Raw genomic sequence first — 57,579 nt, 5'->3', positions numbered from 1 at the left:
CCCCGACCCCCGCCGCGACGACCCCGGCCGCCGTCCCCACCCAGCGCACCGCCGGCTTCGGCGTTACCGCCCCCGCCCCCGCCGACGCCCGCGAGAGCGCCACCGTCGGCGCGCTGTTCACCGGCTCCGTCACGGCCGGCAACCACTTCTGCACCGCCAGCGTGCTGCACAGCGGCGGCGGCAACCTGCTGCTCACCGCCGCCCACTGCCTGACCAGCACCGACGGCGTCACCTTCGCCCCCGGCTACCGCGACGGCAACGCCCCGTACGGCACCTGGCAGGTCACGGCGATCCACACCACCACCGGCTGGTCCCAGAAGGCCGATGTGGACGAGGACTTCGCCATCCTGGAGACGGCGCCCAACAACGGCCGCAGGGTCGAGGACGTCGTCGGCGGCAACAAGCTCGGCACCGACGAGCCCTTCGGCGCCACCGTCCGCCTCTACGGCTACCCGGCGGGCTCCGAGACGCCCAGCCTCTGCACCAACACCACCGACCAGCAGAGCGCCTACCAGCGCTCCGTCCAGTGCTCGTCCTACCCGGCCGGCACCAGCGGCGGCCCGTGGATCAACACCGCCACCGGCGACGTCGTCGGCGCGATCGGCGGCTACCAGCAGGGCGGCGACACCGACGACACCTCGTACAGCGCCTACTTCGACCACACCATCGCGGCCCTCTACGCCCAGGTCGAGGGCGGCTGAGGCCCGGCGGGGGACACGGAAAAGGCCCAGATCCGTGGACCAACTCCACTGACCTGAGCCTCTGTTGCACCTACTGCGAAGTGCCCCCGGTAGGATTCGAACCTACGCACCCGCCTCCGGAGGGCGGTGCTCTATCCCCTGAGCTACGGGGGCCTGACGGCCTGCCGGTCGCTCGCGCTTCCGACGTGGAGAACACTACCAGGCCCGGACTGTGCTCCGTGCACGGGTTTCCCGGCCCGGCCGGTGCGGGCCCCGGGGGCGGAAGTGCCCAAAGGCCGGACGCGCCGGGGGGCCCGCCGATACCCTCGGTGAGGTGTCGGGAGTGTCCGGGCGGGTCCTCGTGGTGGACGACAGCGAGGTGATCCGCCAGCTGATCAGGGTCAACCTGGAGCTCGAAGGCTTCGAGGTCGTGACCGCAGCCGATGGCGCCGAGTGCCTGGAGGTCATCCGCCGGGTCAAGCCGGACGTGGTGACCCTGGACGTGGTGATGCCCCGGCTGGACGGCCTGCGGACGGCGGCCCGGCTGCGCGCGACCCCGGACACGAGCGACCTGCCGATCGCGATCGTCAGCGCCTGCACCCCGGCGGACCTGGACCTGGGGGAGACGGTCGGCGTCGACGGCTACCTCGGCAAGCCCTTCGACCCGGCCGACCTCGTCGCCCTCGTCCGGAGGCTGATGAGGCTCAAGGGGCAGGACGAACAGCACGAACGGTTTCGCCCTGAGCGAACAGAGCGCACCGATCGCGGCTGACGCCCCCACTGCGACGGCGCGGCACCGGTCTCACCGCCGGTCTCACAGGACAAACCGAGTGGCGGACGGCACCCCTGTCTCGCCTACGCTTGGCGTCGTGACCCCCGCAGACCTTTCCCAGGCAATCCAGGCCGCAGTGAGCTCCGCCGTCGAGGCGGGCGAGCTGGCCGTCGCCGTGCCCGAGCACGTGACGGTCGAACGGCCCAAGAACCGGGACCACGGCGACTACGCGACGAACGTGGCCCTCCAGCTCGCGAAGGCGGCCGGCAAGCCGCCGCGCGTCATCGCCGAGGGACTGGCCGAGCGTCTGCGAGGGATCACCGGCGTCGCCAAGGTCGACATCGCCGGTCCGGGCTTCCTGAACATCACCCTGGACACCGCCACCGCCGGCGCGCTCGCACGCACCGTCGTGGAGGCCGGCGCGGAGTACGGCCGCAACGACGCGCTCGAGGGCCTGAAGATCAACCTGGAGTTCGTCTCCGCCAACCCGACGGGCCCGATCCACATCGGCGGTGTCCGCTGGGCCGCGGTCGGCGACTCGCTGGCCCGCGTGCTGCGCGCCTCCGGCGCCGAGGTCACCACCGAGTACTACCTCAACGACGCCGGCGTGCAGATCTCCAAGTTCGCCGCCTCCCTCCAGGCCGCCGCGAACGGTCGCAAGGCCCCCGAGGACGGCTACGTCGGCGAGTACATCGTCGACATCGCCAAGGCGATCACCGACGCCGTCCCCGGCGTGCTCGACCTGCCCGAGGACGAGCAGCTCCAGGTGTTCCGCACCCAGGGCCTGGCGCTGATGGTCGCCGAGATCAAGCGCTCGATGGAGGAGTTCGGCACCCACTTCGACGTCTGGTTCTCCGAGAAGTCGCTGCACGACTCCGGCGCCGTCGAGAAGGCGATGGACCGGCTGCGCGAGCAGGGCCACGTCTTCGAGCAGGACGGCGCGGTCTTCCTGCGCACCACCGACTTCGGCGACGACAAGGACCGCGTCCTGGTCAAGGCGGACGGCGACACGACCTACTTCGCCGCCGACGCCGCGTACTACCTGTCCAAGCGGGACCGCGGCGCCGAGGTCGCGGTCTACATGCTGGGCGCCGACCACCACGGCTACGTCAACCGCCTCAGGGCGATCGTGGCCTGCGCGGGCGACGACATGGACCGCAACATCGAGGTCCGCATCGGCCAGTTCGTGAAGATGCTCCGCGACGGCGAAGAGGTCCGCATGTCGAAGCGGGCCGGCAACATCATCACCATCGACGACGTCGTCGACTGGATCGGTGTGGACGCCGCCCGCTACACCCTCGCGCGCTCCTCCACGGACTCGACGATCACGCTGGACATCAACGTCCTGACGAGCCAGACCAACGAGAACCCGGTCTACTACGTCCAGTACGCGCACACCCGCATGTGCGGCGTGGCCCGCAAGGCCGCGGAGCTGGGCGTGGACAAGGGCTCGGCCGAGGATTTCAAACCCGAACTGCTCGCCACCGAGTGGGAGTCCGACGTGCTCGGCCACCTCGCCGAGTTCCCGCGCGTGCTGGCCACGGCCGGCGAGCTGCGCGAGCCGCACCGGGTCGCGCGGTACCTGGAGGACCTCGCGGGCAAGTACCACCGCCTGTACGAGAACTGCATGTTCCTGCCCAAGGGCGACGAGGAGCTCACGGACACGCACCGGGCCCGCCTCTGGCTGGTCGAGGCGACGCGCACCGTGCTCGCCAACGGTCTGACGCTCCTGGGCGTGTCGGCGCCCGAGCGGATGTAGGCACCACCCCCCAAGCGCGCATCGGGGGCGGCTGACCGGTCAACGGGGACCGGCGGCCGCCCCTCGCCATGAAGTCTCGAAGGAATCGGGAAGATGAGTCGCTCCGCACACCCCGCAGGTCCCCGCCACGGCGACGTCCTGCCCGAGGGCCACTACCAGGCCCCGCCGGCCGACCTGAACGCCCTGGACCCGAAGGTCTGGTCGCGCACCGTCGCCCGCGACGCCGAGGGCGTGGTCACCGTCGGCGGGATGGACGTCAAGCGCATCGCGGCCGAGTTCGGCACCCCGGCCTACGTGATGGACGAGGAGGACTTCCGCAGCCGGGCCCGTGCGTGGCGCGACGCCTTCGGCACCGAAGCGGACGTCTACTACGCCGGAAAGGCGTTCCTCTCCAAGGCGGTCGTGCGCTGGCTGCACGAGGAGGGCCTGAACGTCGACGTGTGCAGCACCGGTGAGCTGGCGGTGGCGCTGGCCGCCGGGATGCCGCCGGAGCGGATCGCGCTGCACGGCAACAACAAGACCGTGGACGAGCTGGAGCACGCGGTGAAGACCGGCGTCGGCCACATCGTGGTCGACTCCTACCAGGAGATCGAGCGCCTGGCCGCGATCGCCGCCCGGCAGGGCGTGCGCCAGCAGGTGCTGATCCGGATCACCGTCGGCGTGGAGGCGCACACCCACGAGTTCATCGCCACGGCGCACGAGGACCAGAAGTTCGGGCTCTCCCTGAGCGGCGGTGCCGCCGCCGAGGCCGTGCGCCGGGTGCTCGGCCACGACAGCCTCGAACTGCGCGGCATCCACTCGCACATCGGCTCGCAGATCTTCGACATGGCGGGCTTCGAGGTGGCCGCCCGCCGCGTGGTCGGCCTGCTGGCCGGGATCCGCGACGAGCACGGCGTCGAGCTGCCCGAGATCGACCTCGGCGGGGGCCTGGGCATCGCCTACACCAGCGAGGACGACCCGCGCGAGCCCGCCGAGATCGCCGTCGCCCTGACGGAGATCGTGCGCCGCGAGTGCGCCGCAGCGGACCTGCGCGCCCCCCGGCTGAGCGTGGAGCCGGGCCGCGCGATCGTCGGCCCGACGGCGTTCACGCTGTACGAGGTCGGCACCGTCAAGCCGCTCGAGGGCCTGCGCACCTACGTCAGCGTGGACGGCGGCATGTCCGACAACATCCGCACGGCGCTGTACGACGCGGAGTACTCGGTGGCCCTGGTGTCGCGCACCAGCGACGCGGACCCGATGCTGGTCCGGGTGGTCGGCAAGCACTGCGAGTCCGGCGACATCGTGGTCAAGGACGCCTTCCTGCCCTCCGACCTGGCCCCGGGCGACCTGATCGCGGTCCCCGCCACCGGCGCCTACTGCCGCTCGATGTCGAGCAACTACAACCACGCCCTCAGGCCCCCCGTGCTCGCCGTCAAGGACGGCGCGGCCCGGGTGATCGTCCGGCGCGAGACGGAGGAGGATCTCCTGCGCCTCGATATCGGATGACGAAATTCTCGTCTCAGATCATGGAACGGCCGTAGATCCGTGCGGAGAGTCCCCGAGACTGGTACGGACCGAAGGGTCCGGCGGCCCCTGAAAACCGCCGGAATTACCGAAGCACGATGAATGCAGAGCGGAGTCGGATGATGCGTACGCGCCCGCTGAAGGTGGCGTTGCTGGGTTGTGGTGTGGTGGGCTCCGAGGTGGCGCGCATCATGACGACGACGGCCGACGACCTCACCGCTCGCATCGGTGCCCCGGTCGAACTCGCCGGAATCGCGGTACGCCGGGCCGGGCGGACCCGCCCCGGCGTACCCGAGCACCTCATCACCACCGACGCCGAGGCCCTGATCAACCGGGGCGACATCGACGTGGTGGTCGAGGTGGTCGGCGGGATCGAGCCCTCCAAGTCCCTGATCCTGTCCGCCTTCAAGCAGGGCGCCTCGGTGGTCAGCGCCAACAAGGCGCTGCTCGCCCAGGACGGCACCGAGCTGCACGCGGCCGCCGCCGCGGCCGGGGTCGACCTGTACTACGAGGCCGCGGTGGCCGGCGCGATCCCGCTGCTGCGCCCGCTGCGCGAGTCCCTCGCGGGGGACAAGGTCAACCGGGTGCTGGGCATCGTCAACGGCACCACCAACTTCATCCTCGACAAGATGGACACCAGCGGCGCCGGCTACTCGGAGGCGCTGGAGGAGGCCACCGCGCTCGGCTACGCCGAGGCCGACCCGACCGCCGACGTCGAGGGCTTCGACGCCGCCGCCAAGGCCGCGATCCTGGCCGGCATCGCCTTCCACACCAAGGTGACCGCCGCGGACGTCTACCGCGAGGGCATCACCGAGGTGACCGCCGCCGACATCGCCTCCGCCAAGGAGATGGGCTGCGTCGTCAAACTGCTCGCCATCTGCGAGCGGGCGGCGGACAACGAGTCCGTCACCGCGCGCGTCCACCCGGCGATGATCCCGCTCTCGCACCCGCTGGCCTCCGTCCGCGAGGCGTACAACGCGGTGTTCGTCGAGGCCGAGGCCGCCGGCCGGCTGATGTTCTACGGCCCCGGCGCGGGCGGCTCCCCGACCGCCTCCGCGGTGCTCGGCGACCTCGTCGCCGTCTGCCGCAACAAGCTGGCGGGCGCCCCCGGCCCCGGTGACTCGGTGTACACCCGGCTGCCCGCCAAGCCCATGGGCGAGGTCGTCACCCGCTACCACGTCAGCCTGGACGTGGACGACCGGGCGGGCGTGCTCGCCCAGGTCGCGTCCGTCTTCGCCGAGCACGGCGTCTCCATCGACACCGTGCGCCAGCAGGGCCGTGACGGGGACGCCTCGCTCGTCGTCGTCACCCACCGTGCCACCGACGCCGCGCTGTCGGCGACGGTCGACAAGCTCCGCGCGCTGGACAGCGTGCGGGACGTGGCCAGCATCATGCGGGTCGAAGGGGAATAAGGAACAGCCATGAACGCCGTTGCCGAGAACGTCGTCCGAGGCGCGCACACCCACCAGTGGCGCGGCCTGATCGAGGAGTACCGGGACCGCCTGCCGGTCTCCGCGACCACCCCGGTGGTCACCCTGCTGGAGGGCGGCACGCCGCTCGTCCCCGCCCAGGTGCTGTCCGAGCGCACCGGCTGCGAGGTCTACCTCAAGGTCGAGGGCGCCAACCCGACCGGCTCCTTCAAGGACCGCGGGATGACGATGGCCATCTCCAAGGCCAAGGAGGACGGCGCCCAGGCCGTCATCTGCGCCTCCACCGGCAACACCTCGGCCTCCGCCGCCGCGTACGCGGTGCGCGCCGGGATGGTCTGCGCGGTGCTCGTCCCCCAGGGCAAGATCGCCCTGGGCAAGATGGGCCAGGCGCTGGTGCACGGCGCCCGGATCCTCCAGGTGGACGGGAACTTCGACGACTGCCTGACGCTCGCGCGCGAGTTGTCCGAGAAGTACCCGGTGGCGCTGGTCAACTCGGTGAACCCGGTGCGCATCGAGGGCCAGAAGACGGCGGCCTTCGAGATCGTCGACATGCTCGGCGACGCCCCCGACATCCACGTCCTCCCCGTCGGCAACGCGGGCAACATCACCGCGTACTGGAAGGGCTACCGCGAATACGCCACCGACGGCCTCGCCGCGCGCACCCCGCGCATGTGGGGCTTCCAGGCGTCCGGCTCCGCCCCGATCGTGGACGGCGCCCCGGTGCTGAAGCCGCAGACCATCGCCACCGCGATCCGCATCGGCAACCCGGCCTCCTGGGACTTCGCGCTCGCCGCGCGGGACGAGTCCGGCGGCCTCATCGACAAGGTGACGGACCGTCAGATCCTCAGCGCCTACCGGCTGTTGGCGTCCCAGGAGGGTGTCTTCGTCGAGCCCGCCTCGGCCGCCTCGGTGGCCGGTCTGCTCGCCAAGGCGGAGGCCGGCCTCGTCGACCCCGGCCAGCGGATCGTGTGCACCGTGACCGGCAACGGCCTCAAGGACCCGGACTGGGCGGTGGCCGGCGCGCCGCAGCCGCAGATCGTCCCGGTCGACCCGGAGGCGGCCGCCCGCCGCCTGGGCCTGCTGGACTGACCCGCTGGACCGACCTGCTGGACCGACCGACCCCCGCCCGCCGCACGGGGCCTGACGTCCCGACGGACCGACCCTTTCGAGGGTCGGTCCTTCGGCGTCCCCCGATTGACACTTTGGTGTCAATCCCGGCCTGCTTTCCGGTGCGATTCCCGAGTGATTCCGGGGTGATTGCGAAGCCGTTCCGGGGCGCATTCCGGCCAGAAGCGGCAACACACCAGATCGAAGGCCCGCGGGGTGTACCACTGGGGAACCTCTCTTCGATAGTCTGGCTCCGGCCGTTTGGCACCTGCCCCGGGCTCGGCCTGGTAGGGGCCGTGCCGACGACCGAGACCGCCCGCCCCGGACGGGGCCCGCGGCGCCCTCCCCACCCTCGCACCGACGACGCGATCCGCGCCGCCACGATTTCCCCAGGAGAGTCCACCGCATGGCCGGTCCAGCGTTCCGTGCCGCCGCCGTCCGGGTCAGGGTTCCCGCGACCAGCGCCAATCTCGGTCCGGGCTTCGACGCCTTCGGACTCGCCCTGGGTCTGTACGACGACGTCGTCGTCCGGGTCGCCGACTCCGGCCTCTCCGTCGACATCGCCGGCGAGGGCGCCGAGACGCTGCCGCGCGACGAGCGCCACCTGCTGGTCCGCTCGATGCGCGCCGCCTTCGACCGGCTCGGCGGGCAGCCCCGCGGCCTCGAAGTGGTCTGCGCCAACCGGATACCGCACGGCCGGGGCCTCGGCTCCTCCTCCGCAGCGATCTGCGCCGGGATCGTCGCCGCCCGGGCCGTCACCATCGGCGGCCCCTCCGCGCTCGACGACGACGCGTTGCTGGCCCTCGCCTCCGAGCTGGAGGGCCACCCCGACAACGTCGCGGCCTGTCTGCGCGGCAACTTCACCATCGCGTGGACGGAGGAGGAGACGGCGAAGGCGGTCACGCTGGAGCCCTCCGACCAGGTCGTCCCCGTGGTGTTCGTGCCGTCCGGCGAGGTGCTCACCGAGACCGCCCGCGGCCTGCTGCCCAGGACCGTCCCGCTGGCCGACGCCGCCGTCAACGCCGGCCGCTCCGCGCTGCTCGTCGAGGCCCTGACCAGGCGCCCCGAGCTGCTCCTCGCCGCCACCGAGGACCGGCTGCACCAGGACTACCGCGCCTCCGCGATGCCGGACAGCGCCGGACTCGTCGGCGCGCTGCGCGCCGAGGGCGTCCCGGCCGTCATCTCCGGCGCCGGTCCGACGGTGCTCGCGCTGACCGACGAGGCGAACGCCGACAAGGTGCTCTCCTTCGCCGGACACCACGGCCACGGCGGCGATCCGGCGTTCGCCGCACACCGCTTGGGCGTCGACCGGACCGGGGCCACCGTGCTGCCGATGGACGCCTGAAACAGGCGCTGAACAGGGCGTTGGGGCCCGGCGCAGAGCCGGGCCCTCCGGACACGATTGGCAAGCCTGAGGCCGGGGAATGTCTGAGGGGGTCGGTAGTGTTAACCTCATTGCTGCACCAGGTGCCCTCCGGGGCTCGGTGCGCCGCGTCCCGATCCCAGCACTCCACGGCCGTGGAGTCGCGGCGATGTACGGGGCGACGATTCTCCGGGAGCCCACCGCAGCGCGTACGCAGCCTGCCTGCGCGACACGCGGCCGCATCCCGAAGCCGTGACGGCACCTGACTCCCACCCGCGGCCTCCACCACCCGGAGGCCAGGACGGGCGGAGCGCGGGCCACCGTCACGCGACGGGGGCCCGGGATTCACAGGCAGCGTGGGGGCAACGCCCTCAGGGGAGGTCGACACCGACCGGCCCACGCGCCACTCAGCACCACAGTGCTTCAAGCACCGCACCTCCCAGCTATCCCTCGACGGGCTCCCGCCATTCGAGGGGATCACCGCCTCGGACCGACGCAGTCGAGCGTTGGTCAGGACAGCACAACCGGTCGCCGAGCCAGACAGGCCGACGTCCGCTCCAGGGAAGGACCCTTAGTGAGCGACTCCACCGATCTGATGGGCGCGCGCCCGGACGCCGAGGCGTCGGACGCAGCCGCCGCCCCCGCCGCCCCGGCGCGGCGCCGCCGCAGTGCCGCCGCCGGCCTGGACGGCATGGTTCTGGCCGAGCTGCAGAAGCTCGCCGCGGACCTGGGCATCACCGGTACCGGACGCATGCGCAAGAGCAGCCTGATCGAGACCATCAAGGAGAAGAGCGGCGGGGACCCGCTGCTCGCCGCCGGTGGCGCCGCCCCGGCCGCTGCCAAGCGCACCGCCGCGAAGGCGGAGGGCGAGACCGTCGAGAAGCCGGCCCGCCGCACCAAGGCCGCCGCCGCGGCCGCCGAGGCCCCGGCCACCGCCGAGGCCCAGCAGGCCCAGATCGACATCCCGGTCCAGGCCGCCGCCGAGACCGCCGCGCCCGCCCGTACCGAGCGCCCGCGCCGCCGTGCCACCTCGGCCGCCGGAGCCCCCGTCGCCGAGACCGGGGCCGAGGCCGCCGTCGTCGTCGCCGAGCCCAAGCAGGCCGAGGCCCGCACGGGTGAGACCCGCGCCTTCGAGAGCCGCGAGGACGGCCGGGAGACCCGCCGCGACCGGCGTGAGCGCCGCGACCGCCGCGAGGGCGGCGAGCGCACCGACCGTGCCGACCGCACCGACCGCACCGAGCGCGTCCAGGACGCCGGCGAGGGCCAGGACGCCGACGGCCGCGAGTCGCGCCGCGACCGCCGCAACCGCCGCGACCGTGCCGACCGCACCGAGCGCCAGACCCAGCAGGGCGGCCAGCAGCAGAGCCAGGGCGAGGGCCAGCAGAGCCGCCAGGGCGGCCAGCAGACCCAGCAGCCGCAGACCCAGCAGGGCGGCGGCGCCTTCGACGACGACGAGTTCGGCGACGGCCGTCGCGGCCGCCGTGGCCGCTACCGAGACCGCCGTGGCCGCCGTGGCCGTGACGGCTTCGAGGGCCCCGCTGTCGCCGAGCCGCAGGTCGGCGAGGACGACGTCCTGATTCCCGTCGCGGGCATCCTGGACATCCTCGACAACTACGCGTTCGTGCGCACCTCCGGCTACCTGCCGGGCCAGAACGACGTCTACGTCTCGCTCGCCCAGGTCCGCAAGAACGGCCTGCGCAAGGGCGACGCCATCACCGGCGCCGTGCGCCAGCCCCGCGACGGCGAGCGCCGCGAGAAGTTCAACGCCATGGTGCGGCTGGACTCCGTCAACGGCATGGACCCGGACAGCGGCCGCGGCCGCCCCGAGTTCAACAAGCTCACCCCGCTGTACCCGCAGGACCGGCTGCGCCTGGAGACCGACCCGGGCGTGCTGACCACCCGGATCATCGACCTGGTGTCGCCGATCGGCAAGGGCCAGCGCGGTCTGATCGTCGCGCCGCCGAAGACCGGCAAGACGATGGTGCTGCAGGCGGTCGCCAACGCGATCACCCACAACAACCCCGAGTGCCACCTGATGGTCGTCCTGGTCGACGAGCGTCCGGAAGAGGTCACCGACATGCAGCGGTCGGTCAAGGGCGAGGTCATCTCCTCGACCTTCGACCGCCCGGCCGAGGACCACACCACCGTCGCCGAACTGGCCATCGAGCGCGCCAAGCGCCTGGTGGAGCTGGGCCACGACGTGGTCATCCTGCTGGACTCGATCACCCGCCTGGGCCGCGCCTACAACCTGGCGGCGCCGGCCTCCGGCCGCATCCTGTCCGGTGGTGTCGACTCGACCGCGCTGTACCCGCCGAAGAAGTTCTTCGGCGCCGCGCGCAACATCGAGAACGGCGGCTCGCTGACCATCCTGGCCACCGCGCTGGTCGAGACCGGCTCGCGCATGGACGAGGTGATCTTCGAGGAGTTCAAGGGCACCGGCAACATGGAGCTCAAGCTCGACCGGAAGCTCTCGGACAAGCGCATCTTCCCGGCCGTCGACGTGGACGCCTCCAGCACCCGCAAGGAGGAGATCCTGCTCGGCAGCGAGGAGCTGGCCATCGTCTGGAAGCTGCGCCGGGTGCTGCACGCGCTCGACTCGCAGCAGGCGATCGAGCTGCTGCTGGACAAGATGAAGCAGACCAAGAGCAACGCCGAGTTCCTGATGCAGATCGCCAAGACCACCCCGGGCTCCGGCGACTGACCGTAGCCGTACGGCTGTCGAGCACCGAACCCCGGACCGCGCGAGCGGTCCGGGGTTCGGTGCGTCCGGTCGGGGTCTGTTTCAAGCTCGGGACGACTTGGGGCCATTTCGGCTACTTGTCCGATTTACTCTGGACCGTATGGCCGAGCACAAGAGGGTCCCGAGTCGCCGCCGCAAAGTCCTGCGGGTGGCCGCCTGCGCGTTCGTCGCGCTCGTCGTCCTGGGCGGCGGAGCGGCCGTGTACGCGTACGTGCGGCTCAACGACAACATCAAGAGCGTCGACATCAACCGACAGCTCGGCGACGCCCGTCCGCCGGCCGCCACCGACGGCTCCTTCAACATGCTCGTCCTGGGCTCCGACTCGCGGTCCGGGGACAACGGCAACCTCGCCGGCGGGGCCGTCGGCGAGACCGCCCGCTCGGACACCGCGATGGTGGTCCACATCAGCCAGGACCACTCGCGCGCGCAGGTCGTCTCGATCCCGCGCGACACCCTGGTCGACCGGCCCGCCTGCACCGACGTCTCCGGGAAGACCGTCCCGGCGGTGAAGCGCGCGATGTACAACAGCGCCTTCGAGACCGGCGGCGCGGTCTGCGCCGTCAAGACCACCGAGCAGCTCACCGGGCTGCGGATGGACCACTACGTGCAGATCGACTTCGCCGGCTTCGCCCGGGTCGTCGACGCGATAGGCGGGGCCACCGTGACCACCACGGTGGCCATCCACGACAAGGACAGCGGGCTCGACCTGCCGGCCGGCGAGCACCACCTGGACGGGCAGCAGGCGCTGGCCTTCGTCCGCACCCGGCACGGCGTCGGCGACGGCAGCGACCTCGGCCGGATCGAGCTGCAGAAGCAGATGGTGAAGTCGCTGCTCAAGCAGGCCGGCGGCGCCGGGCTGTTCACCGACCCGCTCAAGGCGTGGGCGCTCGGCGACACCGTCACCAGGAGCATCACCACCGACTCCGCGCTCGGCTCGGTGAACTCCCTGGTGGGGCTGGTGCAGGAGCTCAAGGGGATCGGGCCCGACCAGCTCGACATGGCCACCCTGCCGGTCGTCACGGCCCCCAGCGACCCCAACCGCGTCGTCCCGCAGCAGCCGCAGGCAGGGCAGCTGTGGGCGGCCCTCAGGGCCGACCAGGCGATCCCGCAGGCCGTCGTCTCGGCGCAGCCCGAGAACCCCGCGCAGGCTTCGCCCACCGCCGCCCCGAAGGCTCCCGCCGGCCCCTCGAGGAAGGCCGCTCCGGCCCGCTGAGCGGCGCCCGGAATATCCGGGAACGGGACCCGGTTTGGGAAGATGCGGCCGGTCCTGGCAGACTGGTACGTCGGTCCCGGTTCACGTGCGGCACTCAGCCGCCGACCCGGTACCCTCCCGAAACCTAGGAGAACCCCTTGAAGTCCAACGTTCACCCGGAGTACGTGGTCACCCGCGTGACCTGCACCTGCGGCGCCGAGTTCACCACCCGCTCGACCGAGACCAGTGGCGAGATCCGCGCCGAGGTCTGCTCGCAGTGCCACCCGTTCTACACCGGCAAGCAGAAGATCCTCGACACCGGTGGCCGCGTGGCCCGCTTCGAGGCCCGCTTCGGCAAGCAGCACAGCGCGAAGGGCTAGCGCTCCCTCGGCGCCGGTTCCCGGTGCCCCCGTACTCTCACGGGGGCGCTGGGGACCGGCGCCGTTCGCGTCCCCCCGTACGCGCCGTACACGCCGTACGAGCGGCCCGCGCCGCCCGCGTCCCCTCACCGATCCGATCCCCGGGAAGAAGGCCACCCCATGTTCGAGGCAGTCGAAGAGCTCCTCGTCGAGCACGCCGACCTCGAGACGAGGCTGGCAGACCCGTCCGTCCACGCGGACCAGGCCAACGCCCGCAAGCTGGCCAAGCGCTACGCCGAGCTGACGCCGATCACCCGGGTGTACCGGGCGTGGCGCCAGGCCGGGGAGGACATCGAGGCCGCCCGCGAACTCGCCGCCGAAGACCCGGAGTTCATCGCCGAGGTGAAGGACTCCGAGGCCCGCCGCGAGGAACTCACCGAGGAGCTGCGCCTCCTGCTGGTGCCGCGCGACCCGAGCGACGACAAGGACGTCATCCTGGAGATCAAGGCGGGTGAGGGCGGCGAGGAGTCCGCCCTGTTCGCCGGCGACCTCCTGCGGATGTACCTGCGCTTCGCGGAGCGGATCGGCTGGAAGACCGAGATCATCGACTCCAACGAGTCCGACCTCGGCGGCTACAAGGACGTCTCCGTGGCCGTGAAGACCAAGGGCAGCGCCACCGAGCCCGGCCAGGGCGTCTGGGCCCGGCTGAAGTACGAGGGCGGCGTGCACCGCGTGCAGCGCGTCCCCGCCACCGAGTCCCAGGGCCGCATCCACACCTCCGCGGCGGGCGTGCTCGTCACCCCCGAGGCGGAGGAGGTCGAGGTCGAGATCGTCGCCAACGACCTGCGCATCGACGTCTACCGCTCCTCCGGCCCCGGCGGCCAGTCGGTCAACACCACCGACTCCGCGGTCCGGATCACCCACCTGCCGACCGGTATCGTGGCGTCCTGCCAGAACGAGAAGAGCCAGCTGCAGAACAAGGAGCAGGCGATGCGCATCCTGCGTTCGCGGCTGCTGGCCGCCGCGCAGGAGGAGGCCGAGCGCGAGGCTTCGGACGCGCGCCGCAGCCAGGTCCGCACGGTGGACCGCTCCGAGCGCATCCGGACGTACAACTACCCGGAGAACCGCATCTCGGACCACCGCACGGGGTTCAAGTCGTACAACCTGGACCAGGTCCTGGACGGCGACCTGAACGCGGTGATCCAGTCCTGCGTCGACGCGGACGCGGCGGCCAAGCTGGCCGCGGCGCAACAGAACTGAGACCGGCGCGCCCCGGCCGGCCGAGCGTGGAGCCGGGGCGCAGAAACAAGAGGTCGTACGGATGAACCTGCTGCTCGCCGAGGTGGCCCAGGCCACCCAGCGGTTGGCCGCGGCCGGCGTGCCGTCGCCGCGCTTCGACGCGGAGGAGCTCGCCGCCTACGTCCACCACGTCAAGCGCAGCCAGCTGCACACCGTGCAGGACGGCGACTTCGACGCCCGCTACTGGGAGGCCGTCTCGCGCCGCGAGGCGCGCGAGCCGCTGCAGCACATCACCGGGCGGGCGTTCTTCCGCTACCTCGAACTGCAGGTCGGCCCCGGGGTGTTCGTGCCCCGGCCGGAGACCGAGACCGTCGTCGAGTGGGCCATAGAGGCCGTCCGCGAGATGGACGTCGCCGAGCCGCTGGTCGTCGACCTCTGCTCCGGCTCCGGCGCGATCGCCCTCGCCCTGGCGCAGGAACTGCCGCGCTCCACCGTGCACGCCTTCGAACTCGACGAGGGCGCGCTCGAGTACACCCGGCGCAACATCGAGGCCAGCCCCGACCGCGCCCGGGTCACCCTGCACGCCGGCGACGCCACCAAGGCGTTCCAGGACGACCGCTCCTGGGACGGCCGCTTCGACCTCGTGATCTCCAACCCGCCGTACATCCCGCTCACCGAGTGGGAGTACGTCGCACCGGAGGCCCGGGACCACGACCCGCAGATGTCCCTGTTCTCCGGCGAGGACGGCCTGGACACCATCCGCGGCATCGAGCGCGTGGCCGCCCGGCTGCTGCGCCCGGGCGGCGCGGTGGTGATCGAGCACGCCGACCAGCAGGGCGGGCAGGTGCCGTGGATCTTCAACGAGGAACACGGCTGGACGGACACCGCGGACCACCGCGACCTGAACAACCGGCCCCGCTTCACGACGGCCCGCAGGGTCGGGTCGTGAACAATCCGACGCTGTACGACGGCCCGCAGGGTCGGGTCGTGACCGGCGTCGGCCGCGCTGCCATGAGCCACTTCGGAAGGGAACCGCACCGATGAGCCGCCGCTACGACTGTGCCGACGCCGGGGACCGCACGACCGGCCTGCGTGAGGCCGCCTCGGCCATCCGCCGCGGCGAACTCGTCGTGCTGCCCACCGACACCCTCTACGGGGTCGGCGCGGACGCCTTCTCCCCGGAGGCCGTCGGCGAGCTGCTGGCCGCCAAGGGTCGTGGCCGCAACATGCCCTCGCCCGTGCTCGTCGGCTCGCCGACCACCCTGCACGGCCTGGTCACCGACTTCTCCGAGCAGGCGTGGGAGCTGGTCGACGCCTTCTGGCCCGGCGGGCTCACCCTCGTCGCCAAGCACCAGCCCTCGCTGCGCTGGGACCTCGGCGAGACCCGCGGCACCGTCGCCGTCCGGATGCCGCTGCACCCGGTGGCCATCGAGCTGCTGAACAACACCGGCCCGCTCGCCGTCTCCAGCGCCAACAAGACCGGCGGCCCGTCCCCGGTCACCTGCGACGACGCCCAGCAGCAGCTCGGCGACGCCATCTCGGTCTACCTGGACGGCGGCGCGGCGGACTACGCCACCGCCTCGTCCATCGTCGACGTCACCGGAAAGGTGCCGGTCCTCCTGCGGGCCGGCGCGATCAGCATCGAGCAGCTGAGGGAGGTCGTCCCCGACCTGGAGGCCGGCAGTTGACGGCCGTCGCCTCGCTCCATGCCGGGCCCGGCATAGCGCCGTACCTGAGCGTGGGCCCCAGGCCGCTGGACCACTTCCGCATCCTGTTCGTCTGCACCGGCAACATCTGCCGCTCGCCGATAGCCGAGCGGCTCACCCGGCGTGAGCTGGACACCCGGCTGAGCCCCCGGGTGGCCGGCCGGATCCTGGTGGAGAGTGCCGGCACCTGGGGCCACGAGGGCGCGCCGATGGAGGCGCACGCGGCGACCGTGCTCGACGAGTACGGCGCCGACAGCGGCGGTTTCACGGGCCGTGAGCTGCTGGACGAGCACGTGGTCGAGGCCGACCTCGTGCTCACCGCGACCCTGGACCACCGCGCCCAGGTCATCTCGATGGGCCACGAGGCGGGCCTTCGCACCTTCACCCTGAAGGAGTTCACCCGCCTGGTGCGCACGATCGACCCCGGCACCCTGCCGGACCCGCGCCGGGGTGCCGACGTCACCGAGCGGGCCCGCGCGCTGGTCCGCGCGGCCGCCGCGCTGCGCGGCTGGCTGCTGGCCGCCACCCCGGAGTCGGACGAGCTGGACGACCCGTACGGGGCACCGATCGGCATGTTCCGCAACTGCGGCGAGGAGATATTCCACGCGGTCGACCCGGTGGTCACCGCTCTGACGGGCCTGTCCGCCCACCGGTAGGCCCTGTCCAGCGGGCCGGGCCGGGGGTGCGGTCCTACGCTGGAGGCACCGTCCCCGCACGTGCCCGGGAGCCCCGCCATGACCGTCACCGAAGCCCCGACCGGCCCGACCACGACGACGGGGCGCCCCTGGGCGTCCGAGGCGCTGCACCGGGCGGACCCTCAGATCGCCGACCTGCTGGCGGCGGAGGCCGAGCGCCGGGCGGAGACGGTCCAGCTGCTGGCGGGGGAGAACCTGACCAGCCCGGCCGTCCTGGCGGCGCTGACCGGGCCGCTGATCGACAAGTACGCCGAGGGCTACCCCGGCCGCCGGCACCACACCGGGTGCGCGCTCGCGGACGCCGCCGAGCTGCTGGCGATCGACCGGGCCCGCGAGCTGTTCGCCGCCCCGCACGCCAACGTCCAGCCCCGGTCGGGGACTTCGGCGATGCTGGCGGCGTACGCGGCGCTGCTGAAGCCCGGCGACGGCGTGCTGGCGATGTCGCTGGAGCACGGCGGCCACCTCAGCTGCGGTTCGCGGGCCAACTTCTCCGGCCGCTGGTTCGCCTTCACCGGGTACGGCGTGCGCGAGGAGGACGGCCTGATCGACCTCGACCAGGTGCGCGAACTCGCCCGGCTGCAGCGGCCGAAGGCCATCGTGGCCGGCTCGATCTCCTACCCCCGGCACGTGGACTGGGCGGCCTTCCGGGAGATCGCCGACGAGGTGGACGCCTACCTGATCGCCTCCGTCGCGCAGACCACGGGCCTGGTCGCGGCGGGCCTGGCGCCCTCGCCGGTGCCGTACGCGGACGTGACGGTGGCGGCCACCCACAAGCTGCTGCGCGGCCCCCGCGGCGGTCTGCTGCTGTGCACGGCGGAGCTGGCCGAGCGGATCGACCGGGCGGTGTTCCCGTTCAGCCAGGGCGGCGCGGCGATGAACGAGGTGGCGGGCAAGGCGGTGGCCTTCGCGGAGGCTTCCACGCCCGCCTACCGGGCGTACGCGGCGCGGGCGGTCTCCGGGGCGCAGGCGCTCGCGGAGGGGCTCGCAGAGGCCGGTCTGCGCCCCCTGACGGGCGGGACGGACACCCACCTGGTGACCGCCGACGTCAGCGCGCTGGGCGTCACCGGCGCCGAGGCCGAGCGGCGCTGCGCGGCGGCCGGGCTGCTGCTCGGCAAGTGCGCGCTGCCGTACGACCCGGCGCCGCCCTCCGAAGCCTCCGGCATCCGGCTGGGCACGGGTACGGTGACCAGCCAGGGAATGGGCGAGGGCGAGCTGAGGCGGATCGCCGAGCTGATCGTCGAGGCGCTCTCGCGGCCCGTCACCGAGGGCGTTCGCGAGCGCGTACGGAGCCTGGCGGCGGCCTTCGCCGAGCGGCGCTGAGCCCGAGCTGACCCGGAGCTGGCCCGGCGCTGACCCGGCGCTGACCCGGAACGGGACGGGCGGGAGGCGGAACCGGAGAGCAGGTATTCGGTTCTCCTACCCGGGAGGGCGAACCGCGATGCACGGACCGGGCGTCCGACTCAATAAGGTGTGTGCCGTGGCGACGCACCTCGAACCCCGGGAACGCAGGGGAGTACCTTCGGTACCTCCCCGTTCGACAGTGATGCAGGAGGCCAGTGGTGCGTGAGTATCTGCTGGTGCTGTTCTGCACCGCCGCCGTCACCTACCTGCTGACCGGCCCCGTGCGGAAGTTCGCCATCGCGGCCGGAGCGATGCCGCCGGTGCGCGCCCGTGACGTGCACCGCGAGCCCACCCCGCGTCTGGGCGGCATCGCCATGTTCGGCGGGCTCTGCGCGGGCATCCTGGTCGCCTCGCAGCTGGACAACCTGAGCAAGGTCTTCTCCGGCGGCACCGACATCCGCGCCCTGCTCTCCGGCGCCGGGATCATGTGGCTGCTCGGAGTGCTCGACGACAAGTGGGGCGTGGACGCGCTGGTCAAGCTCGGCGGTCAGATGATCGCCGCGGGCGTGATGGTCTGGCAGGGCGTCACCGTCATCACCATCCCGGTGCCCGGTGTCGGCGCCGTCGCCGTCAGCCCCACCCAGGGCATGGTCATCTCGGTCATCCTGGTCGTCGTCATGGTCAACGCGGTGAACTTCATCGACGGCCTCGACGGCCTGGCCGGCGGCATGGTCTGCATCGCCGCGATGGCCTTCTTCCTGTACAGCTACCGCCTCTGGTACGGCTACACGATCACCGACGCGGCGCCCGCCGTGCTGTTCAGCGTGCTGCTGATCGGCATGTGCCTGGGCTTCCTGGCGCACAACATGCACCCGGCGCGGATCTTCATGGGCGACTCCGGCTCGATGATGCTGGGCCTCATGCTCGCCGTCGCCGCGATCTCCATCACCGGCCGCGTCGACCCCGACCTGATCACCAGCGAGACCGGGTCGCAGACCGCCACCGTGCACGCCCTCGTGCCGATCTACGTCCCGCTGCTGCTGCCGCTGACCGTCATCGCGCTGCCGCTGGCGGACCTGCTGCTCGCCGTCGTGCGCCGCACCTGGGCCGGCCAGTCGCCGTTCGCCGCGGACAAGCGCCACCTGCACCACCGGCTGCTGCAGGTCGGGCACTCGCACAGCCGTGCCGTCCTGATCATGTACTTCTGGGCCGCGCTGATCGCCTTCGGCACCGTCGCCTTCTCGGTGACCAACACCGGGCGCACCGTGGTGCTGACCCTCGCGGGCCTGTGCCTGGTCGGCCTGGTGGTGCTCCTGACCCCGCGCTTCCGGCCGACCGCCCCGAAGGCCGTGCAGTCCTTCGTCCCCCCGCGGTACCGGCGTCAGCAGTCGGGCCCGATGGCCGAACTGTCGGCGAAGGACAAGCAGATTCTCGGTGAAGCGAGCCGGGGCTCCTCGGCGCCGCCGCCGCAGGACAAGGCCGGCGGCCGTCGCTGACGGGTGAGTTGACGTTGCGTCAAACGGGCTCACCCGAACGGCGGATGCGTTGCTCCGTCAGTGTGACAGGTGCCACACATTCATGGTAAAGCTCTCATCAAATAGTTTGTGATACCGTTCACGAGTACCGAGAACACGCCGAAAGACCTGACAGGTGGAGGACTTCCGTCCCTGGTCGGTCTCCTTCGACGGGCCCGCCGCTCCCGCGGGCGGCCCGGCGGCTGATTCTCGGAAGGTCTCACCACCGCCGTTGTGCCCCGTCCCCCGCCACATCGACATGCCGCCGGAGCTGCCGACATGCCGTCCACCGACGCCCGGATTCTCCGAGGCGCCGCGATCCCCACTGCGGTCGCCGGGATCATCGCCATGGCGATCTCCTTCGCCGTCGCCGGTGGGAAGGGTCTGCTCGGCGCCCTCTTCGGTTCGCTGCTCGTGATGGCCTTCTTCAGCTTCGGCCAGTTCGCGCTCGACCGGCTGACCAGGTCGAACCCGCAGATCATGATGGCCGCGGCGCTCCTCGTGTACACCACGCAGATCCTGCTGGTCGGCATCGTGCTCGCCGTGTTCAAGGACACCGACCTCTTCCACCGACAGGCTTTCGCCTTCACCCTGCTGGGCTGCGCGCTGATCTGGACGGGCTTCCAGGTGCGCGGCGCCCTCAAGGCCAAGACTTTCTACGTCGACCCCGACGCCTCGGAAAGCAAGGGCGACAAGCCCTCCGACAAGGGTCGTCAACAGTGACGAGGCCCAACTGTCCCCCCAACGAGGGGGGCGGTGTTTATGCCGCACTGACGGGCTGCTATCGTCCGTCGCAACAACGGAGTACGGGAAGCGGCCAGGTCTGTCCTGACACCGGACGGATCGCCCCCCGGACCCGCGCAGTCTTCGATGATCCCGCGGTGGTGCAGCGCACCGCCGGGTGGGGTCGGCGAGAAACCCATCAAGTTCCAGTGCCGCCTTGTGGCCGCAGGCCACGCCGACACACCGAGGTTGCCGTATCCATGCGTCACGACGAAGGAGTCCGTGGTGAGTTCTGACCTCACGTCCCTCGCCTCAGGCAGTTGCCACTTCGGGGACGCTGGCTGCGGCTTCCCGGCCCCGGGTCTGAACGAGTTCCAGTTCAAGCCGATCTTCACGATCGGCGGCGTCGACTTCAACAAGCCGATGCTGCTGTCGATCATCGTCGCGCTGCTGGTCGTCGTGTTCTTCTGGGCCGCCTTCGCGAAGCCGCGCCTGGTCCCCGGCAAGCTGCAGCTGGTCGGCGAGATCGGCTACGACTTCGTCAAGCGCTCCATCGTGCTGGAGACGATCGGCAAGAAGGGCGAGAAGTACGTCCCGATGCTCGTCTCGATGTTCTTCTTCATCTGGCTGATGAACATCATGTCGATCATCCCCTTCGCGCAGTTCCCCGTGTCGGCGGCGATCGCCTTCCCGGCCGGCCTCGCGGCCGTCGTGTGGATCACCTACATGACGCTGACCTTCAAGAAGCACGGCTTCGTCGGCGGTCTGAAGAACCTCTGCTGGCCGTCGGGCATCCCCGGCTGGGTCATGTTCATCCTGGTGCCGATCGAGTTCTTCTCGAACATCTTCGTGCGCCCCTTCACGCTCGCGGTCCGAGCCTTCGCGAACATGTTCGCCGGCCACCTGCTGATCGTGATGTTCTCCATCGCCTCCTGGTACCTGCTCAGCCCGTCCCTCGGCGCGCTCTACGGCTCGGCCTCGTTCATCGTCGCCGTCGGCCTGACCGCCTTCGAGCTGCTGGTCCAGTTCCTGCAGGCGTACATCTTCGTGATGCTGGCCAGCAGCTACATCGCCGGTGCCCTGGAAGAGGCGCACTGAGCCCCGAGGCCCTGAGCCTCGCATGAACCACCTCCCGGATCGCCCGGTGGCCAATCACCACCGGTTCACCACCCCTGCAAAGGACAACGTCAATGAGCATCCTCGCTGAGGGCACTGTCTACGGTTCCGTCGCCTCCCTGGGCTACGGCCTCGCCGCCATCGGCCCCGGCATCGGTGTCGGTCTGATCTTCGGCAACGGTGTCCAGGCGATGGCCCGTCAGCCCGAGGCTGCCGGTCTCATCCGCTCCAACATGTTCATCGGCTTCGCGCTGACCGAGGCGCTCGCCCTCATCGGCATCGTCATGCCGTTCGTCTTCGGCAACAAGTAATCCTGCCGCAGACCCTTTCGAGGAAGGTCCAGAAATGAGCATCGTGGCTCAGCTCGCGGCTGAGGAGAAGATGAACCCTCTTCTCCCCAACACGCCCGAGATCGTTATCGGCCTGCTCTGCTTCTTCATCGTCTTCGGTCTGCTCGGCAAGAAGCTCCTCCCCAGCATCGAGAAGGTGCTGTCGGAGCGCCGGGACGCCATCGAAGGCGGCATGGAGCGCGCCGAGGCCGCTCAGGCCGAGGCCCAGGCCCTGCTTGAGCAGTACCGCGCCGAGCTCGCCGAGGCGCGCCACGAGGCTGCCCGGATCGTCGAGCAGGCTCGCGAGCAGGGCGCTGCCCAGCTCGCCGAGATGCGCGAGGAGGGCCAGCGTCAGCGCGAGGCCATCGTCGCCGCCGGTCACGCGCAGATCGAGGCCGACAAGAAGCAGGCGACCACCGCCCTGCGCCAGGACGTGGGTTCGCTGGCCACCCAGCTGGCTTCCCGCATCGTGGGTGAGTCCCTCGAGGAGCACACCCGCCAGAGCGGCGTCGTCGACCGTTTCCTGGACGAGCTGGAGGCCAAGGCCACCGTTGCTCAGGGTGCGGCCAAGTGATCGGCGCCAGCCGTGAGGCACTCCTCGCCGGCCGGACGAACCTGGAGAGCCTGACCGACTCCACCTCGGTGGACGCGGCCAAGCTCGCCGAGGAGCTCACCGCCGTGACGGCCGTGCTGGACCGCGAGGTGTCGCTGCGCCGAGTCCTGACCGACCCCTCGCGGTCGGGCCAGGACAAGGCCCAGCTGGCCTCCTCGCTCCTGACCGGTCAGGTCTCCGGCGAGGCCGTGGACCTGGTCTCCGGTCTGGTCCGCTCCCGCTGGTCGGGTTCGCGTGACCTGGTGGACGCGATCGAGGAACTCTCCGCGTACGCCGAGATCATCGCGGCGGACAGGGCCGGCGCCCTGGACGACGTCGAGGACGAGCTCTTCCGGTTCGGCCGGGTGGTGAGCGGCTCGCACGAGCTGCGCGCCGCGCTGACCGAGCCGAAGGCCGGCGCTGCCGCCAAGGCCGCGCTGATCACCAAGCTCCTCGGCGGCCGCGCCAACGCCGGCTCCGTCCGGCTGGTCATCGCCCTCGTCAACGCGCCGCGTGGCCGTAGCCTGGAGCAGGGCCTGGAGTCCTACTCGAAGCTCGCCGCCGCTCGCCGTGACCGCATGGTGGCCCTGGTCACCACCGCGGTGCCGCTGTCGGACACCCAGAAGGAGCGCCTGTCCGGCGCTCTGGGCCGGATGTACGGCCGCCGTGTCCACCTGAACATCGACGTCGACCCCGAGGTCGTCGGCGGCGTCCGGGTGCAGATCGGCGACGAGATCATCGACGGCACCGTGTCGAGCCGCCTCGAAGGCGCTCGTCAGTCGCTCGAAGGCTGAGCACCGAAGCAGCACATCCGACCCTCGGTCGGGAACCGGCTCCAGCGCGGAGCCGGGAAATCGTACGGCCGGTTCGGTAGACCCGGCCGAGAGTCGAATACTTGCGGCCCTCAATGGCGGGCCGAGGATCGCAAACTAGGAGAGCAGGGAAGCCTGATGGCGGAGCTTACGATCCGTCCGGAGGAGATCCGGGACGCGCTGGCCGACTTTGTCCAGTCGTACCAGCCGGACGCCGCTTCTGTGGAAGAGGTCGGCAAGGTCACTGACGCGGCGGACGGCATCGCCCATGTCGAGGGCCTGCCCTCGGTCATGGCGAACGAGCTGCTGAAGTTCGAGGACGGCACGCTCGGCCTCGCGCTGAACCTCGACACCCGCGAGATCGGTGTCGTCGTCCTCGGTGAGTTCGGCGGCATCGAGGAGGGTCAGACCGTGCGCCGCACGGGCGAGGTCCTCTCGGTTCCGGTCGGCGACGGCTTCCTCGGCCGCGTCGTGGACCCGCTGGGCAACCCGATCGACGGTCTGGGCGAGATCGTCGCCGAGACCCGTCGTGCCCTTGAGCTGCAGGCCCCCGGCGTCATGGCCCGCAAGTCGGTCAAGCAGCCGCTGCAGACCGGTATCAAGGCCATCGACGCGATGACCCCGATCGGCCGCGGCCAGCGCCAGCTGATCATCGGCGACCGCCAGACCGGCAAGACCGCGGTGGCCGTCGACACGATCATCAACCAGCGCGACAACTGGCGCTCGGGCGACCCGGAGAAGCAGGTCCGCTGCATCTACGTCGCCGTGGGTCAGAAGGGCTCCACCATCGCGTCCGTCCGCGGCGCCCTGGAGGAGGCCGGCGCGCTGGAGTACACCACGATCGTGGCTGCTCCCGCCTCCGACCCGGCCGGCTTCAAGTACCTCGCCCCGTACACCGGTTCGGCCATCGGCCAGCAGTGGATGTACGCCGGCAAGCACGTCCTGATCATCTTCGACGACCTGTCGAAGCAGGCCGAGGCTTACCGCTCCGTCTCCCTGCTGCTGCGTCGCCCGCCGGGCCGCGAGGCGTACCCGGGTGACGTCTTCTACCTGCACTCCCGTCTGCTGGAGCGCTGCGCCAAGCTGAACGACGCCCTGGGCGGCGGCTCGATGACCGGTCTGCCGATCATCGAGACCAAGGCGAACGACGTCTCGGCGTACATCCCGACCAACGTCATCTCCATCACCGACGGCCAGTGCTTCCTGGAGTCCGACCTGTTCAACGCCGGCATCCGCCCGGCCGTGAACGTCGGTATCTCGGTCTCCCGCGTCGGTGGCTCCGCCCAGATCAAGGCCATGCGCTCCGTCGCCGGCCGCCTGCGTCTGGACCTCGCCCAGTACCGCGAGCTCGAGGCGTTCGCCGCCTTCGGCTCCGACCTGGACGCGGCCTCGAAGGCCCAGCTGGAGCGCGGCGCCCGCATGGTGGAGCTGCTCAAGCAGGGTCAGTACCAGCCCTTCCCGGTCGAGGAGCAGGTCGTCTCGATCTGGGCCGGCACCAACGGCAAGCTGGACGACGTCCCGGTCGCCGAGATCCGCCGCTTCGAGCGCGAGTTCCTGGACCACGTGCGCCTGCAGCACAAGGACCTGCTCGCCGGCATCGTCGAGACCGGTCTGCTCGCGGACGGCACCGTCGACGCCCTGACCAGCGCGATCGAGAGCTTCAAGGCCGGCTACCAGACCGCCGACGGCAAGCTGCTGTCCGAGCAGGTCTGAGTCCGGTAGCGAGGGAAAGGACGTAACGACCCATGGGAGCACAGCTTCGGGTCTACAAGCGCCGGATCCGCTCTGTCACCGCGACGAAGAAGATCACCAAGGCGATGGAGATGATCTCCGCGTCGCGCATCGTCAAGGCGCAGCGCGCGGTGGCCGCCTCCACTCCGTACGCCGATGAGCTCACCCGGGCGGTGACGGCGGTGGCCACCCGGTCCAACGCCAAGCACCCGCTGACGACCGAGAACCCGGACGCCAAGCGCGTCGCCGTCCTCGTGATCACGGCGGACCGCGGTCTGGCGGGCGGCTACTCGTCCAACGCCATCAAGGCATCGCTGACGCTCACCGAGCGTCTGCGCGCCGAGGGCAAGGACGTGGCGACGTACATCATCGGCCGTAAGGGCGTCTCGTACTACGCGTTCCGCAACCTCTCGGTGGCGGGCTCGTGGACGGGCTTCTCGGACAAGCCGACCTACGGCGACGCGAAGACGGTCTCGGCCGAGCTGATCGAAGCCTTCACAGCGGAGACCGGCGGTGTGGACGAACTGCACCTGGTCTCCACCGAGTTCGTGTCGATGCTGACGCAGAACGCGGTCGAGGCCCGGCTGCTGCCGCTCAAGCTGGACGAGGTCCAGCTGAGCGACAACCGGCCGGCCAAGGCGGAGATCTTCCCGCTGTACGACTTCGAGCCGTCGGCCGAGGGCGTCCTCGACGCCCTGCTGCCGCGGTACGTCGAGAGCCGGATCTACAACGCGATGCTGCAGTCGGCCGCCTCCGAGCACGCCGCCCGCCGCCGCGCGATGAAGAGCGCGACGGACAACGCCGGCGAGCTCATCAAGTCGCTCACGCGGCTTGCCAACTCGGCCCGCCAGGCCGAGATCACCCAGGAAATCAGCGAGATCGTCGGCGGTGCCAACGCCCTCGCCGACGCTAGCCGCGGGAGCGAATGAGAATGACCACCACTGTTGAGCCGACCACGGCGACGGGCCGCGTCGCGCGGGTCATCGGCCCGGTCGTCGACGTGGAGTTCCCCGTCGACGCGATTCCGAACATGTTCAACGCCCTGCACGTCGAGGTCGAGAACCCCGACGGCACCGGCAAGAAGATCCTCACCCTCGAGGTCGCCCAGCACCTCGGCGACGGCATGGTCCGCGGCATCTCGATGCAGCCGACCGACGGCCTCGTCCGTGGCGCGCAGGTGACCGACACCGGTGCCGCCATCTCGGTGCCGGTCGGCCAGATCACCAAGGGCAAGGTGTTCAACGCCCTCGGTGACGTGCTGAACGTGGACCAGGCGGAGTTCGACAAGCAGGTCGAGGTCCGCTGGCCGATCCACCGCAAGGCCCCGGCGTTCAAGGACCTCGAGTCCAAGACCGAGATGTTCGAGACGGGCATCAAGGTCATCGACCTCCTCACCCCGTACGTCCAGGGTGGCAAGATCGGTCTGTTCGGTGGTGCCGGTGTCGGCAAGACCGTTCTGATCCAGGAGATGATCTACCGCGTCGCCGAGAACTTCGGTGGTGTGTCGGTGTTCGCCGGTGTCGGCGAGCGCACCCGTGAGGGCAACGACCTCATCGACGAGATGGTCGACTCGGGCGTTCTGGACAAGACCGCGCTGGTCTTCGGCCAGATGGACGAGCCGCCGGGCACCCGTCTGCGGGTCGCGCTGTCCGCGCTGACCATGGCGGAGTACTTCCGTGACGTCGAGAAGCAGGACGTGCTCCTCTTCATCGACAACATCTTCCGGTTCACCCAGGCCGGTTCCGAGGTGTCGACCCTGCTCGGCCGCATGCCCTCCGCGGTGGGCTACCAGCCGAACCTGGCCGACGAGATGGGCCTCCTCCAGGAGCGCATCACCTCGACCCGCGGTCACTCGATCACCTCGATGCAGGCGATCTACGTCCCCGCGGACGACCTGACCGACCCGGCCCCGGCCACCACCTTCGCCCACCTGGACGCGACGACCGTTCTGTCGCGCCCGATCTCGGAGAAGGGCATCTACCCGGCCGTCGACCCGCTGGACTCCACGTCCCGCATCCTCGACCCGCGGTACATCGAGCAGAAGCACTACGACACGGCCATCCGTATCAAGGGCATCCTGCAGAAGTACAAGGACCTCCAGGACATCATCGCGATCCTCGGTATCGACGAGCTGTCCGAGGAGGACAAGGTCACGGTCCACCGTGCCCGTCGCATCGAGCGCTTCCTCTCGCAGAACACCTACGTGGCGAAGCAGTTCACCGGTGTCGAGGGCTCGACCGTCCCGCTGTCGGAGACGATCGAGGCGTTCAACGCCATCGCGGACGGCAAGTACGACGCCGTTCCCGAGCAGGCGTTCTTCATGTGCGGTGGCATCGAGGACCTCGAGAAGAACGCCGCCGAGCTGGCGAAGAAGTAGTCGCGGCCGGTAGCAGCCAGTGACCGTGAGGGGTGGCCCCCGAGCCTGGGGTCCACCCCTCACGTCGCATCGGCTGTGATTCCGGTCAAATCCGTGCCGCCGGTTTCATGCCGGGGGCGCGGGGCCGTTATTCTTACCGAAACTCCCGAGTAATCGGGGGTTGCCTGAGCCTAGGAGCCCACGTTGGCTGAGCTGCACGTCGAGCTGGTCGCAGCCGACCGCAAGGTGTGGTCCGGTGCGGCCACCATCGTCGTCGCCCGTACGGCCTCCGGTGACACCGGCATCATGCCGGGCCACACCCCGGTGCTGAGCGTGCTGGAGACCGGTCCCGTCACGATTCGCACGGTGGACGGCGGCACCGTCGTCGCCGCGGTGCACGGCGGCTTCATCTCCTTCGCCGACAACAAGCTGTCTCTGCTCGCGGAGATCGCCGAGTTGGCGGACGAGATCGATGTCGCCCGCGCCGAGCGCGCGCTGGAGAAGGCCAAGTCGGACCTGGACGAGCACGCCGAGCGTCGCGCCGAGGTGCGTCTGTTCGCGGCGCGCGGCCTCAAGGTCCACGCCTGAGTGTGCCTGGCCCCGGCGTACCGGGGTCGATCGACGGTCCCGGGGACGCGTGAGCGTGACCCCGGGACTGTCGTCGTAGTTGGTAGGTCATCGCGGTCGCTCGATTCGACCGTCAACGGGGAACGGGTAGCGAGGAGGTAGGTGAGCATGGTCCTCGCGCTTGTGGTGTGTGCGGCGGTCGTGGCCCTGGGTGTGATCGGGCTGATGGCCTTCGCCGTCCGGCGCCGCCTGATCCAGCGGGTCGGCGGCACCTTCGACTGCAGCTACCGCCTCAAAATGCCCGCCGACGCCTCGACGCAGCCCGACCTCGACGAGAACGGCCGACCCACCTCAGCCCCGGTCCCACCGACCGACGGCAAGGGGTGGGTTTTTGGTATCGGGCGCTACAGCGGCGACTCGATCGAGTGGTTCCGGGTCTTCTCGTACGCCCCGCGCCCGCGCAAGGTGCTGCCCCGGCGGGAGATCGAGGTGCTCGGCCGGCGCTACCCGGAGGGGCAGGAGGAGCTGGCGCTGCTCTCCGGCTCGGTGGTGCTGCGGTGCCTGCACAACGGGGCGCCGCTGGAGCTGGCGATGAGCGAGGACGCGCTGACCGGCTTCCTGGCCTGGCTGGAGGCGGCCCCGCCCGGGCAGCGGGTCAACGTCGCCTAGGGTCGTCGTCGCCCGGGGTCAATGTCGCCCAGGGTCAGTGCCATCTGGGGTTAACGCGCCCTAACCTGCCCGGCTAGGGTGGCGCCATGGTGAATCTGACGCGCATCTACACCCGTACCGGGGACGACGGCACCACCGCGCTCGGCGACATGAGCCGGACCACCAAGACGGACCCGCGGCTGATCGCCTACGCGGACGCCAACGAGGCGAACGCGGCGATCGGGGTGGCCCTGGCGGTCGGCGACCTGCCGCAGGACGTGGCGACGGTGCTCACCCGCATCCAGAACGACCTCTTCGACGTGGGCGCCGACCTGTCCACCCCCGTGGTCGAGGACCCCAAGTACCCGCCGCTGCGGGTGCTGCAGTCCTACGTCGACCGGCTGGAGGGGGACTGCGACCACTACCTGGAGCAGGTCGAGAAGCTGCGCAGCTTCATCCTGCCCGGCGGCACCGTCGCCGCGGCGCACCTGCACCTGGCCTGCACGGTGGTGCGGCGGGCCGAGCGCTCCACCTGGGCGGCGATCGCGGAGCACGGGGACACCGTCAACCCGCTGACCGCGAAGTACCTCAACCGGCTCTCCGACCTGCTGTTCATCCTGGCCCGGGTGGCCAACAAGGAGCGCGGTGACGTGCTCTGGGTGCCGGGCGGGGAGCGCTAGGAGTTCCCGGGAGGTCTCAGGAGGTCTCGGCGGTCTCGGAGGTCTCGGCGGTCTCAGACTTCTCGGACGTCTCGGGGCCCGGCGGCTGCTTGGGCCAGATCGTGAAGCAGCCGGCCACGATCACGTTGACGACGGCCGTGATGCCCAGCCTCCAGTACCACTGGGCGAAGGCGGCGAAGTGGGCGGAGCCCGCGGAGAGCGGGACGAGCAGGGAGATCAGGCCCAGGGTGATCGCGGCCGAGACCACCGTGCGCTTGGCGATCCGCCACTCGTGCGCCGTCCGCTCCGGGCCGTACTTCGGGGCGGGCGGCGGCTTGGGGCCGCCGGCGAAGCGGTGCAGGAAGTGCCGGTCGGCCCAGGCGACCAGCGAGGGGCCGTAGCCGACGGAGAAGCCCACGTAGCTCGCGGCGAGGGCGTGCATCCAGCTCGCCTCGGCGCCGCCGCGCAGGTTGAGCACGGTGAGCACGTACAGGGCCAGGTCGACCACGGGCAGGCCGATCAGCAGCGCGGTGCTCGCCCGGCGCCTTCGCAGCAGGTAGCGGGTGGAGAGGGCAAGGCCGAGGACGAGCCACCAGGAGATCTCGGCAGCGACGATGAGGGTGACGATCACACTGTCCAGCGTCGCCCGGGCGCGGTGCGGTGTCGTCGTCGCCGGGTGCCGTCCGGGCCTGCACCTTTCGATGTAGCGGGCTCCTCCGTGCACCTGAGCCCCGGCGTGGGCCGGGGATGGTGAGATGGGGGTGTGTTCGTACCGTCCGTCCCCAAACACCAGCTGGACCGGCTGATCGCCCTGTGCGGGCTGCTCGGCGGCGGTGTGCTGATCGCCTTCAGGGTGTACGACCGGCCCGAGGTCAATCCGCTCTGGCTGGTGCTGCTCACGCTGGTGGTGATGGCCGCCCTGGAGCTGGTCCGGCGCACCCGGCCGGTGCTGGCGGTGACGGTCGGGGGCCTGGCCGTCGCGGTCTGCCTCACCTGGGGCAGCCTGCTGGCGACGCTGATCATGTACACCGACCTGCTGTACGCGGCCGTCATCTACGGCCCCCGGCGGGTGTCCATGGTGCTGCACCTGACCGGCGGCGGCACGGTGCTGGCGCTCTCGGGTCTGGCCTGGTGGCGGGGCGGCACCTCGACCGGGCTGCTGGTCGTGGTGGTCAGCTCGCTGCTCTTCCTGGTGCCGGTGTGGACGGGGGACCTGGTGCGCAAGCACCGGGAGGAGGCGGAGGCCGAGCGGCTGCGGGCCGAACAGACCGCGCTGCTCTCGGAGATGGACCGCCGCGAGGCGGTGGGCGCCGAACGGGCCAGGATGGCAAGGGAGTTGCACGACGTGGTGGCCAACCACCTGTCGGCGATCGCCATCCATGCCACCGGGGCGCAGTCCGTCGCCCGGCGGCGGCAGCTGCCCGCGGACGATCCGCTGGTGGAGGTGCTGGCGGTGATCCGGGAGAACAGCGTCCAGGGATTGGCCGAAATGCGCCGCATGATCGGACTGCTGCGCGACAGCGGCGGGGGAGAGGCGGACGAGTCGTACGCGGCGCCCGACCTGGCCGCCGTGGACGCGTTGGTGGCCAAGGCCAGGGCGGCCGGGCAGGATGTCGGGCTGGACTTCGAGCTGACGCAGGAGGGCGAGCCCGGGCGGATCCCGGCGCCGGTCGGGCTGGCCGCGTACCGGATCGTCCAGGAGTCGCTGACCAACGCGCTCAAGCACGCCGGACCGGGACTGGTCCGCCTGCGGCTGGAGTTCGGCCCGGAGGAGCTGCGGATCGCCGTCGACAGCCCGTACCGGGCCGAGGCGGGCCGCGAACTGCCGGGCGCCCGGGCCGGGTTGGTGGGGATGGGGGAGCGGGCCGCACTGCTGGACGGCAGCTTCGAGGCCGGGCCGCGGGGCGGCCACTGGAGCGTGCGCGCGGTGCTGCCGCGCGGGCGGGAGAGCGAGGGACGGGCATGACGATCCGGGTGCTGGTGGCCGAGGACCAGGCGGCCGTGCGGGCGGCGCTGGTGATGATCCTGCGGGCCGAGCCGGACGTCGAGGTGGTCGGGCAGGCTGCCGACGGGGAGGAGGCCGTGCGCCTGGCCCTGGAGCTGCGGCCCGACGTGGTGCTGATGGACGTGCAGATGCCCCGGCTGGACGGCGTCTCGGCGACCCGGGAGGTGGTCGCGGCCGGTGCCGCGCAGGTGCTGGTGCTGACCACCTTCGACCTCGACGAGTACGTCTACGGCGCGCTGCGCGCCGGGGCGGCCGGGTTCCTGCTCAAGGACCTGGAGGCGGACACCCTGGTCGAGGGCATCCGCACGGTGGCGCGCGGGGACGGCATGCTGGCGCCCTCGGTGACCAGGCGGCTGATCGGCACCTTCGCCCGCCCGGACCGGGTGGTCGGCCCCGACGCGCGGGAGGCGGTGGCCGCGCTGACCGCCCGCGAGCGGGAGGTGCTGGCCTGTGTCGGCGCGGGGATGTCCAACGGGGAGATCGCGGCCCGCCTGGAGATGGCGGAGGCCACCACGAAGACGCACGTCAGCCGCATCCTGGCGAAGCTGCGACTGCGCAGCCGGGTGCAGGCGGCGATCCTCGCCCAGGACCTCGGGCTGACCATCTGATGAGAGGCCCGGACCTTCGCCCCGTTCGGTCGCAGATCACACTCCCGATCGCTACTACCCGGAGGATTCGGGCATTAGAGTCCGGCGAGAGCGACGCGGCTCCTCGGCGGTGACCCCTGCCCTGAGCCGCCTTCAGGGCCCGCCCGCAGGGCGGCGACGGCATCGGGAGACCCAGCCATGAGCAATGCGTCCAGCAAGCAGATCGCCGTGATCGGTGCCGGCCTGATGGGCGCCGGCATCGCCCAGGTGTCCGCGCAGGCCGGCCACCCGGTGGTGCTGCGGGACGTCACCGAGGAGGCGTTGCAGCGCGGCCTGTCGGGCATCCGCGCCTCGTACGAGAAGTTCGTCTCCAAGGGCAGGCTGAGCGCCGAGGACGCCGAGGCCGCGCTGGGCCGCATCACCACCACCACCGACCTGGGCGCCGTCTCCGAGGCCGACATCGTGGTCGAGGCCGTCTTCGAGAAGCTCGAGATCAAGGAGGGCGTCTTCCGCGAGCTGGACAAGCTCGCCAAGGACGGCGCCGTGCTGGCCACCAACACCTCCGCCATCCCGATCACCCGGATCGCCGCCGTCACGCAGCGCCCGGAGTCCGTCGTCGGCGTCCACTTCTTCTCGCCCGTCCCGATGATGAAGCTCGTCGAGCTGGTGCGCGGCTACAAGACCAGCGACGAGACGCTGGCCGCCGCCCGCGCGTACGCCGAGGGCGTCGGCAAGGAGGTCGTGGTCGTCAACCGCGACGTCGCCGGCTTCGTCACCACCCGCCTGATCACCGCGCTGGTCGTCGAGGCCGCCAAGCTGTACGAGTCGGGCGTGGCCACCGCCGAGGACATCGACACCGCCTGCCGCCTCGGCTTCGGCCACGCGATGGGCCCGCTGCAGACCGCCGACCTGACCGGCGTCGACATCCTGCTGCACGCGGCGAAGAACATCTACGACGAGACCCAGGACGAGAAGTTCGCCGCCCCGGAGATCATGGCCCGCATGGTCACCGCCGGCGACCTCGGCCGCAAGAGCGGCCGCGGCTTCTACCCGTACGAGGGCAAGTGACCCGCTGAACGACCGGGTGGGCCGCGCGGTCGCGGGACCGTACGGCCCACCCGCCGGGGCGGGTGAGTTTCCTCACGCCGGTGCCGCAGACGGGTGATTTGGGCGGTAATCGAGCGTAGGTGTGGAGACCGACTGCGTATATTCCCTCGGACGAGTGAAGTTGCTTCAGATTCGGCGGGAACCAGCAACCTGGGGTGCCGGTTCACCGTCAGATGAGGGAACCCGGCCTTCCGTCCGGGAACGGGTGAGCGGCAGCGTCACCGCGCCCCGCCCGATCCACCCCCAGCCCCCGAAGCGGACCGTGCGGGCGACCGAGCAGGCGAAGGAGGAGTGCATGCGCATCACCGGCGACCACCGGGCGCTGGCCATCGAAGGCCGCCTCGACGTGCGCACCGCCGCCGACGCGCGGGCGCAGCTGCACCAGGCCGTGGACGGCGGCCTCGGGGACCTCGTGCTCGACCTCGCCCGGCTGGAGTTCTGGGACGCCACGGGCCTCGGCGTCATCATGGGCACCCACCGGCGGGCCGGCCGCATCGGGCGCCGCCTGGTCCTGCGCTCCGTCCCCGCCCAACTCCAGCGGCTGCTCGTCGCCACCAAACTGCACCGCATCCTCGCCGTGGACGGCGTCGAGGCGCACGTTCTTTAGACCTGCCCCGTTCGCGCACCGAACCGCCCCTGCGCGGTCGGGGCCCGATGTGCGAGAGTCTGCCCGTCAGAAGACGGCCGCCGAGCACGATGCGGAGCACAAACGTGGCACAGCCATCCGGGGAGTTCCGGCAGGAGGCCGCCCGTACGCGCGGCGGCGAACTCGTCTGCGGCGGCCTGTTGGTCGGCGTCGGCGCCCCGGAGGGCTCCGAGGTCCGCCCCTGTCCCGAGGAGTGGCGCCCGCGCCCCCGCCGGATCGAGCGCAGCGAACCCGCCCGGGGCCCCGCCGACATGGCGGGCCGCGCCGTCGGCCCGCTCGCCATGGGCGCCGGCCCCGCCGACCTGCCGATGCTCGACCGCGAGGCCGACGTCGCCGAACTGCTGGGCCTGCTCGCCGAGGGCCGCTCGATACGCCTGGTCGGCCAGGCCGGATCGGGCCGCAGCGCACTGCTGTCGGCCGTCGCCGAGGCTGCCGCCGACCTCGCCCCCGGCGGCGTCGTCCAGCTCTGCGGCCACCGCCGCACCGCCGCCGACCTCCTCCAGGACCTCTTCGCCGCCACCCATCACGCCCCCGGCTACCGGCCCGACCCCGGCCAGCTCGCCGCGCACCTCGCCGAGGTCGCCGCCGTCGTCGTCATCGACGAGGCCGAGCCCTCCGGCGCCGAGCTGGAGGCGGTGCTCGCCGCCGCCCCCGGCTGCGCCTTCCTCCTCTCCGTCGCCCCCGGCAGCCCCGCCCTGCCCGCCGACTCCCGGCTTCGCGACCACCTCGTCGCCGGACTCTCCCGCGCCGCCTGCCTCGCCCTCACCGCGCGCCTGGCCGGGCGCCCGCTGGACGTGGAGGAGAAGGCGTGGGCCGTCGACCTCTGGTTCGAGTCCGAGGGCCTGCCGCTGCGCTTCGTCCAGGCCGCCGCGCTGCTGCGCCAGCGGGACGTCTCGGTGGACGCGCTGGTCGCCGCCGAGGAGGACCGCCTGGACGTCTTCGGGGCCGTCCAGGGGCCCGTCCACCACGCGGACCCGGCCGTGCACGAGAACGCGCTGCGCCGCTCCGTCCCGCTGCCCTCCGTCGCCGAGACCGCCTCGCCCGCCGTCCGGCTCGCCGAGGGGCTCAGCGAGCCCGCACAGGCCGTCCTGAGGCTCGCCGTGGCGCTCGGCGGCGAGTGCCCCACCGCGCCGCACCTGCCCGCGCTCATCGACGTCGGCCAGGGCGAGGCCGCGCTCGCCGAACTCGCCGACGCCGGGCTGGCGGTGTCCATCGGCGGGCACCACCGGCTCACCGCCGGGGCGCTCGACCTGCTCGCCCCGCACTGGCCCGCGCACGGCTGCGTCGACGGCGCCGCCCAGCACTTCGCCTGGTGGGTCGGGCACGGCTCGGTGTCGCCGGAGCAGATCGCCGCCGAGGCCGAGGTGGTGATCGGCGTCCTGCTCGCCGACCGCGCCGCCGGCCGGGACGCGGCCGTGGTGCGCCTGGCCAGGGCCGCCGCGCCCGCGCTGGCGCTCGCGCTGCGCTGGGGCGCCTGGGAGCGGGTGCTGCAGCTCGGCCTGGAGGCCGCCCGGCGCAGCGGCTCGGCGGTCGACCAGGCGTGGTTCCACCACGAGGCGGCCGTGCACGCGATCTGCGTCCAGCAGCCCTCCCGGGCCGTGGCCGAACTGGAGACGGCGCTCACCCTGCGGGCCGCCGCCGGGGAGCAGCGCGGTGTCGCGGGCGCGCGCCGGATGCTCGACCTGCTGCGCGCCGAGGGGCGGCAGCTGCCCGCCGCCGCGCCGGTGACGGTCGCCGCGCGGGGCCCGGTGATCCGCAAGATCGCCGCGCGGGTGCCGCGCCGGCTGCGCTCCAGCCGTCGGCGCCGGGTGATCCTCGCCTCGGCGGCGCTGCTCACCTTCGGGGTGCTCGGGACGGCGACGGCGATGACGGTCGGCACGGACCAGCCCAAGGGGAACGACCCGCACGGGCGCCTGGACGACGTCGGCGACAGCCTGAACGGGCCGCTGCCGGTGCCGCACGCCTCCACCACCACCCAGAGCGGCACGGCCGGTACGGGCGGCTCGGCGCCGGGCAGCCCGGCGGAGGCGGGGACGAGCCCGGGGCCGTCCGAGAGCGGGCCCTCGCACTCGCCGAGCGCCTCGCCCACGCGCCGGGCGACGCGCTCGCCGGGGGCGGAGGGGACGGACCCGGCCCAGCCGGTGACGCAGCAGCCCCCGGCGCCTCCTCAGCAGCCGCAGCCGCCGGTGTCGTTTCCACCGGTCAACGTCACGCCCCCGGCGACCATTACTCCGAGCCCGACCCTGACGTCGAGCCCGACGCCGACGGGCCCGTCGACCCCGCCGAGCCCGTCGCACACCTGACGCGTCAGAACAGCTTGAGCTTGTCGTCGTCGATGCCGCGCAGCTCGTCGTAGTCCAGGACCACGCAGCCGATGCCCCGGTCGGTGGCCAGCACTCGGGCCTGGGGCTTGATCTCCTGCGCGGCGAAGATGCCCTTGACCGGGGCCAACAGCGGGTCCCGGTTGAGGAGTTCGAGGTAGCGGGTGAGCTGTTCGACGCCGTCGATCTCGCCGCGGCGCTTGATCTCGACGGCCACCGTGGCGCCGTCGGAGTCGCGGCAGAGGATGTCGACCGGGCCGATCGCGGTCGGGTACTCGCGGCGGATCAGCGACCAGCCCGCGCCGAGTACCTCCATGCGGTCGGCGAGCAGCTCCTGGAGGTGGGCCTCGACGCCGTCCTTGATGAGGCCGGGGTCCACCCCGAGCTCGTGGGAGGAGTCGTGCTGCACCTCCTCCAGCGTGATGATGAGCTTCTCGCCGGCCTTGTTCTCGACCGTCCAGACACCGTCCGCCTCCTTGAGGACGCACGGTGGGGACATCCAGTTGAGCGGCTTGTAGGCACGGTCGTCGGCGTGGATGCTGACGCTGCCGTCGGCCTTGACCAGGATGAGCCTGGTGGCGGAGGGCAGATGGGCGGAGAGCCGACCGGCATAGTCGACTGAGCAGCGGGCAATTACGAGACGCACGGTCGACCACGCTAGCCCACCGGGGCCAGTTGATGCGATTCCGAGACGACCGGGTGAAGAAAGCGCGAACGCCGCGAACATGGAGTTTCAGCTGTTCCGCTGCCGCCGTTCGCGGTCTGGCGTCCCTCAAGTGGGATCTCTACCGTGTGTGACGGCACGATTGCGGAACCGCGTCAACGGGGATGGAGACTTCAGATGAACGATCCAACAGGATCTGGCCAATCTGGTGCGTCGAGGCATATTTCCGGAGCAATCCGAAGGAATCACAAGCCAGTCGCGCAGTTGACTGCCACGCTGTTCTGAGCGCTTTCGGTGTCCGGGACGTCACGTCCCGTGTCGCCACCGCGGTTCGCGAAGGTGCCGGAACCCCGTCCCTCGGGTGCCGGACACCCCATGCGCATCCGCCGTCACCCTCACTGTGAGCTTGGACTACGCATGCCCACCCGTGCGCCGCGCGGGTGGACCGCGAGAGGAGAACCCATGTCGCTCGACGTCTCACCGGCCCTTCTGGAGAAGGCCGAGCGGGGCGAGGTCGACGAGCGGGAATTCGTCGACTGCGTCCGCGTTTCGCTGCCGTACGCCTGGGACCTGATCAGTTCGCTGGTCGCCCAGGCGAAGGTCGACGGTACCGACTTCGCCGACAACCACGTACCGCCGCCGAGCGAGCAGGCGCGCGGTCAGCTGCTGCGCGCCCTCGCCAGCGACGCCATCAGGGGTGCCCTGCAGCGCCATTTCGGGGTCCGGCTGGCGTTCCAGAACTGTCACCGCGTCGCGGTGTTCCTGCCCTCGGAGCCGAACGAGGCGCGCTTCGAGCGCTTCACCTCCGTCCGGGAGCAGCTGCTCAACCAGTCCGAGGAACTGCGGGACTGCTGATCGGCCCCGACTGATCGGCTCTGACCGATCGGCTCTGACCGATCGGCCAAGCGTCGGCCGCCGCCGCCCCTCTCGACCGGGGGTGGCGGCGGCCGACGGGCGTCCGGGCGGCCTCAACTCAGCTGCGGCAGAACCTCGGAGCCGAGCCGGGCGATGTTGTGCAGGGTCGCCTGGTGGTCCCCGCTGCCCTCGGCGAGCAGGGCGAAGCGGCGGATGCCGGTGCGCTCGGCGGTGGCCAGCAGCCGGTCGGCGCACTGGCGCGGGGTGCCCACCGCGTGCAGGTCGCAGAGGAGTTCGGTGTACTCGCGCGGGTCGCGCATCTTGCGCTCGCGCCCGTCGACGGTGCGGTGCGCGCCGAGCCCGTACTCGAACCAGCCGGGCATCGCGTTCAGCAGCGTCGCCCGGGCCGTGGAGGAACGGTCCTCCACCTGCGCGACGCCCGCCGCGACGTGCTGACGGGTGACGCGGCGCAGCTGCTCCTCGCTGCGCCCCGCGGCGAGCCAGGCGGCACGGTACAGCTCCAGCATCCGCAGCTTGTCCTCGTCGCCGGAGTGCATGCCCAGCAGCATCGGCAGGCCGCGCTCGGCGGCCAGCTTCGCCCCGCCCGGCGAGGTGCAGGCGACGATCACCGGCGGGCCCGCGACCGGACGTCCGGCCGTGGTCAGGTCGTCGCCCGGCGGGTCGATGTTCAGCGGGTCGGTGTTCAGCGGCTCCGCGTCCTGACGCTGGCGCGGGAAGCGCAGCGCGGCGGACTCCTCCAGGCCGAGCCAGCTGCCCAAGCCCGGCCGGCGCAGCGGCTCGGTGGCCCGGGGGACGACGGCGACCTCGGGGAAGCTGAACTGCGGGCCCTCCGCGCCGACCCGGGAGCCGCGCAGCCAGCGCATCAGCAGGTCCAGCCGCTCGGGGAAGCCGCGTTCGAAGGCGTCCACGCCGCCGCCGAAGACGTCCAGGTCGATCCACGGCCCGCCGCGCCCCACGCCGAGGGTGAAGCGCCCGCCGGAGGTGAGGTGCAGCAGGGCGGCCTGCTCGCCGAGTGCCACCGGGTGGGTGGTGGACAGGACGCTGACCGCCGTGCCGACGCCGATCCGGCGGGTGCGGCCGAGCAGCAGCGCGGCCAGTGTCGCCGCGTTGGGGCACACCCCGTACGGGACGAAGTGGTGCTCGGCCAGCCAGACGTTGTCCAGGCCCGCGCGTTCGGCCTCGACGGCGGCGCGGACGGTGCGGTCCAGGGCCTCGCCGTGGCTCTGCCCGGGGAACTGCGCGGACAGCAGGAAGGCGCCGACCCGCACCGGGGCGATGTCCGGCGGCAGTGCGGCGCGCTGGGCGGAGGGCAGTGGATCGGCGGCGACGGCCGTCAGCGCGGGTACGGGGCCCAGCGCCGGGCCGGGGGCGGGCGGGCGCAGGCCCACCGGCCGGCGGGTCTCGGCTCGGTCGCTGGTCTTGGTCATCCTTGGGCCTCCATGGGTGCGCGGGGCCTGCCGGCCCCGCCGTGTCCCTTCGTGGGTATCCGATGTCATGTGCCAATGGCACGCGGAACCCCGAATTCGCCCGATGATCGGGTGGATCTCGGTAAAAACCGCCGAGTCCCGGTCGGACCCGTGATAGAGGCCCCGGAACGGGTAGGGACAACCTCTAGGCTGGAGGGTCCAGAGCCCCCGGAAGAGAGGCAGTACGCCGTGCCCCGCCACAACCGGATCAAGAGCGCCGCCCCCCGCGAGAGCGCCGAACCGGCCGCTCCGCTCGGCGGATCGCTGCGTCGCACCGAGAGCTACCAGGGCGACGACTGGGTGGTCCAGACGGTCGCCGGCACCGCGGGACGGAACTACCGCTGCCCGGGCTGCGACCAGGAGATCCCGCCCGGGGTGGGCCATGTGGTGGCCTGGCCGATGCACGGCGCGGGGGTGGACGACCGGCGGCACTGGCACCGGGCGTGCTGGGGAGCGCGGGAGCGCCGGGCCTCCAACGTGCTGCGGGGCCGCGGCGCTCCTCGGTACTGAACGGGTACTGATCGGGTGCTGGTCGGGTGCTGAACGGCTGCTGGTCGGGTACTGGGCCCGAACTCGTTTACGCGTCGCGCTTCTTGAGCACCAGCGCGCCGCCGACCAGGGCCGCGAGGGTCCAGGCCAGGCAGATCAGGAAGCCGGCGAGGGGCCCGTACGGCTGGCCGTGCTGCTCGTAGACCAGCAGCATGCGGGAGCCCGCGTAGTCCGGGAAGTAGTGCGCCAGCGTCTTGACCTTCGGCACGGCCGAGAGGATCGGCGAGAGCAGGAAGAAGAACGGCACCAGCACGCCCAGCGCCAGGGTCTGGTTGTGCAGCATCGTGGTGACGCCGGCCGCGAACAGGCACAGCAGCGTCAGGTACACCGCCGCGCCCAGCACCGCGCGCAGCACGTTCGGCTCGCCCAGGGTGGTGGAGTGGGTGCCGAGCAGCGCCTGGCCGAGGAAGAACGTGACGAAGGCCGTCACCAGCGAGACCGCCAGGGCGAGGCCCCCGAGCACCACGGCCTTGCCGGTGAGCAGGGTGCCGCGCTGCGGGACGGCGGCCAGGGTGACCCTGATCATGCCGCTGCTGTACTCGTTGCCGATGGCCAGCACGCCGAAGACGATGATGGCCAGCTCGCCGAGCATGATGCCGGAGAAGGCGGTTCCGGTGGCGTCGAACGGGGTGTCGACCTCGTGGCGCCGGAACTCGGTGAAGTTGTTGTTGGTGAGCAGGGACAGCAGCGCGCCGAGGCCCACGGTGACCACGAAGGCCAGCGCGAGGGTCCAGACCGTCGAGCGGACGCTGCGGATCTTCGTCCACTCGGAGCGCAGGATCGCCGGGAAGGACGTCATCTCAGTTCTCCTCCTGCTGCCGCACCGCCGCGGCCGGCCGGGAGCCGTCCGCCTTCCAGCCCTCGCCCCAGACGCCGGGGGCACCCGCCGCGTCGCGGCCGGGCCCGTCGCCCGCGTGGTACTCGACCGAATCGGCCGTCATCTGCATGAACGCCTCCTCCAGCGACGCCTGCTGCGGGCTGAGCTCGTGCAGCACCACGCCGTTCGCGGCGCACAGTTCGCCGAGGGCGGCGAGGTCGCCGTCGACGACCTCGTACGAGCCGTCGGGCCCGGGGTCGTGCCGCAGGCCCGCGCCGGCGAGCAGGTCCAGCAGCCGCTCGGGCTGCGGGGTGCGCAGCCGTACGGCCGAGCGGGAGTTGCGGCGGATGAACTCGGGCATCGGCAGGTCGGCGAGGAGGCGGCCCCGGCCGATGACGACCAGGTGGTCGGCGGTGACGGCCATCTCGCTCATCAGGTGGGAGGAGACGAAGACGGTGCGGCCCTCGGAGGCCAGGCGCTTCATCAGGTTGCGGATCCAGAGGATGCCCTCCGGGTCGAGGCCGTTGACCGGTTCGTCGAACATGACGATCTCCGGGTCCCCGAGCAGCGCGGAGGCGATGCCCAGGCGCTGGCCCATGCCGAGGGAGAAGCCGCGGGCCCGCTTGCGGGCGACGGGGGTGAGGCCGACCAGCGAGAGCACCTCGTCGACCCGGCGCTCGGGGATGCGGTTGCTCTGGGCGAGCCAGAGCAGGTGGTCGCGGGCGGTGCGCCCGGGGTGGACGGCCTTGGCCTCCAGCAGCGCGCCGATGTACTTGAGCGGTTCGCTGAGCTGCCCGTAGCGCTTGCCGTCGATGGTGACCCGTCCACCGGTCGGGCGGTCGAGGTCGAGGATCATCCGCATGGTGGTGGACTTGCCGGCGCCGTTGGGGCCGAGGAAGCCGGTGACCACCCCCTGGGGCACCTTGAAGCTCAGCCGGTCCACCGCCAGCGTCTTACCGTAACGTTTTGTCAGTTCGTGCAACTCGATCATTCGGGCTCCCTTTGCTCTCTGGAAGGCTAGGACAAAGCGGATACCTGGGCCCGCTGAGTGGGCCCCGTGGGCGTGCCGGAATACGGTGGGCCCATGACCCAGCTCCCCTCCGCCGTCTCGGTACGCGAGAGCGGCTCCGGAACACCCGTCCTGCTGCTGCACGCCTTCCCGCTGAACGCCTCGATGTTCTCAGCCCAACTGGACGCGCTGCCCGGCACCGCCGGGGACGAGGCCCGGGTGCTCGCCCCCGACCAGCGGGGCTTCGGCGGCACCGAGCTGGGCTCGGGCGAACCCTCGCTGGACCTGGTCGCCGACGACCTCGCGCTGCTGCTGGACGCCGCCGGCGTCGAGCGCGCCGTGGTCGCCGGGGTCTCCATGGGCGGCTACGTGGCCCTGGCCCTCGCCCGCCGCCACCCGGACCGCCTCGCGGGCCTGCTGCTCGCCAACACCCGCGCCACCGCCGACACCGACGCCGTACGCGCCAACCGGGAGCGGATCGCCGCCGCCGTCACCGCCCGCGACAGCGTGCAGCTGCTGCTGGAGGAGAAGGTCGCGGCCGGGCAGCTCGCGCCCGGTTCCCAGCACCTCGTGGAGCGGGTGCAGTCGATGGTCGCCGCGGCCCCGCCCGCCGCCGTCGCCTGGGCCCAGCGGGCCATGGCGGCCCGTCCTGACTCCCAGGAGACCCTGGCGGGCCTCCGGGTGCCGACGACGCTCCTCGCGGGCGCCCAGGACGCCCTGGTGGCCGTCGAGGAGGCCGAACTGATGGGCCGCCTGCTGCCGGAGGCCGAACTGACCGTCCTGCCCGGGACGGGCCACCTGAGCCCCCTGGAGGCGCCCGACGCCTTCACCGCCGCCGTGCGCCGCCTGATCGCCCGGGTGGCCGCCGGATGAGTGCCGACGCGGCCGGCTGGGACTTCTCCGCCCTGGAGGTCACCGGACGGATGCCGATCACCAACCGCGGCGAGGGGCTGGTCGAACTCACCCTGGAACCGCTCGGCGAGGACTACTGGATGCGCCCGGGCGAGACCTTCATCGTCACCTCGTACGGCGACTACGGGCCCGGACACCCCTTCGAGGTGCAGTACTGGCCGGACTCCGTGACGGTCTGGTGCACCTCCTGGTTCGGCACCGTCTCCGACGACGAGGGCAACCAGCTCAGCAGCGGCTACCAGCGCCCCGACGGGGCCTACCCGAGGTAGTGAGGGCCTGACGACCGACAGGCCCTCACCCGGGCGGGTGAGGGCCTGTCGAACAGGGGATTGTGCAGGCGTCAGCGCTGGGCGGGCACGCCCGCGGTGTCGTCGCTCGGCACGCCGGCGGCGGCCACGGCCGCGCCCGTCAGCGTCGCCAGCATCTCGCGGACGTTGGTCAGCTGGGCGTTGATGCTGTCGCGACGGTTCGTCAGCGCCGCCAGCTCGCGCTCGGATTCGCTGCGGATCCGGTCGGCCTTGGCGTTGGCGTCCGCCACGATGTCCTCGGACTGGCGCTGGGCCGTCTCGACGGTCTGGCGGGCACGGCGCTCGGCGTCGGTGCGCAGCTTCTCCGCCTCCAGGCGCAGCTGCTCGGCCCGGTGCTCGATCTCGGCGAGGCGCTTCTCGGCCTTGGCCTGACGGGCGGCCAGGTCGCGCTCGGACTGCTCGCGGCGCTTGGCCAGGTTGGTCTCGAACTCCAGCGCGGCCTGGGCGGCCTTGGTGCGGGTCTCCTCGAAGAGGGCGTCCGCCTCCTCGCGCTTGTTCTGGGCGTCCTTGTTGGCCTCGGCACGCAGCTGGGCCGCGTCGCTCTTGGCCTTGTCGACGATCCGCAGGCCCTCGTCCTCCGCCTTGGCCTTGCGGTCCTTGGCGTAGTTCTCGGCCTCGGTGCGCACCTGCTGAGCGGCCGCCTCGGCCAGCTCGCGGTGCTGCTCGGAGGCGCGGTGGGCCTCGTCGCGCAGGTCCTTGGCCTCCTCCTCGGCCAGGCGCAGGATCTTCTCGACCCGGGCGCCGAGACCGGCGTACGAGGGCTCCTGCTCGGCGACCGCCGCCTGGGCGGTCTGGGTCTCCAGGTGGAGCTCCTCGATGCGCTTCTCCAGCGCACTGATCCGGGTCAAGGCACTGTCACGGTCGGCCACCAGCTTGGTGATCCGCTCGTCGACCTGGGCGCGCTCGTACCCACGGCGCACCAGGTCGAAGCCGTGAGGGGAATGACTGTCGCTCATGGGGTTCTGGGCTTCCTGTCGTCAAACCGCTGAGGTGGTTGAGGGAATCCTGACACGGTACCGGAGTGTCGACGGCGAAATGCCGTTCTCTCACGGACAATGACCGCCAATGTCCGCTCAATCGGGTGGTGAGCTCTTGGAGCGATTGCCACCCGACCGGGGGGAGCCAACTCCGGCACCGGCCTTGGCACCCCCGTCCTTCTTGGTGTTGCTTCCCCCGTTGGCCTGGGCGACCGGTGACGGTGCCTCGAACGCCTCCAGGGCGGACAGCACGTCCTGCACCCTGGAAATCTCGGTGTTGATGTCCTTGCGGCGGCGCACCAGCTCGTCCAGCTCGCGCCGGCCCTCGTCCGTGACCCGCTGCGCCTCGGCCCTGGCCTCGGCGACCAGCCGCTCGGCCTCCGCCTTCGCCAGCTCGATCTGCTCGTCCGCGGTGTGGTCGGCCTCCCGCAGCCGCTTCTCCGCCTCGGCGGAAGCCTTGTCCAGCTGCTCCCCGGCCTCGGCCTCGGCGGAGGACAGCTTCGCCTCCGCCTTCTCGATCAGCGCCTCGGCGCGGTCGGTGGAGGTGGCGAGCTTGGTCTCCGCCTCCTTGAGCAGGCCCTCGGCCTTGCGGACGGCGGACAGCCGGACCTTGCTGGCCTCGGCCGACGCCTCCGAGGTGAGCTCGGAGGCCCGGTCCTCGGCCGCCGCGACCAGGGCGGCGGCGCGGTCCTCGGCCTCGGCGACGGTGGCCACCGCCTGCTCCTCGGCCTCGGTCAGCTGCTCCTGGGCGGCGGTCACCAGCGCGTCCACCCGCTCGCCGGCGGACTTCATCGCCGCCGCGTTCTCCTTGCGGGCGCGCTCGTGCAGGGCCTCGACCTCGGCGTCGGTGCGCTCGCGCAGCTCCTCGGCGCGCTCGCGGATCGCCGTGGCGTCCCGGCGGGCCTCGGCGAGCAGCGTGTCGGCGTCGGCGCGGCCCTTCTCCACCTCGGCCTGACCGGCGGCCTCGCCGGCGGCGACCAGCCGGTCGGCCTCCTTGCGGGCGGCGGCGACCATCGCGTCCGCCTGCTCCTCGGCGGCGGCGGTGGTGGCCAGGGCGGTGGTCTGGGCGTCCTCGCCGAGGGCCTCCGCGTCCGCGAACGCCTTCTCCAGCACGGCCTTGGCCCGGTCGCGGGTCGCCTTGTCGAACTGCTCGGCGGCCTCGCGGGTGTCCGCGTCGTAGGCGTCGGCGCGGGCATGGGCGGCGGAGTCGTACTCGTCGGCCAGGGTGCGGGTGGCGAGGGCGTACTCCTCTGCCTCGGCGCGCAGCGAGGCGGCCAGCTCCTCCGCGTCGGCGACGGCGCGGGCGGCCTGGGCCTCGGCCTCGGCGATCGTCCGGGCGGCCTGCGCCTCGGTGTCCGCGCGCAGCTGCTCGGACGCCTCCTCGGCGGCGCGCAGCTCGTGGTCGGCGTCGTGGCGCAACTGCTCGTCGTACGCCTGCGCCTCGGCGCGCCGGCGGCCCAGCTCGGCCTCGACGGCCTCGCGCTCGGCGGCCAGGTCGAGGGCGGTGCGCTCGCGCAGGGCCGTCGTCTCGGCGTCGGTGCGGGCGCGCAGCTCGGCGGTGTCGTGGTCGGCCTCGGCGCGCACGCGCTCGGCGTAGGCGTCGGCCTCGGCGTGCTGCTCGGCGGCGTACGCCTCGGCGGCGGCGCGCTGCTCGGCGCTCTCTCGCTCGGTGCGCTCGGTCAGCTCGGCGGACGCCTGCTCGGCGGCCTCGCGGAGCTCGGTGGCCTCGCGCTCGGCGGTGGCCCGGAGGGCGGCGATCTGCTCGGCGGCGGCCTCGTGCAGTCCGGCGACGGACTGGCGGACCTCGGCGGCCTCGTCCTCGGCGGTGGAGACCAGGGCGGCGCCCTCCGCCCTGGCGGCGGCGACCAGGTCCTGGCCCTCGCCCCGGGCGCGCTCCAGCTCGGCGGCCGCCTCGGTGCGGATGCCGTCCGCGTCGGCGCGGGCCTCGGACAGGAGGCGGCCGGCCTCGGCCCGTACGGTCTCGGCCTGCTCGTCGGCGAGGGCGAGTTCGGCGGCGGCCTTCTCGCGGGTGGCCTGGGCGTACTCGTCGGCCTCGGCGCGCTGGGCGGTGGTCTCGCGCAGGGCCTCGGCGCGAAGCTCGGCGGCGTACTCGTGGGCCGTCTCGCGCTGCTGGGCGATCTCGGCGGCGGCGGCCTCGCGGCGGGCGGCGCCCTCCTGGTCGGCCTCGGCGCGCACCCGCTCGGCGTAGGTGTCGGCCTCGGTGCGCTGCTCGGTGGCGTACGCCTCGGCGGCGGCGCGCTGCTCGGCGCTCTCGCGCTCGGCGAGGGCCCGCAGCTCGGCGGTCTCGGCGGCGGTGCGCTCGGTGAGCTCGGCGGCGGCCTGCTCGGCCTGGGTGCGGGAAGCCTCGGCGGCGGCCAGGTGCTCGGCCGTCTCCTCGCGCTCGCGGCGCAGGCCCTCGGCGGCCGCCTCGTGCTCGCGGCGGCTCTCCTCGCGCAGCGCCGTCGCCGCGGCCTCGGACTCGGCCCGGGTGCGGGCGGCCTCCGTGTCGGCCTCGGTGCGCACCCGCTCGGCGTCGGCCACGGCGGCGTCGCGCACGGCGTTCGCCTCGGCCTGGGCCTCGGTGGTCAGGGCGGTGGCGGCGGCGGTGGCCTCGGCGCGCACGCGCTGGTCGAACTCGCTCGCCTCGCGCCGCAGTTCGGCGGTCTCGCGCTCGGCGGCGGTGCGGTTCTCGGCGGCCGCGGCCTTGGCGGAGGCCAGCGCGTCCTGGCTCTGCTGCTCGGCGGCGGCGGCGATCTTCTCGGCCTCGGCGCGGGCCCGGGCGAGGGTCTGCTCGGCCCGGCCCTGGGTCTCGGCGGCCTGCTCCTGCGCCTGGGCGCGCAGCCGCTCGATCTCGCCGGCGGCGCCCGAGCGCAGCTCGTCCGCGTCGGCCTTGGCCCTGGTGAGCAGCTCCTCGGCGTTCTTCGCCGACTCCTCGATCTGCAGGACGGCCTGGCGGCGGGCCTCTCCGCGCACCCGGTCGGCCTCGGCGGCGGCCTGGGCGCGCAGCTCCTCGGCCTCGGCGCGCAGCGCGGCGGCCTCGTCCTGCATGCGCTCGATCCGCTCGCGGATCGCGGCGGCGTCGTCCAGGGCGGCGTTCTGGGCCTGCTCGACGGCGGCCTGGGCCTGCTCGCGCAGCCGCTGGGCCTCCGCGTTGGCCTCGGCGCGGATCCGCTCGGCCTCGGCGGAAGCCTCGCCGCGGGCGGTCTCGGCGTCCTGGTTGGCGCGGGCGAGCATCTCCTCGGCGGTCTTGGCGGCCTTGGCGAGGTGCACGGTGGCGCCCTTGGCGCCGGCCGCGCGGCCCTCCTCCTCGGCCTCGCCGCGCATCCGCTGGGCGTCGGCCTCGGCCTGCGCCCGCAGGTCGGCGACGTCCCGCTCGGCGAGGGCGCGCAGCTCGGCGATCGCGGCCTCGGCCTCCGCCTTGAGCTCGGCGGCCACCGACTCGGCGGTGGCGCGCAGCCGCTCGCTCTCCTCGGAGGCGGCGGCCTTGGCGGCGTCCGCCTCGGCCTGGCGGGTGGCGGCCTGGGACCGTACGGCCTCGGCCTCGGCGCGGATCGCCTCGGACTCGGCGGTGGCCTTGGCGACCAGCCGGGCGATCTCGGCGCGGGCGGTCTGCGAGCGCTGCTCGTTGGCGGCCTCGCCGTCCAGGGCCTTGCGCTCGGCCGCGGCCTCGGCGTCGGCCTGGAGCTGCTCGGCGGCCTGCTCGGCCTGGGCGCGCAGCTCGGCGGCCTCGCGGCGGGTGCGCTCGGCCTCGGCGATCGCCTCGGCGCGCAGCCGCTCTATCTCGGCCTTGGCGTCGGCGAGCTGCTGCTCGGCGCGGGCCTGCTCGGTGGCGGCGGCGTTCTTGAGGCGGTCGATCTCGGCGCGGGCGACGGCCAGCTGCTGCTCGGCGGCGGCATGGGCGGCGGCCAGCTGCTGCTGGGCCTCGCCGCGGGCCGCGCCGACCTCGGCCGCGGCCTGGGCGCCGGCCTGCTGGGCCTGCTCGGAGGCGGCGCGCAGCAGCCGCTCGGCGTCGTTCTGGGCGCGCTGGAGGGCTGCCTCGGCGGCGGCGTGGGCCTCGCCGCGGGCGGCGTCCACGTCGGCGGCGGTCTGGGCGCGGGCCTGGTCGGCGAGGGCGACGGCCTCCGCACGGGCGGCGGCGACCATGCGCTCGGCCTCGACGCGGGCCTCCTGGAGCAGGCGGTTGGCCTCCTGCTCGGAGCCGGCCCTGGTCTGCTCGGCCCAGCCGCTGACGTGCTGCTCGGCGGCCAGCCGCAGCTCGGCGAGCTCCTCCTCCAGCTGGCGGCGGCGGGCACCGAGCTCGGCCTCCAGGCGGGCGCTGCGCTCGGCGGCCTCGGCCATGATCCGCTGGGTGGCGGCCTGGGAGTCGCGCAGCTGGCGCTCGGCGTCGGCGCGCAGCTGCTGGGCCTGCATCTCGGCCGTGCGGAGCATCTGCTCGGCCTGGCCGGAGACGGCGTCGAAGGCGCGCGGCTGGGCGAGCATGCGACGGGACTCGTGCAGCTTCGCCCGGAGCACCTCCACCTGGTAGGCGAGGTCCTCGGCGTGCTCGACTGCCTTGTCCCGCTCCTTCCGAGTCCGACCCATCTCGGCCTCGAACTGGGAGAGGTGATCGTCAGCCTCGTAGCGGTCGTTGCCCCGCACTCCGCGGTCCCATCCATCTCCTGGTCGCATCTTCGACCCGGCCGGTTCCGGGCTCCCGTTCCCCGGGGCTCCGGTCCTGCTGGTCCTTGCATCCGCGGTCGCCGGACGGCCCCCGTCTAACCGGGGCCGGCGGCCGTGGTCACCGGAGTCCTGGGCGTGGGAGCGCGGGGGTGCCGCGTTCCTCCGTCCGGGTGGACTCCTGGGCGAACTCTTGCCTTGTGGAGAATGGTGACAGATCCCTGTAGCGACCGTTCAGCCGTGCCCGCGTAATGGGACTCCCCTTGCGACGGGCCGACCCACCGGAGGGCGGACGGGCCTGTCATCGGCTGTGCCCGCCGTCTCCGTCCCCCGGAGCCGTCGCGCACCTGGGCATTGTAGTGGGAGCGCACTGCGGGGGAATGGCCGCGTGGGGGTTTTCCGGTTGTCCGACGAGGTTACTGACGGGTCGCTAGCGGTGCCGCCGGTCGCGGACGGCACCGCGTGTGCGTCGTTCGTGCCTTTTCAGTGCGCGTCGTGGGTGCCCGGCTCGGCGGAGGTGACCAGCTCGGTCAGCACGCCGCCGCAGTCCTTGGGGTGCAGGAACGTGATCCGCGAACCCATCGAGCCGATGCGCGGCTCGTCGTACAGGACCCGGATGCCCTTGGCGCGGATGGCCTCCGAGTCGCCGTCCACGTCGGCGGTGCCGAAGGCGATGTGGTGCACGCCCTCGCCGTTCTTCTCCAGCCACTTGGCGACCGTGGAGTCCGGGCGGGTGGGCTCCAGCAGCTGGAGGTAGGAGGCGCCGCCGTCACCGGTGTCGTTGATCTTGAGCATCGCCTCGCGGACGCCCTGCTCCTCGTTGACCTCGGTGTGGAACACCTCGAAACCGTAGGTGGCGCGGTAGAACTCGACCGTCTTGTCCAGGTCGCGGCAGGCGATGCCGATGTGGTCGATGCGGGTCAGCACGACGGGCCTCCGGGGCGGTAGAGGGGTGTAGAGGGGTGAGGTGGCACCAAGTGGAGCGCATGGCCGACGGCGGCGCCAGCGCCCGGGGTGCGAGCCTGCTCACACGGGCCCGGGCCCGATCTGGTTCACCCCTACCGCGTCGGCACGGTGTTGACTGGAGTGTGCCAGTGCGCTCGATCACACCGTTGCTCCGGTGACGCGCGGGTAGCAGGTCAGTACATTGAGCGCATCCTCACCTGGCCACGACGTGCGAAGGGGCCCGTCCCATGACCAACACCACCTCTGTGATCGTTGCCGGGGCACGGACCCCGATGGGCCGCCTGCTCGGCTCCCTCAAGGGCTTCTCCGGCGCCGACCTCGGCGGCTTCGCGATCAAGGGCGCGCTGGAGCGGGCCGGCATCACCGGCGAGCAGGTCCAGTACGTGATCATGGGCCAGGTGCTCCAGGCCGGCGCCGGCCAGATCCCCGCCCGCCAGGCCGCCGTCAAGGCCGGCATCCCGATGAACGTCCCGGCGCTCACCATCAACAAGGTCTGCCTCTCGGGCCTGGACGCCATCGCCCTCGCCGACCAGCTCATCCGCGCCGGCGAGTTCGACATCGTCGTGGCCGGCGGCCAGGAGTCGATGACCAACGCCCCGCACCTGCTGCCCAAGTCCCGCGAGGGCTACAAGTACGGCGCCATCGCGATGCTCGACTCGATGGCCCACGACGGCCTCACCGACGCCTACGAGAACATCCCGATGGGCGAGTCCACGGAGAAGCACAACACCCGCCTGGGCATCTCCCGCGAGGTCCAGGACGAGATCGCCGCCGCCTCCCACCAGCGCGCCGCCAAGGCGCAGGCCGACGGCGTGTTCGAGGCCGAGATCGTCCCCGTCGCCATCCCGCAGCGCAAGGGCGAGCCCGTCCTGTTCAGCCAGGACGAGGGCATCCGCGCCGACACCACCGTCGAGGGCCTCGCCAAGCTGCGCCCGGCCTTCGCCAAGGACGGCACGATCACCGCCGGCACCTCCTCGCAGATCTCCGACGGCGCCGCCGCTGTCGTCGTGATGAGCAAGGCCAAGGCCGAGGAGCTGGGCCTCACCTGGATCGCCGAGATCGGCGCCCACGGCAACGTCGCCGGCCCGGACAACTCGCTGCAGTCGCAGCCGTCCAACGCGATCAAGCACGCGCTGGGCAAGGAGGGGCTGGAGGTCTCCGACCTCGACCTCATCGAGATCAACGAGGCGTTCGCGGCCGTCGCCCACCAGTCGACCCAGGACCTGGGCGTCTCCGCCGACATCGTCAACGTCAACGGCGGCGCGATCGCCCTCGGCCACCCGATCGGCATGTCCGGCGCCCGCGTGGTGCTCACCCTCGCGCTGGAGCTGCAGCGCCGCGGCGGCGGCATCGGCGCGGCCGCGCTGTGCGGCGGCGGTGGGCAGGGCGACGCGCTGATCGTCCGCGTGCCGCGGGCCTGACCACTGCTCCGCCCCCGGGGCTGCGGACCGCTCACCAGCGGTCCGCAGCCCCTTCGGCATCTGCTTCGGCATCTGCAAGGGAGATCCTCATGATCGATGTCGCCACGCTGGTCGAGCAGGCCCGGGAGGGCCGGCCGCGGGCCGTCGCCCGGCTGATCACGCTGGTCGAGAACGCCGCGCCGCAGCTGCGGGAGGCGATGGCCGCGCTCGCGCCGTACACGGGGCAGGCGTACACCGTGGGCCTGACCGGCTCGCCCGGGGTCGGCAAGTCCACCTCCACCTCGGCGCTGGTCTCCGCGTACCGGCGCCTGGGCAAGCGGGTCGGGGTGCTCGCCGTCGACCCGTCCTCGCCGTTCTCCGGCGGGGCGCTGCTCGGCGACCGGGTGCGGATGCAGGACCACGCCACCGACCCGGAGGTGTTCATCCGCTCGATGGCCACCCGCGGGCACCTCGGCGGGCTCTCCTGGGCGGCACCGCAGGCGCTGCGGGTGCTGGACGCGGCCGGGTGCGAGGTGATCCTCGTGGAGACCGTGGGCGTCGGGCAGTCCGAGGTGGAGATCGCCGGGCAGGCCGACACCGCGGTGGTACTGCTCGCGCCCGGGATGGGCGACGGCATCCAGGCGGCGAAGGCGGGCATCCTGGAGATCGGGGACGTGTTCGTCGTCAACAAGGCCGACCGGGACGGCGCCGACGCCACCGCGCGCGAGCTCAACCACATGCTCGGCCTCGGCGAGGCCCGCGAGGCGGGGGACTGGCGGCCGCCCATCGTCAAGACCGTCGCGGCGCGGGGCGAGGGCGTGGACGAGGTGGTCGAGGCACTCGAGAAGCACCGCGCCTGGCTGGAGGAGCACGGCGAACTCGCCGCCCGCCGTCGGCGCCGGGCCGCCGCCGAGATCGAGGCCATCGCCCTCGCCGAACTGCGCGCCCGCATCGGCGACCTCCGCGGCGACCGCCACCTCCCCACCCTCGCCGACCGCGTTGCCGCCGGCACCCTCGACCCCTACACCGCCGCCGACCACCTCATCGCCGCCCTCACCACCTCCTGATCCCACCCCGCCCGCCCGCCCGCCGCCGCCCCGGCCCCGGGGCGGCGGCGTTCTGTGCAGTGCTGATTTCCACGCCCCGAGCTCGATCGTGGCGTGGCGAGAGAAACGAACCGCATACCAACGGGCGGCCCGGCCGAATCGGCCGGGCCGCCCAGAAGTAGCCTCCTCGCTCATTGCGTTTCCTCTGCGCAGGAAGTCGATCTGGTCGACTTCCTGCGCAGGATGAGGGCGGGCTGCGGTATTGGTGATTGCTGCAGGGACTGCTGCAGTTCTCTTTTGCTGCCCGCCGGACTAATCCGGCGGGCAGCCGGCAAGGATGCCCGTAGAGAGGTCCAAGTCGATGACCTGAAGATCAGGGCGGACGGTGCGTAGGCGGCTCACGAACCCGCCCTTGCCGCACCCGACAGCGATGACCGTGCCCTTGATCCCGGCCAGGGTGTTGCTGGAGTGCCGGCGTGTTGAGGGAGGCCCTGCGCGTACATGCCAGATTGTGCGCTGAGGCTGGACCGGTCACCCTGCGGCGAGGACGAGTCCGGCGCGGTGGAGGTAGTCGGCGACTTCGGGTTCGGTACGCCAGGGGGCAAGTGCGGTAGTGAGGGTACGCAGGTAGCTGCGGCTGCGGTTGGAGCGGACGCTGCTGAGGATGGTGAGCGCGCGCTCTCCGGATTCGAGGCCGGGTTCGAGGTTGCGCTGCTGGAGGTGGGCGGTGGCGATGACGGTCTGTCGGATGCCGACGGCGCGGCTGTAGTCGGAGGCGGGCATGGCGGCGGCCTGCCGGTTCCAGAGCAGGGCCTCAGCGGGGAGTTCGAGGTCGCGGTAGATCTCGGCGGCGTCGGCCGCGACGCGGGCGCGGGTCAGGTAGGCCAGCCAGGTGGGATCGCGGTCGTCGGCGTCGGCAGCGTCGACCAGGCGCTCGCAGAGGCTGAGGGCTGCGGCTGCGTCACGGGTTTCGCCGGCGAGGCCGTGGGCCCGGGCCTTGGCGAGCTGCGTGAAGGCAAGCACCCTGGCGGGGGCGTCGTTCTTGGCGCGTTCGTAGGCGCCTTCGGCCATGTCGACGGCGTCGTGCGGGAAACCGCACAAGTAGACGTGCAGGGCCATGGTGGCGAGTACGTACGAGCCGACGGCGCGGTCTCCGGAGGCGCGAGCGAGACGTAGGGCCTGGACGAAGTGGGACTGGGCGCTGGCGTGGTTGCCCATGTCGACGTCGTGCCAGGCGGCGACGCGGGCGAGTTCGGCGGTGGCGGCGAAGAGCTCGGTGCCGATCTTGTCGGTGAAGGTACCGCGCAACAGTGGGGCGGCGCGTTGGGTGAGGCAGTCGGTGACCATGGAGGCGCGCCAGTTGCCGCCGCCGAACTTGGAGTCCCAGCGGCGGGCCTCGTCCGCGGCGGCGCGCAGTTCGAGGATGTCGGCGCGGCCGACGCGGGCGCCGGCGACGCGGGCGCGGGGCGGGTCGGCGGGAACGGCCATCCAGCGGATGGTCGCGGGGCTGTAGGCGGTGAGCGCGAAAGGGCTGGCCTTGACGAAGCTCCGGCGGTCCACAGTGCTCCAATACTCGGCCGCGAGGTTGAGGGCCTGATCGGGGTCTCTGTGGAAATTCAAGCCGGTCTCAACGGTAGACGTGGGCGTGTCGGCCATGCCTATCTCCGCGAGTGACACCGTTCGGCCGAGGCGTTCGCTGAGCGCAAGGGCCAGAAGCGCAGGTGCGGGCGCGTCCGGGACCATGGCGCGGACCGTCCAGTTCCTGATCGAGGTATGCGTGTACGCGCGGTTGACGCCAGCGCGGGAGGCGAGTTCGTTGACGCGGTGCGCGAGGGCGGCGTTGCTGGCCTTGCTGTCCTCGATGAGCCGGGCGAGGCGGTGGTTCGGTTCACGGCGTGGCGCCACGGTGTCCCCTTGCGTGTCCGGATCGGACCAGTGGAGTCCGGGGCGGCGCTCATCCCTTGTTGTCCGCGCTCCCGGGGCAGTCGAGCGTAGTGCCAACTCCTCATCCGTGGGCGGCCTTTCGTGATTGTGAGCCCCCGCTGTGAGCCCTCCCTTGTCGGGTTGTTCAGGCGTTTGCTGGTCTTCCCCCGCTAAGTCGACCAAGGAGGGTCCCGTGTTCTTCCCCTATTCCGTGATCGAGCAGCTCACGCCCGCGCAGGTGGAGTCCTGGGAGCGGCACTTCGCCGGTGGCGGGCACGAGCGGGCCCGCAATCTGGAGGAGGGCATCTGGCGGCGCACCCAGGATCCGGCGAATGCCGAGCAGTCGGGCTGGTCCGAGGACAACAAGGGCCGGCGCCGGGTGGTGCACTACCGCTACGAGTACGGCCTGAACCATGTGTTCCCGGTGCCGCGGCTGGTGCTGGACAACCTGTATCTGGCGATCTCGTTCACGGCTCCGGCCGGCGAGATCGCCGAGTACCGGGCGGCGATCGGGCAGTGGCTGGCGGAAGGCCACTGGCGCGACAAGGGCGACGTGTGGGCGAAGGGTGACCTGCGGGTCTGTCTGGCCGAGTACGACGAGCACCCGCAGGACGAGCGGGCCGGTCGGGCAACCCCGGAGGGCTTCCGGTCGTTGGACGTCACCTTCATCACTGACGAGTATGCGGTGCCGCGTACGGTGCGTAGCCTGCCGTGGGACGTGCTGAGGGGCGGGATGCGGGTCAAGGAGCGGCGCGGGAACCCGGCGTACGCGCCGGACCTGTCCGTCCTGGCGGAGCTGCTGCCGTTCCAGGTGGAGGTGGGGTGCGGCACCAGCATTGAGGCGGGCATCCCGCCGTTGCACTTCCTGCACGAGGTATATCGAGTCACCGGCCGGCGGGACAACGCGCTCACCCAGTCGCACGCCTTCACGATGCGCCCGGGCGACGACACGCTGGTGCGCGAGGTGCTGGTCAGTGCGGATCTCAAGGCGCCGGACCTGGTGGCGACGTTCCGCGCGTGCTTCCTCGCACGACCGACCGCCGCACACCAGGCGCTCAAGGCCCTGCACGACGCCGGTCACCTGGTGGGCCCGGTGATCACCCACAACTTCGACACCCTGTCGGCGCGGGCCGGGCTGGAGGAGTGCTTCGTGCGCCGCTACGACCAGAAGGTGCCGCCGGTGCCGCTGCTGCCCGAGTCGAAGGCGCTGCTGGTGATTGGCTTGCACGCGGACCGGCGAGCAGTCCAGGAGCGGGCCCGGGTCGCGGGCAAGAAGATCGTGTTCCTCGACACCGAGGGCCTGGAGGAGAACGGCGCCTTCAAGGAGTACCTGGTCGAAGGTGCCCGGGAGGGCGACGTGGTCGTCCGCCGGGAAGCGATCCCCGCGCTCACAGGGCTGTGCGCACTGCTCGGCGTGACCATCTGATCATCTGACGGCCAGTCAGATAAGGCGGTGCAGTCGCGGTAGCGTCTTGGGGTGCACCGCGTGGTGCACCCCAAGGCCCCATCACCGAAGGACAGTTCATGCGCGTATCCGTGATCGGCTGCGGCCACCTCGGAGCCTCCCACGCTGCCGCGATGGCGGAGCTGGGCCACGAGGTCGTCGGCGTCGAGATCGACCCGGACAAGTGTGCCATCCTCGCCACCGGCGCCTCCTGGTTCTACGAGGCAGGCATGGACGACCTGCTCGCCAAGCACGTCCCCACCGGCCGGCTGCGTTTCACCACCAGCCTTGCTGAGGCCGCCGCCTTCGCCGACGTCCACTTCCTGGCCGTCGGCACACCGCTGCGCGCCGACGGCCAGGGCTACGACGTCTCCCAGGTCCTGGGCGCCGCCGAACAGCTGGTGCCGCTGCTGACCCGGCCCGCCACGATCATCGGCAAGTCCACCGTCACGGTCGGCACCGTCGCCCGGCTCCAGCAGATCATCACCGAGCGCGCCGGGGTGGAGGGCATCGAACTGGTCTGGAACCCCGAGTTCCTGCGCGAGGGCCACGCCGTCGCCGACAGCCTCTTCCCGGACCGCATCCTGGTCGGCCTGTCCTCCCCGACCGCGCTGGCCACCGTCGAGCAGGTGTACGCCCCGATCATGGCCCGCGGTGACATCGAGATGGTGGTCACCGACCCGGCCACCGCCGAGGTCGCCAAGTCCGCGGCGAACGCCTTCCTCGCCACGAAGATCTCCTACATCAACGCCATGGCGCAGGTCTGCGACCTGACCGGCGCAAACATCGACGACGTCGCCCACGTCATGGGCATCGACAAGCGCATCGGCCACGGCGGGATGCGGGCCGGGCTCGGCTACGGCGGCGGTTGCCTACCCAAGGACGTCGCCGCCTTCGCCCACGCCGTCACCCTGCTCGGCGCAACCGACGCCACCGGGCTTCTGGACGCCGTCCAGGCCGTGAACCGATCGCGCATGGACACCGCCGTACAACTCGTCACCCGTGCCGTAGGCCGCCCCCTTGCGGGCCTGACCATCGGCTACCTTGGCGCCGCGTTCAAGGCCGGAACCTCCGATGTCCGGGATTCGCCAGCGCTGCGCCTGGCCGACCGCCTGCACGACCTTGGTGCCACGGTGCGCGTCCACGACCCCGAGTCGCTCGACAACGCCCGCCACTCCCACCCCCACCTGGCCTTCGCCCCCACCGCCCTGGACGCGGTCTCCGGTGCCGACCTAGTGGTCATCGCCACCGAGTGGGGGCAATACACCCGCGACCCGAAGCTGCCTGTCGCGGCGGCCGACCGCACGCCCGCCCGAACGGTGGTCGACGTCCGCAACGCGCTGGACGCCGAACCCTGGCTGGCCGCCGGCTGGACCGTCCACCAGATGGGCCGCCCCACACGCTCCCCTGGCGCCTGACCGCCTCACGCGGCCGGGGCGGGGGCCACCCACCCACCCGTAGAAGGAGCAGCCGGTGCAAGACATCTTCAACGCCATCGAGGGCCTCTCCGCCGTCTGCCGCGCCGCCGGCGCGGACATCCCCGGCGAAGAGTTGAAAGCACTCCAGGTCGGCAAGGTCGCCGAGGAGGCGGGCGAGGCCATGCACGCCCTCCACGGCCTCAAGGGGCTGACGACCTGCTCCGACGACCACTCCTGGGCCGAGGTGCAGAACGACCTCACCGGCGCGGTGATCGCCGCCATGATCGCCATGCACTACATCGACCCCGAGGGCTGGCAGGCCACCTTCCGCGAGATCTTCCACCGGCGCACCCGCCGCGGCCGCGAGGCCCTGGCCGTGTAACCCACCTCTGCTCGCCGAGGGCTCGCCCGCCAACGCGAGCGGGCCCTCTGGTCGTGTCCCCCCCTTTGCCCGCCAGGCGGGGACGGTAGCGTGATCCCGCCACGAGGTCGTGTTACGGAGGGACCATGGGCTGGCTACCGCCGGAGCAGTACGTAGCGACGATCCAGAACGCCACCCTCTACGGCTGCTTCTACATCACCGACCCCTCCGGCCGATCGCTCGCACTGCGCTCGAGCCGCGACCCCGCCGTGTGGAACTGGCCCGGTGGCGACGTCGAGAACGACGAGAACCCACTGGACACCGCGGTCCGGGAGTTTCGCGAGGAAACCGGCCACGACATCGAATCCCTGCGCCCCGATCTTGTTGAACGGCCCCGCCTTCTCGCGGTCACCTTCGCCAGCCCCGCGGCAAGCTGGCCTCGCGCCAAGACGGGCTTCGTCTTCGACGGCGGCTGCCTAAGCGAACAGCGGATCCACCAGATCGTGCTCCAGCCCGATGAACACACCGAGTGGCGCACTCACACGATCGACGACTGGCAGCCCCTGATGGCTCCCGAAGCCTTCACCCGACTGCGACTGGTCGACGCCGCCCGCCGGTCCTCCCAGACCGCCTTCATCAGCCTCTGACAACCCAACGGTCCTGCCCAGAGGGTTCGTCGGGGCCCGTCGGGAAGGTCTCCTGTTCGAACGGCGGCGACGCAGGCGGCCCAGGCAGCTGAGGTGAAGAGGAGGGAAGGGCCTTCAGCCCTTCGAGGTGAACGCCGTTCGGCTTCGCATTGAGGCGCACGATGCGAGCGACCGGCCGCCCGTGCCCCAGCGGCCCGGCCTCACCGCCGACTGCGGGCGTGGTCTGCTCCTCGTGGACGCCCTCGCCACCGAGTGGGGGTACCGCCCCAGGGAGGGTGGGGTCGGAAAGGTGGTCTGGTGTGAGTGTGAGCCCGCGCCGGTCGTCGTGAAGCTGTGAGTGCGATACGTCTCAGGGCGGGGCCGTGGAGGTGTCCACGGCCCCGCCCTCAGTTCGTTTCCTTGTGGGGGTGGGCAGGGAGTTTCGGCGCCGCTTCGGCGCGGCCGAAGCGGCGCCGAACTGTAGGGGAGGCCCTGGTATCGGCGGCCCCGGCTGGCTTTGGCCGGGGCCGCTCCTGCTTTGCGTTTCGGGAAAGGGCGGGCG

50 protein-coding genes, 1 tRNA gene and 1 pseudogene are annotated in these 57,579 nt (G+C 72.0%); 42 read left to right on the top strand and 10 right to left on the bottom strand.

What is annotated here, in order from left to right:
* On the top strand, positions 1 to 701 hold a 701-nt coding region (locus IH61_RS0126845), incomplete at its 5' end, for a trypsin-like serine peptidase (protein WP_037973400.1).
* Between the two features lie 81 nt (positions 702 to 782).
* Here IH61_RS0126845 and IH61_RS0126840 read toward each other — a convergent pair.
* A tRNA-Arg gene (locus IH61_RS0126840) sits at positions 783 to 854 on the bottom strand.
* A 111-nt stretch (positions 855 to 965) separates the two neighbouring features.
* Between IH61_RS0126840 and IH61_RS0126835 the strand changes: the two are divergent.
* The 26 genes and pseudogenes from IH61_RS0126835 to IH61_RS0126710 all read left to right on the top strand — a co-directional run bounded on the left by IH61_RS0126835 (position 966) and on the right by IH61_RS0126710 (position 28,954).
* A pseudogene (locus IH61_RS0126835) lies at positions 966 to 1,452 on the top strand (response regulator).
* 97 nt (positions 1,453 to 1,549) lie between these two features.
* Positions 1,550 to 3,211, top strand: coding sequence for an arginine--tRNA ligase (argS, locus tag IH61_RS0126830; RefSeq protein WP_031074324.1), 1,662 nt, complete (start codon positions 1,550 to 1,552; stop codon positions 3,209 to 3,211).
* A 93-nt stretch (positions 3,212 to 3,304) separates the two neighbouring features.
* On the top strand, positions 3,305 to 4,696 hold the full coding sequence (gene lysA / locus IH61_RS0126825; RefSeq protein WP_031074322.1) for a diaminopimelate decarboxylase: 1,392 nt from the start codon (positions 3,305 to 3,307) through the stop codon (positions 4,694 to 4,696).
* A 137-nt stretch (positions 4,697 to 4,833) separates the two neighbouring features.
* Positions 4,834 to 6,126, top strand: coding sequence for a homoserine dehydrogenase (locus IH61_RS0126820; protein WP_031074320.1), 1,293 nt, complete (start codon positions 4,834 to 4,836; stop codon positions 6,124 to 6,126).
* Between the two features lie 9 nt (positions 6,127 to 6,135).
* Positions 6,136 to 7,233 (top strand): threonine synthase, encoded by a 1,098-nt coding sequence (thrC, locus tag IH61_RS0126815; protein WP_051838068.1) that lies wholly within the window; start codon positions 6,136 to 6,138, stop codon positions 7,231 to 7,233.
* A 424-nt stretch (positions 7,234 to 7,657) separates the two neighbouring features.
* Entirely contained in the window at positions 7,658 to 8,596 is a 939-nt protein-coding gene (gene thrB / locus IH61_RS0126810; RefSeq protein WP_031074315.1) for a homoserine kinase, read from the top strand.
* Positions 8,597 to 9,188: 592 nt separating this feature from the next.
* Positions 9,189 to 11,315 carry a transcription termination factor Rho gene (gene rho, locus IH61_RS0126805; protein ID WP_031074313.1) on the top strand — a complete coding sequence of 709 codons (2,127 nt, stop codon included), beginning with the start codon at positions 9,189 to 9,191 and terminating at the stop codon, positions 11,313 to 11,315.
* A 139-nt stretch (positions 11,316 to 11,454) separates the two neighbouring features.
* Positions 11,455 to 12,567 carry an LCP family protein gene (locus tag IH61_RS0126800; RefSeq protein ID WP_031074310.1) on the top strand — a complete coding sequence of 371 codons (1,113 nt, stop codon included), beginning with the start codon at positions 11,455 to 11,457 and terminating at the stop codon, positions 12,565 to 12,567.
* 137 nt (positions 12,568 to 12,704) lie between these two features.
* The gene (gene rpmE / locus IH61_RS0126795; RefSeq protein WP_031074308.1) at positions 12,705 to 12,926 is read left to right on the top strand and encodes a 50S ribosomal protein L31; all 222 of its coding nucleotides are present in this window, start codon (positions 12,705 to 12,707) and stop codon (positions 12,924 to 12,926) included.
* 159 nt (positions 12,927 to 13,085) lie between these two features.
* Positions 13,086 to 14,165, top strand: a complete 1,080-nt coding sequence (gene prfA / locus IH61_RS0126790) for a peptide chain release factor 1 (RefSeq protein WP_031074306.1) — start codon at positions 13,086 to 13,088, stop codon at positions 14,163 to 14,165.
* Positions 14,166 to 14,226: 61 nt separating this feature from the next.
* Positions 14,227 to 15,093 carry a peptide chain release factor N(5)-glutamine methyltransferase gene (gene prmC, locus IH61_RS0126785; RefSeq protein ID WP_031074303.1) on the top strand — a complete coding sequence of 289 codons (867 nt, stop codon included), beginning with the start codon at positions 14,227 to 14,229 and terminating at the stop codon, positions 15,091 to 15,093.
* Positions 15,094 to 15,184: 91 nt separating this feature from the next.
* Positions 15,185 to 15,832, top strand: coding sequence for an L-threonylcarbamoyladenylate synthase (locus IH61_RS0126780; RefSeq protein WP_031074301.1), 648 nt, complete (start codon positions 15,185 to 15,187; stop codon positions 15,830 to 15,832).
* A gap of 32 nt (positions 15,833 to 15,864) precedes the next feature.
* Positions 15,865 to 16,506 carry a low molecular weight phosphatase family protein gene (locus IH61_RS0126775; protein WP_051838077.1) on the top strand — a complete coding sequence of 214 codons (642 nt, stop codon included), beginning with the start codon at positions 15,865 to 15,867 and terminating at the stop codon, positions 16,504 to 16,506.
* A 78-nt stretch (positions 16,507 to 16,584) separates the two neighbouring features.
* Complete coding sequence (gene glyA / locus IH61_RS0126770) at positions 16,585 to 17,865, top strand: serine hydroxymethyltransferase (protein ID WP_031074298.1); 1,281 nt, start codon at positions 16,585 to 16,587, stop codon at positions 17,863 to 17,865.
* A gap of 239 nt (positions 17,866 to 18,104) precedes the next feature.
* A complete protein-coding gene (locus tag IH61_RS0126765; RefSeq protein ID WP_037973406.1) occupies positions 18,105 to 19,382 on the top strand; it encodes an MraY family glycosyltransferase in 1,278 nt (425 codons plus the stop codon).
* 297 nt (positions 19,383 to 19,679) lie between these two features.
* Positions 19,680 to 20,123 (top strand): hypothetical protein, encoded by a 444-nt coding sequence (locus tag IH61_RS0126760; RefSeq protein ID WP_031074292.1) that lies wholly within the window; start codon positions 19,680 to 19,682, stop codon positions 20,121 to 20,123.
* 285 nt (positions 20,124 to 20,408) lie between these two features.
* Entirely contained in the window at positions 20,409 to 21,221 is an 813-nt protein-coding gene (gene atpB / locus IH61_RS0126755; protein WP_031074291.1) for a F0F1 ATP synthase subunit A, read from the top strand.
* Positions 21,222 to 21,313: 92 nt separating this feature from the next.
* Complete coding sequence (gene atpE / locus IH61_RS0126750) at positions 21,314 to 21,550, top strand: ATP synthase F0 subunit C (protein WP_031074289.1); 237 nt, start codon at positions 21,314 to 21,316, stop codon at positions 21,548 to 21,550.
* Between the two features lie 34 nt (positions 21,551 to 21,584).
* On the top strand, positions 21,585 to 22,142 hold the full coding sequence (locus IH61_RS0126745; protein WP_031074287.1) for a F0F1 ATP synthase subunit B: 558 nt from the start codon (positions 21,585 to 21,587) through the stop codon (positions 22,140 to 22,142).
* Positions 22,139 to 22,954 carry a F0F1 ATP synthase subunit delta gene (locus IH61_RS0126740; protein WP_031074285.1) on the top strand — a complete coding sequence of 272 codons (816 nt, stop codon included), beginning with the start codon at positions 22,139 to 22,141 and terminating at the stop codon, positions 22,952 to 22,954. Before IH61_RS0126745 ends, IH61_RS0126740 begins: the two co-directional genes overlap by 4 nt.
* A 156-nt stretch (positions 22,955 to 23,110) precedes the next feature.
* Positions 23,111 to 24,685: a F0F1 ATP synthase subunit alpha gene (gene atpA / locus IH61_RS0126735; RefSeq protein ID WP_031074284.1), complete on the top strand. Its 1,575-nt coding sequence runs from the start codon at positions 23,111 to 23,113 to the stop codon at positions 24,683 to 24,685.
* Positions 24,686 to 24,717: 32 nt separating this feature from the next.
* Entirely contained in the window at positions 24,718 to 25,632 is a 915-nt protein-coding gene (locus tag IH61_RS0126730) for a F0F1 ATP synthase subunit gamma (RefSeq protein WP_031074282.1), read from the top strand.
* A 2-nt stretch (positions 25,633 to 25,634) separates the two neighbouring features.
* Positions 25,635 to 27,080 (top strand): F0F1 ATP synthase subunit beta, encoded by a 1,446-nt coding sequence (gene atpD / locus IH61_RS0126725; protein ID WP_031074279.1) that lies wholly within the window; start codon positions 25,635 to 25,637, stop codon positions 27,078 to 27,080.
* A gap of 183 nt (positions 27,081 to 27,263) precedes the next feature.
* A complete protein-coding gene (locus IH61_RS0126720) occupies positions 27,264 to 27,647 on the top strand; it encodes a F0F1 ATP synthase subunit epsilon (protein WP_031074277.1) in 384 nt (127 codons plus the stop codon).
* A gap of 147 nt (positions 27,648 to 27,794) precedes the next feature.
* On the top strand, positions 27,795 to 28,295 hold the full coding sequence (locus IH61_RS0126715; protein ID WP_031074275.1) for a DUF2550 domain-containing protein: 501 nt from the start codon (positions 27,795 to 27,797) through the stop codon (positions 28,293 to 28,295).
* Positions 28,296 to 28,381: 86 nt separating this feature from the next.
* Positions 28,382 to 28,954 (top strand): cob(I)yrinic acid a,c-diamide adenosyltransferase, encoded by a 573-nt coding sequence (locus tag IH61_RS0126710; RefSeq protein ID WP_031074273.1) that lies wholly within the window; start codon positions 28,382 to 28,384, stop codon positions 28,952 to 28,954.
* 16 nt (positions 28,955 to 28,970) lie between these two features.
* Here the strand turns inward: IH61_RS0126710 and IH61_RS0126705 are convergent, their stop codons facing one another.
* Positions 28,971 to 29,564: a hypothetical protein gene (locus IH61_RS0126705; protein WP_063763274.1), complete on the bottom strand. Its 594-nt coding sequence runs from the start codon at positions 29,562 to 29,564 to the stop codon at positions 28,971 to 28,973.
* A 132-nt stretch (positions 29,565 to 29,696) separates the two neighbouring features.
* On the opposite strand from IH61_RS0126705, the gene IH61_RS0126700 reads away from it, so the two are divergent.
* The 5 genes from IH61_RS0126700 (at position 29,697) to IH61_RS0126680 (ending at position 35,581) form a co-directional block, all read left to right on the top strand.
* A complete protein-coding gene (locus IH61_RS0126700) occupies positions 29,697 to 30,899 on the top strand; it encodes a sensor histidine kinase (protein WP_031074269.1) in 1,203 nt (400 codons plus the stop codon).
* A complete protein-coding gene (locus tag IH61_RS0126695) occupies positions 30,896 to 31,546 on the top strand; it encodes a response regulator (RefSeq protein ID WP_031074268.1) in 651 nt (216 codons plus the stop codon). The genes IH61_RS0126700 and IH61_RS0126695 overlap by 4 nt, the downstream gene beginning before the upstream one ends.
* A 177-nt stretch (positions 31,547 to 31,723) precedes the next feature.
* Positions 31,724 to 32,593, top strand: a complete 870-nt coding sequence (locus tag IH61_RS0126690) for a 3-hydroxyacyl-CoA dehydrogenase family protein (RefSeq protein WP_031074265.1) — start codon at positions 31,724 to 31,726, stop codon at positions 32,591 to 32,593.
* Between the two features lie 334 nt (positions 32,594 to 32,927).
* On the top strand, positions 32,928 to 33,239 hold the full coding sequence (locus tag IH61_RS0126685) for an STAS domain-containing protein (protein ID WP_031074264.1): 312 nt from the start codon (positions 32,928 to 32,930) through the stop codon (positions 33,237 to 33,239).
* 104 nt (positions 33,240 to 33,343) lie between these two features.
* Positions 33,344 to 35,581 (top strand): ATP-binding protein, encoded by a 2,238-nt coding sequence (locus IH61_RS0126680; RefSeq protein WP_051838066.1) that lies wholly within the window; start codon positions 33,344 to 33,346, stop codon positions 35,579 to 35,581.
* Between the two features lie 4 nt (positions 35,582 to 35,585).
* Here IH61_RS0126680 and nucS read toward each other — a convergent pair whose 3' ends face one another.
* Complete coding sequence (nucS, locus tag IH61_RS0126675; RefSeq protein ID WP_031074260.1) at positions 35,586 to 36,245, bottom strand: endonuclease NucS; 660 nt, start codon at positions 36,243 to 36,245, stop codon at positions 35,586 to 35,588.
* Between the two features lie 480 nt (positions 36,246 to 36,725).
* On the opposite strand from nucS, the gene IH61_RS0126670 reads away from it, so the two are divergent.
* Complete coding sequence (locus IH61_RS0126670; RefSeq protein ID WP_031074258.1) at positions 36,726 to 37,118, top strand: SCO5389 family protein; 393 nt, start codon at positions 36,726 to 36,728, stop codon at positions 37,116 to 37,118.
* A 113-nt stretch (positions 37,119 to 37,231) separates the two neighbouring features.
* On the opposite strand, the gene IH61_RS44865 is transcribed toward IH61_RS0126670, so the two are convergent.
* Positions 37,232 to 38,407, bottom strand: coding sequence for an LLM class flavin-dependent oxidoreductase (locus tag IH61_RS44865; RefSeq protein WP_031074256.1), 1,176 nt, complete (start codon positions 38,405 to 38,407; stop codon positions 37,232 to 37,234).
* Between the two features lie 387 nt (positions 38,408 to 38,794).
* Between IH61_RS44865 and IH61_RS0126660 the strand changes: the two genes are divergently transcribed.
* Positions 38,795 to 39,115, top strand: a complete 321-nt coding sequence (locus tag IH61_RS0126660) for a hypothetical protein (protein ID WP_031074254.1) — start codon at positions 38,795 to 38,797, stop codon at positions 39,113 to 39,115.
* Between the two features lie 67 nt (positions 39,116 to 39,182).
* Here IH61_RS0126660 and IH61_RS0126655 read toward each other — a convergent pair whose 3' ends face one another.
* Positions 39,183 to 39,953 (bottom strand): ABC transporter permease subunit, encoded by a 771-nt coding sequence (locus tag IH61_RS0126655; protein ID WP_031074252.1) that lies wholly within the window; start codon positions 39,951 to 39,953, stop codon positions 39,183 to 39,185.
* Position 39,954: 1 nt separating this feature from the next.
* Positions 39,955 to 40,962: an ABC transporter ATP-binding protein gene (locus IH61_RS0126650; RefSeq protein ID WP_051838065.1), complete on the bottom strand. Its 1,008-nt coding sequence runs from the start codon at positions 40,960 to 40,962 to the stop codon at positions 39,955 to 39,957.
* Between the two features lie 93 nt (positions 40,963 to 41,055).
* Between IH61_RS0126650 and IH61_RS0126645 the strand changes: the two genes are divergently transcribed.
* Together IH61_RS0126645 and IH61_RS0126640 are read left to right on the top strand one after the other, a co-directional pair.
* Positions 41,056 to 41,853: an alpha/beta fold hydrolase gene (locus tag IH61_RS0126645; protein ID WP_031074247.1), complete on the top strand. Its 798-nt coding sequence runs from the start codon at positions 41,056 to 41,058 to the stop codon at positions 41,851 to 41,853.
* Positions 41,850 to 42,161, top strand: a complete 312-nt coding sequence (locus tag IH61_RS0126640; RefSeq protein WP_031074244.1) for a hypothetical protein — start codon at positions 41,850 to 41,852, stop codon at positions 42,159 to 42,161. The genes IH61_RS0126645 and IH61_RS0126640 overlap by 4 nt, the downstream gene beginning before the upstream one ends.
* A 71-nt stretch (positions 42,162 to 42,232) precedes the next feature.
* Here IH61_RS0126640 and IH61_RS0126635 read toward each other — a convergent pair whose 3' ends face one another.
* The 3 genes from IH61_RS0126635 to mce form a co-directional block, all read right to left on the bottom strand.
* Complete coding sequence (locus tag IH61_RS0126635) at positions 42,233 to 43,156, bottom strand: cellulose-binding protein (protein WP_031074241.1); 924 nt, start codon at positions 43,154 to 43,156, stop codon at positions 42,233 to 42,235.
* A 117-nt stretch (positions 43,157 to 43,273) separates the two neighbouring features.
* Positions 43,274 to 47,815 (bottom strand): hypothetical protein, encoded by a 4,542-nt coding sequence (locus IH61_RS0126630; RefSeq protein ID WP_031074239.1) that lies wholly within the window; start codon positions 47,813 to 47,815, stop codon positions 43,274 to 43,276.
* A gap of 501 nt (positions 47,816 to 48,316) precedes the next feature.
* A complete protein-coding gene (mce, locus tag IH61_RS0126625; RefSeq protein WP_031074237.1) occupies positions 48,317 to 48,760 on the bottom strand; it encodes a methylmalonyl-CoA epimerase in 444 nt (147 codons plus the stop codon).
* Positions 48,761 to 49,026: 266 nt separating this feature from the next.
* Here mce and IH61_RS0126620 point away from each other — a divergent pair, with 266 nt between their 5' ends.
* Positions 49,027 to 50,220: an acetyl-CoA C-acetyltransferase gene (locus IH61_RS0126620; protein WP_031074235.1), complete on the top strand. Its 1,194-nt coding sequence runs from the start codon at positions 49,027 to 49,029 to the stop codon at positions 50,218 to 50,220.
* 89 nt (positions 50,221 to 50,309) lie between these two features.
* Positions 50,310 to 51,266, top strand: a complete 957-nt coding sequence (gene meaB, locus IH61_RS0126615) for a methylmalonyl Co-A mutase-associated GTPase MeaB (protein WP_031074233.1) — start codon at positions 50,310 to 50,312, stop codon at positions 51,264 to 51,266.
* Positions 51,267 to 51,776: 510 nt separating this feature from the next.
* Here meaB and IH61_RS0126610 read toward each other — a convergent pair.
* The gene (locus IH61_RS0126610) at positions 51,777 to 52,805 is read right to left on the bottom strand and encodes a sporulation protein (RefSeq protein WP_199823389.1); all 1,029 of its coding nucleotides are present in this window, start codon (positions 52,803 to 52,805) and stop codon (positions 51,777 to 51,779) included.
* A 556-nt stretch (positions 52,806 to 53,361) separates the two neighbouring features.
* On the opposite strand from IH61_RS0126610, the gene IH61_RS0126605 reads away from it, so the two are divergent.
* The 4 genes from IH61_RS0126605 to IH61_RS0126590 all read left to right on the top strand — a co-directional run bounded on the left by IH61_RS0126605 (position 53,362) and on the right by IH61_RS0126590 (position 57,038).
* Positions 53,362 to 54,594, top strand: a complete 1,233-nt coding sequence (locus IH61_RS0126605; RefSeq protein ID WP_031074228.1) for a hypothetical protein — start codon at positions 53,362 to 53,364, stop codon at positions 54,592 to 54,594.
* 98 nt (positions 54,595 to 54,692) lie between these two features.
* Positions 54,693 to 56,030 (top strand): UDP-glucose dehydrogenase family protein, encoded by a 1,338-nt coding sequence (locus tag IH61_RS0126600; protein WP_031074225.1) that lies wholly within the window; start codon positions 54,693 to 54,695, stop codon positions 56,028 to 56,030.
* A gap of 55 nt (positions 56,031 to 56,085) precedes the next feature.
* Complete coding sequence (locus tag IH61_RS0126595; RefSeq protein ID WP_031074222.1) at positions 56,086 to 56,412, top strand: MazG-like family protein; 327 nt, start codon at positions 56,086 to 56,088, stop codon at positions 56,410 to 56,412.
* A 125-nt stretch (positions 56,413 to 56,537) separates the two neighbouring features.
* The gene (locus tag IH61_RS0126590) at positions 56,538 to 57,038 is read left to right on the top strand and encodes an NUDIX domain-containing protein (RefSeq protein ID WP_031074220.1); all 501 of its coding nucleotides are present in this window, start codon (positions 56,538 to 56,540) and stop codon (positions 57,036 to 57,038) included.
* The last annotated feature ends 541 nt before the right edge of the window (positions 57,039 to 57,579 follow it).

The organism is Streptomyces sp. NRRL WC-3742 (assembly GCF_000720635.1).
In the GTDB taxonomy this organism is placed as follows: Bacteria; Actinomycetota; Actinomycetes; order Streptomycetales; family Streptomycetaceae; genus Kitasatospora.
Note: the sequence above shows the minus strand (reverse complement) of the source record. Positions and strands in the feature narration are given on the sequence as shown.

Excerpts from the sequence above, each read along its gene's own strand:
- IH61_RS0126745 (WP_031074287.1), top strand. The coding sequence starts at position 21,585 with ATGAGCATCGTGGCTCAGCTCGCGGCTGAGGAGAAGATGAACCCTCTT.
- IH61_RS0126650 (WP_051838065.1), bottom strand. The coding sequence starts at position 40,962 with ATGATCGAGTTGCACGAACTGACAAAACGTTACGGTAAGACGCTGGCG.
- IH61_RS0126590 (WP_031074220.1), top strand. The coding sequence starts at position 56,538 with ATGGGCTGGCTACCGCCGGAGCAGTACGTAGCGACGATCCAGAACGCC.
- IH61_RS0126715 (WP_031074275.1), top strand. The coding sequence starts at position 27,795 with ATGGTCCTCGCGCTTGTGGTGTGTGCGGCGGTCGTGGCCCTGGGTGTG.
- IH61_RS0126635 (WP_031074241.1), bottom strand. The coding sequence starts at position 43,156 with ATGAGCGACAGTCATTCCCCTCACGGCTTCGACCTGGTGCGCCGTGGG.
- IH61_RS0126640 (WP_031074244.1), top strand. The coding sequence starts at position 41,850 with ATGAGTGCCGACGCGGCCGGCTGGGACTTCTCCGCCCTGGAGGTCACC.
- atpD (WP_031074279.1), top strand. The coding sequence starts at position 25,635 with ATGACCACCACTGTTGAGCCGACCACGGCGACGGGCCGCGTCGCGCGG.
- IH61_RS0126670 (WP_031074258.1), top strand. The coding sequence starts at position 36,726 with ATGTCGCTCGACGTCTCACCGGCCCTTCTGGAGAAGGCCGAGCGGGGC.
- thrC (WP_051838068.1), top strand. The coding sequence starts at position 6,136 with ATGAACGCCGTTGCCGAGAACGTCGTCCGAGGCGCGCACACCCACCAG.
- meaB (WP_031074233.1), top strand. The coding sequence starts at position 50,310 with ATGATCGATGTCGCCACGCTGGTCGAGCAGGCCCGGGAGGGCCGGCCG.
- thrB (WP_031074315.1), top strand. The coding sequence starts at position 7,658 with ATGGCCGGTCCAGCGTTCCGTGCCGCCGCCGTCCGGGTCAGGGTTCCC.
- IH61_RS0126730 (WP_031074282.1), top strand. The coding sequence starts at position 24,718 with ATGGGAGCACAGCTTCGGGTCTACAAGCGCCGGATCCGCTCTGTCACC.
- IH61_RS0126760 (WP_031074292.1), top strand. The coding sequence starts at position 19,680 with ATGCCGTCCACCGACGCCCGGATTCTCCGAGGCGCCGCGATCCCCACT.
- atpA (WP_031074284.1), top strand. The coding sequence starts at position 23,111 with ATGGCGGAGCTTACGATCCGTCCGGAGGAGATCCGGGACGCGCTGGCC.
- IH61_RS0126695 (WP_031074268.1), top strand. The coding sequence starts at position 30,896 with ATGACGATCCGGGTGCTGGTGGCCGAGGACCAGGCGGCCGTGCGGGCG.
- lysA (WP_031074322.1), top strand. The coding sequence starts at position 3,305 with ATGAGTCGCTCCGCACACCCCGCAGGTCCCCGCCACGGCGACGTCCTG.
- IH61_RS0126710 (WP_031074273.1), top strand. The coding sequence starts at position 28,382 with ATGGTGAATCTGACGCGCATCTACACCCGTACCGGGGACGACGGCACC.
- prmC (WP_031074303.1), top strand. The coding sequence starts at position 14,227 with ATGAACCTGCTGCTCGCCGAGGTGGCCCAGGCCACCCAGCGGTTGGCC.
- prfA (WP_031074306.1), top strand. The coding sequence starts at position 13,086 with ATGTTCGAGGCAGTCGAAGAGCTCCTCGTCGAGCACGCCGACCTCGAG.
- IH61_RS0126655 (WP_031074252.1), bottom strand. The coding sequence starts at position 39,953 with ATGACGTCCTTCCCGGCGATCCTGCGCTCCGAGTGGACGAAGATCCGC.
- IH61_RS0126685 (WP_031074264.1), top strand. The coding sequence starts at position 32,928 with ATGCGCATCACCGGCGACCACCGGGCGCTGGCCATCGAAGGCCGCCTC.
- IH61_RS0126620 (WP_031074235.1), top strand. The coding sequence starts at position 49,027 with ATGACCAACACCACCTCTGTGATCGTTGCCGGGGCACGGACCCCGATG.
- IH61_RS0126800 (WP_031074310.1), top strand. The coding sequence starts at position 11,455 with ATGGCCGAGCACAAGAGGGTCCCGAGTCGCCGCCGCAAAGTCCTGCGG.
- IH61_RS0126820 (WP_031074320.1), top strand. The coding sequence starts at position 4,834 with ATGATGCGTACGCGCCCGCTGAAGGTGGCGTTGCTGGGTTGTGGTGTG.
- atpE (WP_031074289.1), top strand. The coding sequence starts at position 21,314 with ATGAGCATCCTCGCTGAGGGCACTGTCTACGGTTCCGTCGCCTCCCTG.
- IH61_RS0126600 (WP_031074225.1), top strand. The coding sequence starts at position 54,693 with ATGCGCGTATCCGTGATCGGCTGCGGCCACCTCGGAGCCTCCCACGCT.
- IH61_RS0126645 (WP_031074247.1), top strand. The coding sequence starts at position 41,056 with ATGACCCAGCTCCCCTCCGCCGTCTCGGTACGCGAGAGCGGCTCCGGA.
- IH61_RS0126690 (WP_031074265.1), top strand. The coding sequence starts at position 31,724 with ATGAGCAATGCGTCCAGCAAGCAGATCGCCGTGATCGGTGCCGGCCTG.
- glyA (WP_031074298.1), top strand. The coding sequence starts at position 16,585 with ATGACCGTCACCGAAGCCCCGACCGGCCCGACCACGACGACGGGGCGC.
- IH61_RS0126780 (WP_031074301.1), top strand. The coding sequence starts at position 15,185 with ATGAGCCGCCGCTACGACTGTGCCGACGCCGGGGACCGCACGACCGGC.